51 protein-coding genes and 1 pseudogene (1 of these 52 running past the window's edge) are annotated in these 57,671 nt (G+C 39.4%); 16 read left to right on the top strand and 36 right to left on the bottom strand.

The window, feature by feature from the left end; all coding sequences use genetic code 11:
* Positions 1-73 precede the first annotated feature (73 nt).
* Entirely contained in the window at positions 74-478 is a 405-nt protein-coding gene (locus ACTWPF_RS03545) for a secondary thiamine-phosphate synthase enzyme YjbQ (RefSeq protein ID WP_036576133.1), read from the top strand.
* Positions 479-546: 68 nt separating this feature from the next.
* Here ACTWPF_RS03545 and ACTWPF_RS03540 read toward each other — a convergent pair whose 3' ends face one another.
* From ACTWPF_RS03540 to bglX, 6 genes are all read right to left on the bottom strand, one after another.
* Positions 547-1,581 (bottom strand): Gfo/Idh/MocA family protein, encoded by a 1,035-nt coding sequence (locus tag ACTWPF_RS03540; RefSeq protein ID WP_443148304.1) that lies wholly within the window; start codon positions 1,579-1,581, stop codon positions 547-549.
* Positions 1,582-1,699: 118 nt separating this feature from the next.
* Positions 1,700-2,722, bottom strand: a complete 1,023-nt coding sequence (locus ACTWPF_RS03535; protein WP_443148303.1) for a Gfo/Idh/MocA family protein — start codon at positions 2,720-2,722, stop codon at positions 1,700-1,702.
* 15 nt (positions 2,723-2,737) lie between these two features.
* On the bottom strand, positions 2,738-3,457 hold the full coding sequence (locus tag ACTWPF_RS03530; RefSeq protein WP_106897918.1) for a ThuA domain-containing protein: 720 nt from the start codon (positions 3,455-3,457) through the stop codon (positions 2,738-2,740).
* A 55-nt stretch (positions 3,458-3,512) separates the two neighbouring features.
* Complete coding sequence (locus tag ACTWPF_RS03525) at positions 3,513-4,262, bottom strand: sugar phosphate isomerase/epimerase family protein (protein WP_443148302.1); 750 nt, start codon at positions 4,260-4,262, stop codon at positions 3,513-3,515.
* A gap of 189 nt (positions 4,263-4,451) precedes the next feature.
* Positions 4,452-7,784: a GH36-type glycosyl hydrolase domain-containing protein gene (locus ACTWPF_RS03520; RefSeq protein ID WP_443148301.1), complete on the bottom strand. Its 3,333-nt coding sequence runs from the start codon at positions 7,782-7,784 to the stop codon at positions 4,452-4,454.
* A gap of 272 nt (positions 7,785-8,056) precedes the next feature.
* Complete coding sequence (bglX, locus tag ACTWPF_RS03515) at positions 8,057-10,216, bottom strand: beta-glucosidase BglX (protein ID WP_443148300.1); 2,160 nt, start codon at positions 10,214-10,216, stop codon at positions 8,057-8,059.
* A 534-nt stretch (positions 10,217-10,750) separates the two neighbouring features.
* Here bglX and ACTWPF_RS03510 point away from each other — a divergent pair.
* From ACTWPF_RS03510 to ACTWPF_RS03490, 5 genes are all read left to right on the top strand, one after another.
* Positions 10,751-11,989, top strand: coding sequence for a sugar ABC transporter substrate-binding protein (locus ACTWPF_RS03510; RefSeq protein ID WP_443148299.1), 1,239 nt, complete (start codon positions 10,751-10,753; stop codon positions 11,987-11,989).
* A 573-nt stretch (positions 11,990-12,562) separates the two neighbouring features.
* Complete coding sequence (locus ACTWPF_RS03505; RefSeq protein WP_036576154.1) at positions 12,563-13,447, top strand: carbohydrate ABC transporter permease; 885 nt, start codon at positions 12,563-12,565, stop codon at positions 13,445-13,447.
* Between the two features lie 13 nt (positions 13,448-13,460).
* Positions 13,461-14,282 carry a carbohydrate ABC transporter permease gene (locus ACTWPF_RS03500; protein ID WP_106897924.1) on the top strand — a complete coding sequence of 274 codons (822 nt, stop codon included), beginning with the start codon at positions 13,461-13,463 and terminating at the stop codon, positions 14,280-14,282.
* Positions 14,283-14,408: 126 nt separating this feature from the next.
* Positions 14,409-15,182, top strand: a complete 774-nt coding sequence (locus ACTWPF_RS03495; RefSeq protein WP_443148298.1) for an alpha/beta hydrolase — start codon at positions 14,409-14,411, stop codon at positions 15,180-15,182.
* A 68-nt stretch (positions 15,183-15,250) separates the two neighbouring features.
* Complete coding sequence (locus ACTWPF_RS03490) at positions 15,251-16,246, top strand: LacI family DNA-binding transcriptional regulator (RefSeq protein ID WP_443148297.1); 996 nt, start codon at positions 15,251-15,253, stop codon at positions 16,244-16,246.
* A gap of 1 nt (position 16,247) precedes the next feature.
* Here ACTWPF_RS03490 and ACTWPF_RS03485 read toward each other — a convergent pair whose 3' ends face one another.
* The 5 genes from ACTWPF_RS03485 to ACTWPF_RS03465 all read right to left on the bottom strand — a co-directional run bounded on the left by ACTWPF_RS03485 (position 16,248) and on the right by ACTWPF_RS03465 (position 22,242).
* Positions 16,248-16,817 carry a hypothetical protein gene (locus tag ACTWPF_RS03485; RefSeq protein WP_443148296.1) on the bottom strand — a complete coding sequence of 190 codons (570 nt, stop codon included), beginning with the start codon at positions 16,815-16,817 and terminating at the stop codon, positions 16,248-16,250.
* Between the two features lie 46 nt (positions 16,818-16,863).
* Positions 16,864-18,024, bottom strand: a complete 1,161-nt coding sequence (locus ACTWPF_RS03480; protein ID WP_443148295.1) for a mannitol-1-phosphate 5-dehydrogenase — start codon at positions 18,022-18,024, stop codon at positions 16,864-16,866.
* A complete protein-coding gene (locus tag ACTWPF_RS03475) occupies positions 18,025-18,462 on the bottom strand; it encodes a PTS sugar transporter subunit IIA (protein ID WP_036576169.1) in 438 nt (145 codons plus the stop codon). It lies immediately after the preceding gene.
* A gap of 15 nt (positions 18,463-18,477) precedes the next feature.
* Positions 18,478-20,598, bottom strand: a complete 2,121-nt coding sequence (locus ACTWPF_RS03470) for a BglG family transcription antiterminator (RefSeq protein ID WP_443148294.1) — start codon at positions 20,596-20,598, stop codon at positions 18,478-18,480.
* 201 nt (positions 20,599-20,799) lie between these two features.
* Positions 20,800-22,242 carry a PTS mannitol transporter subunit IICB gene (locus ACTWPF_RS03465; protein WP_106897930.1) on the bottom strand — a complete coding sequence of 481 codons (1,443 nt, stop codon included), beginning with the start codon at positions 22,240-22,242 and terminating at the stop codon, positions 20,800-20,802.
* Between the two features lie 153 nt (positions 22,243-22,395).
* Here ACTWPF_RS03465 and ACTWPF_RS03460 point away from each other — a divergent pair, with 153 nt between their 5' ends.
* Entirely contained in the window at positions 22,396-22,626 is a 231-nt protein-coding gene (locus ACTWPF_RS03460; protein WP_443148293.1) for a hypothetical protein, read from the top strand.
* Positions 22,627-22,698: 72 nt separating this feature from the next.
* Here the strand turns inward: ACTWPF_RS03460 and ACTWPF_RS03455 are convergent, their stop codons facing one another.
* The 7 genes from ACTWPF_RS03455 to ACTWPF_RS03425 are packed head-to-tail and all read right to left on the bottom strand — an operon-like array spanning position 22,699 to position 29,221.
* A complete protein-coding gene (locus ACTWPF_RS03455; protein WP_443148292.1) occupies positions 22,699-23,751 on the bottom strand; it encodes a galactitol-1-phosphate 5-dehydrogenase in 1,053 nt (350 codons plus the stop codon).
* Positions 23,752-23,775: 24 nt separating this feature from the next.
* Complete coding sequence (locus ACTWPF_RS03450) at positions 23,776-23,922, bottom strand: hypothetical protein (RefSeq protein ID WP_199848562.1); 147 nt, start codon at positions 23,920-23,922, stop codon at positions 23,776-23,778.
* A 60-nt stretch (positions 23,923-23,982) separates the two neighbouring features.
* The gene (locus ACTWPF_RS03445; protein WP_443148291.1) at positions 23,983-25,014 is read right to left on the bottom strand and encodes a zinc-binding dehydrogenase; all 1,032 of its coding nucleotides are present in this window, start codon (positions 25,012-25,014) and stop codon (positions 23,983-23,985) included.
* 37 nt (positions 25,015-25,051) lie between these two features.
* Positions 25,052-26,311: a galactitol-specific PTS transporter subunit IIC gene (locus ACTWPF_RS03440; RefSeq protein ID WP_106897934.1), complete on the bottom strand. Its 1,260-nt coding sequence runs from the start codon at positions 26,309-26,311 to the stop codon at positions 25,052-25,054.
* A 60-nt stretch (positions 26,312-26,371) separates the two neighbouring features.
* A complete protein-coding gene (locus tag ACTWPF_RS03435) occupies positions 26,372-26,659 on the bottom strand; it encodes a PTS sugar transporter subunit IIB (protein WP_036576183.1) in 288 nt (95 codons plus the stop codon).
* 1 nt (position 26,660) lies between these two features.
* Entirely contained in the window at positions 26,661-27,143 is a 483-nt protein-coding gene (locus tag ACTWPF_RS03430; RefSeq protein WP_443148290.1) for a PTS sugar transporter subunit IIA, read from the bottom strand.
* Between the two features lie 23 nt (positions 27,144-27,166).
* Positions 27,167-29,221, bottom strand: a complete 2,055-nt coding sequence (locus ACTWPF_RS03425; protein WP_161463909.1) for a BglG family transcription antiterminator — start codon at positions 29,219-29,221, stop codon at positions 27,167-27,169.
* A 356-nt stretch (positions 29,222-29,577) separates the two neighbouring features.
* Here ACTWPF_RS03425 and ACTWPF_RS03420 point away from each other — a divergent pair, with 356 nt between their 5' ends.
* Both ACTWPF_RS03420 and ACTWPF_RS03415 read left to right on the top strand, forming a co-directional pair.
* Positions 29,578-29,700, top strand: a complete 123-nt coding sequence (locus tag ACTWPF_RS03420; protein WP_443148289.1) for a hypothetical protein — start codon at positions 29,578-29,580, stop codon at positions 29,698-29,700.
* An 83-nt stretch (positions 29,701-29,783) separates the two neighbouring features.
* Entirely contained in the window at positions 29,784-30,800 is a 1,017-nt protein-coding gene (locus tag ACTWPF_RS03415) for a nuclease-related domain-containing protein (RefSeq protein WP_443148288.1), read from the top strand.
* Positions 30,801-30,989: 189 nt separating this feature from the next.
* Here the strand turns inward: ACTWPF_RS03415 and ACTWPF_RS03410 are convergent, their stop codons facing one another.
* From ACTWPF_RS03410 to ACTWPF_RS03380, 7 genes are all read right to left on the bottom strand, one after another.
* Positions 30,990-31,127 (bottom strand): YvrJ family protein, encoded by a 138-nt coding sequence (locus ACTWPF_RS03410; protein ID WP_081779491.1) that lies wholly within the window; start codon positions 31,125-31,127, stop codon positions 30,990-30,992.
* A gap of 151 nt (positions 31,128-31,278) precedes the next feature.
* On the bottom strand, positions 31,279-31,497 hold the full coding sequence (locus tag ACTWPF_RS03405) for a DUF2922 domain-containing protein (RefSeq protein WP_379551148.1): 219 nt from the start codon (positions 31,495-31,497) through the stop codon (positions 31,279-31,281).
* 34 nt (positions 31,498-31,531) lie between these two features.
* Positions 31,532-31,756, bottom strand: a complete 225-nt coding sequence (locus tag ACTWPF_RS03400) for a DUF1659 domain-containing protein (RefSeq protein ID WP_036578348.1) — start codon at positions 31,754-31,756, stop codon at positions 31,532-31,534.
* Between the two features lie 95 nt (positions 31,757-31,851).
* On the bottom strand, positions 31,852-32,268 hold the full coding sequence (locus ACTWPF_RS03395; protein ID WP_238018070.1) for a hypothetical protein: 417 nt from the start codon (positions 32,266-32,268) through the stop codon (positions 31,852-31,854).
* Positions 32,269-32,501: 233 nt separating this feature from the next.
* Positions 32,502-33,464, bottom strand: a complete 963-nt coding sequence (locus tag ACTWPF_RS03390) for a formylglycine-generating enzyme family protein (RefSeq protein WP_443148287.1) — start codon at positions 33,462-33,464, stop codon at positions 32,502-32,504.
* A 17-nt stretch (positions 33,465-33,481) separates the two neighbouring features.
* Positions 33,482-34,867 (bottom strand): sulfatase family protein, encoded by a 1,386-nt coding sequence (locus ACTWPF_RS03385; RefSeq protein ID WP_443148286.1) that lies wholly within the window; start codon positions 34,865-34,867, stop codon positions 33,482-33,484.
* 150 nt (positions 34,868-35,017) lie between these two features.
* Positions 35,018-35,749: a WecB/TagA/CpsF family glycosyltransferase gene (locus ACTWPF_RS03380; RefSeq protein ID WP_443148285.1), complete on the bottom strand. Its 732-nt coding sequence runs from the start codon at positions 35,747-35,749 to the stop codon at positions 35,018-35,020.
* Between the two features lie 195 nt (positions 35,750-35,944).
* On the opposite strand from ACTWPF_RS03380, the gene ACTWPF_RS03375 reads away from it, so the two are divergent.
* Positions 35,945-36,997: an LCP family protein gene (locus tag ACTWPF_RS03375; RefSeq protein WP_443148284.1), complete on the top strand. Its 1,053-nt coding sequence runs from the start codon at positions 35,945-35,947 to the stop codon at positions 36,995-36,997.
* Between the two features lie 124 nt (positions 36,998-37,121).
* Here the strand turns inward: ACTWPF_RS03375 and ACTWPF_RS03370 are convergent, their stop codons facing one another.
* Both ACTWPF_RS03370 and ACTWPF_RS03365 read right to left on the bottom strand, forming a co-directional pair.
* On the bottom strand, positions 37,122-38,165 hold the full coding sequence (locus ACTWPF_RS03370; protein ID WP_379551721.1) for a glycosyltransferase family 4 protein: 1,044 nt from the start codon (positions 38,163-38,165) through the stop codon (positions 37,122-37,124).
* A gap of 27 nt (positions 38,166-38,192) precedes the next feature.
* Positions 38,193-39,302 (bottom strand): glycosyltransferase family 4 protein, encoded by a 1,110-nt coding sequence (locus tag ACTWPF_RS03365; protein WP_443148283.1) that lies wholly within the window; start codon positions 39,300-39,302, stop codon positions 38,193-38,195.
* Positions 39,303-39,514: 212 nt separating this feature from the next.
* On the opposite strand from ACTWPF_RS03365, the gene ACTWPF_RS03360 reads away from it, so the two are divergent.
* From ACTWPF_RS03360 to ACTWPF_RS03335, 6 genes are all read left to right on the top strand, one after another.
* Positions 39,515-40,777 (top strand): O-antigen ligase family protein, encoded by a 1,263-nt coding sequence (locus ACTWPF_RS03360; protein ID WP_443148282.1) that lies wholly within the window; start codon positions 39,515-39,517, stop codon positions 40,775-40,777.
* Entirely contained in the window at positions 40,767-41,822 is a 1,056-nt protein-coding gene (locus ACTWPF_RS03355) for a glycosyltransferase (protein ID WP_443148281.1), read from the top strand. The genes ACTWPF_RS03360 and ACTWPF_RS03355 overlap by 11 nt, the downstream gene beginning before the upstream one ends.
* A 69-nt stretch (positions 41,823-41,891) precedes the next feature.
* Positions 41,892-43,025, top strand: a complete 1,134-nt coding sequence (locus ACTWPF_RS03350; RefSeq protein WP_443148280.1) for a polysaccharide pyruvyl transferase family protein — start codon at positions 41,892-41,894, stop codon at positions 43,023-43,025.
* Positions 42,988-44,145: a hypothetical protein gene (locus ACTWPF_RS03345; RefSeq protein ID WP_443148279.1), complete on the top strand. Its 1,158-nt coding sequence runs from the start codon at positions 42,988-42,990 to the stop codon at positions 44,143-44,145. The genes ACTWPF_RS03350 and ACTWPF_RS03345 overlap by 38 nt, the downstream gene beginning before the upstream one ends.
* Positions 44,146-44,168: 23 nt before the next feature.
* Positions 44,169-45,584 (top strand): lipopolysaccharide biosynthesis protein, encoded by a 1,416-nt coding sequence (locus tag ACTWPF_RS03340; protein WP_443148278.1) that lies wholly within the window; start codon positions 44,169-44,171, stop codon positions 45,582-45,584.
* Positions 45,585-45,627: 43 nt separating this feature from the next.
* Positions 45,628-46,347 carry a glycerophosphodiester phosphodiesterase gene (locus ACTWPF_RS03335; protein ID WP_443148277.1) on the top strand — a complete coding sequence of 240 codons (720 nt, stop codon included), beginning with the start codon at positions 45,628-45,630 and terminating at the stop codon, positions 46,345-46,347.
* A gap of 312 nt (positions 46,348-46,659) precedes the next feature.
* On the opposite strand, the gene ACTWPF_RS03330 is transcribed toward ACTWPF_RS03335, so the two are convergent.
* The 9 genes and pseudogenes from ACTWPF_RS03330 to ACTWPF_RS03290 all read right to left on the bottom strand — a co-directional run.
* Positions 46,660-47,808 (bottom strand): CDP-glycerol glycerophosphotransferase family protein, encoded by a 1,149-nt coding sequence (locus ACTWPF_RS03330; RefSeq protein ID WP_443148276.1) that lies wholly within the window; start codon positions 47,806-47,808, stop codon positions 46,660-46,662.
* A gap of 30 nt (positions 47,809-47,838) precedes the next feature.
* The gene (locus ACTWPF_RS03325; protein ID WP_238018053.1) at positions 47,839-49,110 is read right to left on the bottom strand and encodes a CDP-glycerol glycerophosphotransferase family protein; all 1,272 of its coding nucleotides are present in this window, start codon (positions 49,108-49,110) and stop codon (positions 47,839-47,841) included.
* 25 nt (positions 49,111-49,135) lie between these two features.
* Entirely contained in the window at positions 49,136-49,870 is a 735-nt protein-coding gene (locus ACTWPF_RS03320) for an SDR family oxidoreductase (protein ID WP_443148275.1), read from the bottom strand.
* A 2-nt stretch (positions 49,871-49,872) separates the two neighbouring features.
* Positions 49,873-50,559, bottom strand: coding sequence for an IspD/TarI family cytidylyltransferase (locus ACTWPF_RS03315; RefSeq protein WP_443148274.1), 687 nt, complete (start codon positions 50,557-50,559; stop codon positions 49,873-49,875).
* A 210-nt stretch (positions 50,560-50,769) separates the two neighbouring features.
* On the bottom strand, positions 50,770-52,101 hold the full coding sequence (gene tagH / locus ACTWPF_RS03310) for a teichoic acids export ABC transporter ATP-binding subunit TagH (protein ID WP_443148273.1): 1,332 nt from the start codon (positions 52,099-52,101) through the stop codon (positions 50,770-50,772).
* 13 nt (positions 52,102-52,114) lie between these two features.
* Positions 52,115-52,939, bottom strand: coding sequence for an ABC transporter permease (locus ACTWPF_RS03305; RefSeq protein ID WP_443148272.1), 825 nt, complete (start codon positions 52,937-52,939; stop codon positions 52,115-52,117).
* Positions 52,940-53,070: 131 nt separating this feature from the next.
* A pseudogene (locus ACTWPF_RS03300) lies at positions 53,071-54,240 on the bottom strand (CDP-glycerol glycerophosphotransferase family protein); the annotation flags it as partial.
* A gap of 44 nt (positions 54,241-54,284) precedes the next feature.
* On the bottom strand, positions 54,285-56,078 hold the full coding sequence (locus tag ACTWPF_RS03295; protein WP_443148271.1) for a hypothetical protein: 1,794 nt from the start codon (positions 56,076-56,078) through the stop codon (positions 54,285-54,287).
* 336 nt (positions 56,079-56,414) lie between these two features.
* Positions 56,415-57,671 carry the 3' end of a CDP-glycerol glycerophosphotransferase family protein gene (locus tag ACTWPF_RS03290; RefSeq protein WP_443148270.1) on the bottom strand. It continues 2,088 nt past the right edge of the window, so the window shows 1,257 of its 3,345 coding nt (coding positions 2,089-3,345); its start codon lies beyond the right edge, outside the window; the stop codon is at positions 56,415-56,417.

The following is a 57,671-nucleotide window of genomic DNA, read 5'->3' as shown; positions in this document are numbered from 1 at the left end:
AAAAAACATAGATTTCCATCTGCATCAAAAGGGTAGTATACTAAAAGCAGGATGTTGCGAGAGGAGAATCGAATTGCAAAAAACGTTTTCAATTAAGACAACACGTCACGCAGATATGCTCGACATTACGAGCAAGCTTGAAGAATGGATCTATGAAACAGGTGTCGAGGAAGGGATCCTCGTCGTTTCCTCTCTGCATACCACAGCGGGAATTACCGTCAATGAAAATGCGGACCCTGATGTAAAAACGGATATGCTTATGCGCCTTGACGAAATTTATCCATGGGATCATGCTAAGGACCGCCATGCAGAAGGAAACACAGCTGCCCACTTAAAAACAAGCACAGTCGGTCATGCCCAAACCCTTATCGTAGCTGAAGGAAAACTGGTACTTGGTACTTGGCAGGGTGTCTATTTTTGCGAATTTGATGGTCCACGAGAAAGAAAATATCAGGTTAAATTAATAGCAGCAGATTAGAAATTTTATGTTTTCCTAATAATATATTAGAAAAAGCATGGCCACCCAAAGGAGCCATGCTTTCTTTATTATGAGAGACGAACAGAAGTCCCTGTTTCACTACTTTTATATATGGCTTCGATAATGCGAGAGACTTCAAGTGCCTCTTCTGGTTTTACGACTAGCTCCGCATTCCCTAAACAACTATCGACAAAGTTATGGGCCTGCGCGATACCCGCTTCATTTTCATTATGATCCGCTTTCGTTGTCGTTGTCATAAAGGTTCCGTGTTTTGGCTGATAAAATTCCAATGGATAGAGATTCAGACCACCATCAACGCCAGATATGCTCAGATGTCGCTTATCTTCTTTGATATTTGCGGACCATGAGCATTCTAAAAACAACGACGCTCCGTCTTCGAATGTAATATAGGCTGATACATGGTCATCCACATCAAATGTTTCGGTATCAAATACGCCCCAATCATTTATTTGATTAGGTGTTTTACTAAGACGGTTATATGTTCTGCCACTAACTTCAACAGGTTTTGGACCATTAAGCAACCAAAGGGCTAGGTCAAGCATATGGCAGCCATAGTCTATTAGACTACCGCCCCCTTGTAATTCCTTGTTTGTGAAGACGCCCCAACCAGGAACTTTACGACGTCGCATTGCTTCCACACGGGTTACAAGTGGATCGCCTACTTCTTGATTAAGTACTGCTTTTTTGGCCACCTGTGCTGGTTCAGTGAACCGGTAATGGTAAGCTATGGCTAATTTTTTCCCTGACTTGCGGGAAGCGTCCAGCATGCGCTGGCATTCCTCTGCAGTCATAGCCATCGGTTTTTCACACAACACATGAACTCCTGCTTCCAGTGCAGCTACTGCGATGTCTGCATGAAATTTATTTGGTGTACAAATGGTTACCGCATCAACCAAATCAAACAGATCCGTATAGTTATCAAATACTTGTGTGATGCCAAGCTTTGATGCTACTTCATCTGCCCTTTCTTTATTCACATCCTGTACTGCTGTGATCTCGACTTTCTCTTGCATTTGAAGATATGCGGGGATATGCCTGCCCTGCGCTATCCCGCCTACTCCGATAATTCCCATTTTAAGCATGTATGTTAACCCCTTTATTTAAAAATAAGCAAGCACAAAATTATTGCTAAGAACTGTCCATTAACAAGAATGGCCACGTCCATCTCCAGCCCCCAAAATAGGCGCTGGAGATTTTAAATTATCCGCAAATTCGCTTTGTCTCAGCTGATTCTAACGCATTCAAAATAACTTCTAGTGATTTCTTTCCATCCTCACCATCAATTGGTGGGTTTGTGTTTTCCGTAATACTTGTAATAAAGTGATGGATCACCTTGGAGGTCGTCTGCCCACCACTATCATTTGTTTGGATACCACCAAGCTCATACTTCACAACTTCTCCGCTCACATATTGTGCAACTAAGGAGAAGTTCGGGTCATCTTCCAATCGAAGTGTTGCCTTCTCTCCGTAAATAACCGTCGAATTATCCTCTTTAGCGGAATATGCCCAGCTTGCTGCCAAGGTTCCGACAACCCCGCTGGTAGATTTTAAGATACAAACTGCATTATCGTCCACGTCAGAACCTTCTTTTGCTGCGCTTTCTACAAATCCCGCAACTTCTGTAAATTCTTCTCCAAGCAAGTAGCGCATAAGGTCCGCTTTATGGACACCTAGGTCGCCCATTGCACCGATAAACGCTTTTTCCTTTTGAAAGAACCAGCTATCTTTTCCGTCTACGCTCCATCCTTCAGGTCCACCATGGCCGAAAGCAGTACGGAAGCTGTATATTTTTCCAATCTCGCCTTGCTCAATTAATTCCCTTGCCTTCTGATGTGAAGGTACGAAACGCTGATTATGCGCGATCATGAGCTTCTTCTCGTTTTTGTTAGCAGCATCAATCATTTGCTGCGCTTCCTCACGAGATGTCGCCATTGGCTTTTCACATAACACATGACATCCTGCTTCCAGTGCTGCGATGGATACTGGTGCATGTAAATAGTTAGGTAGACATACACTCACAGCATCCACTTCTTCTTCTTTTAACAGTGTTTCATAATCTGTATAAGCAGTTGCTCCGTACTTTTCTGCTGCTGCTTTTGCGCGTTCCTCCACAATATCGCAAACTGCTGTAATCTCGACTCCTGGCTGTAGACTATACTCAATTAAATGGCGATGCTTTGCAATGCTTCCACATCCGATTACTGCTACTCGAACTGCTGTCATGTTATTTTCTCCCCTTTATTTCTTTGTGATTTTCTCTAATGGCTGGTGGTTTCCACGAACAGGCTCCGGTGTATTCGTATTGGCTGCCCATTTCACACCATTGATGATAACTTTTTGAATTTCCTTATTATGGTAAGTGGGATATGTTTCATGTCCAGGACGGAAATAGAAAATCTTCCCACGGCCACGCTTAAAGGTTGCTCCACTACGGAAGACTTCGCCGCCTTCAAACCAGCTAATGAATACTAATTCATCTGGTGCTGGAATATCAAAATGCTCTCCATACATTTCTTCTTTTTCTAACTCAATGTATTCCCCAATGCCTTCCGTAATTGGGTGGGTCGGATCTGCTACCCATAGTCTTTCTTTTTCATCCGCTTCTCGCCATTTCAAGTCACAGCCAGTACCCATCAGCTTCTTAAATACTTTGGAAAAGTGAGCCGAATGAAGAACAACTAACCCCATGCCATCAAGTACGCGTTGCTTCACTTTTTCAGCGACCTCTTCGGTAACCTCTTCATGGGCCATATGTCCCCACCAAACTAAGACATCGCTTTCATTTAAGACCTCATCTGTCAATCCATGCTCTGGTTCGTCAAGCGTTGCTGTTTTTGTATCATAACCGGCTTCTTCTAGAAAAGATGCTAGTTGCCCATGGATCCCTTCTGGATAAATCTCGGAAACTTTCTCATTTGTTTTTTCATGGCGATTCTCATTCCAAACCGTAACTTTCATTTTTAAAAACTCTCCTTCTGTCTAAATATAGCGCTTACTTTTTACTTATCTATGATTATATCATTTTCTTTAATGCTTCTACATTTTTCTTTGCACTAACTAATGGGTCACCTGTGAAATGCTCTTGCTCTACGATAAACCACTCCACATTGTGATCAAGCCCTGATTGAATTAATTTATTCATATCTAGTGTGCCTGTGCCTATTTCAGTAGAGATCTTTTCTCCATTTTCTACTTTAATGTCTTTTAAATGAAGGGAGATACAACGTGTTTTATAATCACGGATAATCTTGTTCGGATCATGTCCTGCATAGGTTGCCCAAAAGCAATCTAGCTCCATTTTTACCAACTCTGGATCGGTGTTTTCAAATAATAGTTCAAATCCAGTCGTTTCTTCTATTCTATCAAACTCAAAAGCATGATTATGATAGCCAAATTGAAATCCTGCTTCTTTCAGTTCTTTCCCAATTTGATTAAATAATTCTGCTGTTTGTAAGTAGCCCGCTTTATTTTCACGCATGGAGTCGGGCAGGTATGGACAAATGATTAAGTGATTCTCAATAGCTTCATGGTAGCGCATAACCTCTTGCAGGTTATTCTGTAGTTGATCGATAGGTACATGCGCCCCAGCTGGTCTGAGCGTTGCTTTATGGAGCGTCTTTTGCACATCTTCTGCTGATGCATCATAAAAACCGGCAAACTGTACGCCTTCATAACCGAGTTCCCCAACGTCTGTAAGTAATTTTTGAAAGTTTGCTTCAGCAGAATCCCTTACTGTATAAAGCTGTAATCCAATTTTCCCCATATGATCCTCTCCTTTTCTAATAATTTTAGTTTAACAGATGGTCATCCTGGGTAATAGTATAATACCCTTAAAACCTTCCCTTTTTAAATAATGTAATGGAGAAAACCGGACGATACCAGTATGGATCGCCCGGTTTTCTTTTTTTAGATCACGGCTTGTATGGAGTTAACGCACTTTGTATTACCCTTCTTACACAAACACTTCAATCGTATTGTCATCTGCTTCAAGTGCTTGGTCCAATTGTTCACGCGGGATGCGTATTCCACCCGCTCGGTATGGGTTAATAAGCTCTGTTGCTTCACTAATCGCACCATTAATTAGCACTTGCTGCTTCTCAGCATTTAAGTGGTAAACGAACGTTACAGGCTTGTCATTCCACGTATACGTGAAACGCAGACCATCCAGACGTTCAGGTAGTACAGGGTCGAGGATAAGATCGCCGGCAAATTGGCGTACGCCTAATGTATTGGCGATCAGTTGATTCATGTAGATTCCCGGGCCGCTTGAGTATATGCGCCAGCCACCTTTCACCTTCACAGAACCGTCTCGTAATTTACCAAATTGCTCTTGTGCTTCATAACGAGTCTTAAAGTCTCCGTCTGAGCTACTGAAGTAAGCATTGCTCTGACGCAGCTCTGCGTTTGGCACCACATCTTGGATTGCGATCGGGTTAATGACAGCCAATCCATCCCATGTTTCGTCACCATATCCGAGCTTCGCCATCGCTTCCACATACCGAATATGTGCATGGACATACTGAAGGCCAATTTCCCGACCAAAGTTGGACGCCTGCTCTGCCCGCTTAAAATGTGTGCTCACACCACCTTTATAGTTTGCCGGGCGGTTCATTAAGCGAACACCATCTGGGAAGAAAAGATGCTTTTTAATAATGTCATAATGTGATTCTGCCTGTTGTAATGTAAACAACTCACTAATGATGCTTTGTTGCATAGGCAGCAGTCGATAATTAATCCCCGTTTTTTCATCGGTAGGGTGCAGCATTCTTTCCACTTCCCCTGGCTCTTCCATGTAAACAAAACCTGGGATAATGTCTGTTTGCATTAGGAAGTCATTGAAATCACGCTTGATCCCTTCTACCAATTCCTGTGTTTTGTTTGCCGTTTCTTCATCTACATCTTTCAACACATTTGTCATCTTGCGCAATGCTTCATACGTCAATGCGACAGTCCAGCTGCTTGCCATATATTTCTTTAAGTTCTGGTTCGCAGGCTGCAGGGTGTCGTCCCAATCCCCATCATCATATGCTGACAAATACGTATCATGTAGAAAATGTGCTTTGATGTAGTCCATTTCTTTCTTCAAATGATCAAGCAGTGTTGCTTTTTCTTCGGTAAATTCATACGTATTGCGATCTGTATACGGAATCTTTTCCTGTAAAATTGCTGTATCGCCAGTTGCCTCAATATAATCACATACGACCTTCATCGGCCAAACGATAATATCTCCATGGCTGTCATCCTGCTGAATCTTGTTATATTTATCAAACATAAACCACTGTGGCCAGTTACCCGTATCCTCATATTGGTGCGCAAAGACCGTCTTAATGATATCTCTTACCGTTTCATAGTGCTGGGTTGCCATGAAATACTCGGCAGGTCCTTGGCTGACGTCCCTTGTTCCCCAAGCAGCACCACCGTATTGCTCCAGGCCGTGCGGGACAGAGAAATGTACCAGCATATTATGGGTATACCACCATGCAAGGGTATTTACCTTCTCTATTTCTCTTACATCCTGCTTGTTTTCCTGTTCTAAATGGAAGCCTTGCATCACTTCTTTGTAATAGGAACGATAATCTTTAACGACGTCTGTAAAAAGGTACGGTGCAGGACGGCGCTTTTCGCCATAAAGATCACCAGATATGATCATCGTCCACTTGGATGTTGGCTGTAGTTCTAGAACAACAAGGGAAGCACTGCCAGGTTCAACATTCTCAGCGAGTACCCTCTCATCTTTCACATCGATTTCGGTTCCGATAACCTGCATGGTATACGTGAGATCTGGGTACGTTTCTTTACTACCAGCTTCCTCACTAGCTGTGAAGGTTAGCATATTGCCGTCAGTAGCCAGCTCGTATGGAACTTCATATTCGTTGTTCTGCATCGTCGCCTGGTTTGTCACAAGGAAGCGATATGCTTTCCCTTGTTTTGAGGTCACATCAAGTTGAACATCTGCTGTATCAACCATCGTAAAGGTGGTAACCGTCACAACATCATCCTGTAGCTTGTAAATCCAGCGGGCATAGTTAAAGCCAATTTCGAATAAGGAAGGCATTGTTAGCAAACGGAACTCCCCGTCTACCTCTAGATAAATTCGTTGCCCAGATGTCTTCATTCGATTTAGTGGGTTTCTAGCATTGGACAGCATTTTATTCATATTTGTATTTCCAATCGAAATTTGCGAATTAAATAATCCGTACATGTAAACGTTGGTGGTGATCGTCGTATCTTTGACCACATCATTATGACCACTCATTAAAATATGGCCATGTGGGCGCTCAACTGCTAATTCCTTTTGTTGCAAAACGACATGCTCATGAATTGGGGTGAAAAAGGAAAGAAGCCCCGCATCCGTTTTTTCCTCAAGGCGTCGTGCTGGATAGTAGGACGCAATCTCTGCTTCTGTCAGTTCCTCGGCAGCCAGTGGTGCACCAATTGTGTTTGCTTTTTTGACTTCCGGAAGTGCTGTACCTTGTCCTGCTTCCTCAAGATTATCCCACGCCTGCTGTACAAGGCTCTCTGCAACCGCCTCTGTTACTGCAGCTTCCTGGTTTTCTTGAAATAGTCCGTAAAAGACAAATTGTTGCTGACCATTTAGTTGTAATTTTTCAGATTGAAGGGCTGTATAAGCAAATTCATATTGATACACTTCGTTTGCCAAGCTCTCCTTGTTCAAGACCTCAGGTTGATTTGTTTTGCGATAGCTTTTCCCGAAAAATTGAAAGCCGTCTGTCGAGTAGCCGACTGTTTTGCCAAGTGCCCCTTGCTGAATATACGGAAAACCACTCTGCATCGGCTGGTTTTGTCTTGTCGCAATCGTGTAGCCATTTTGATTTTCAAATATTTTGTGGTCCATGTACTGGGACATATAGGCCTCATTGGAGCGGACTGCTCCTTTATCGGCAAGACCTAAGTCTTGTCCGTAGACAAGGTCCACTTCTTTCCCTTCCCCTTCTAACTCTACATTCCAAAACCACATGTTGTCTGTCGCCAATTGGAAGGTGACGGTGTAATCGATCCCAGCAGCCTCTCCCTTCCATTGCATGCCATTCTCTAGCTGGCTAAATGTGCTAGTTGATGCCACTCCAAGCAATGGAAATGCTTGTATTTCATTGTTTGTATGCACTCGTAAGTAAATGTTATTTAGGGAGCCATCAATTGGGTTCGCCATAAGCTGATTAATTAATGTTTGGTTGTGCGTTACTTCGAAAATATCCCCGCTGTTTAGGAACGTAACCTGTAAATCTCCTTTTTGCATAGGAATGTAGGTATTAGTTAGCTTCATGAAGCATTCTCCTTTTTCTTATGTCTAGTCACTATATGGAATCGTGTTAGAAGAGCTCGCGTGTTGGATGATGTTTTCACTCTCAAAGCCGATGCACTTTGTCTCAAAGGCGATGTTTCGGAGCTCTTGGCCGATATTTCTGCTCTCTCAGGCGATGCCTCCGGAATCTCGGGCGATGTTCTCACTCTCAAAGCCGATGCGCTCGCGTTCCCGGCCGATGTTCCCTCGCTCACAGCCGATACACCCGCTCTAATCAGGGATCCATCACTTTTCTATTCTAATTCAAAGCTCTGTGCTTCTACCTCTGCACTATTGGGTCCTACATACACGACAAATTCGCCTGGGTCACTTGTGTAGCTTAGATCTGCATGGTGATAACGCAGTTGCTCTTCTGTGATTGTAAATTGGACTGCTTTCGTCTCGCCTGGTTCTAGATGGATCTTTTCAAATCCTTTTAATTCCTTCATTGGGCGAACTACTTCGCCTACTTTGTCTTGAATATATAGTTGCACAATTTCTTCGCCTGCTACTTTTCCAGTGTTGGTTACGTTAACTTGTGCTGTAAGCTTTTCTCCCTTCTTAAGTGTCTCACTGGAAAGGGAGAATTGGTCATAGGCATAGGTCGTGTAACTAAGGCCATATCCAAACGGAAACATTGGCGCATTCGGGCTATCAAGGTACTGTGATACATAGCGAATCTGCGCATCTGGCGCTCCTTTTGGTCGGCCTGTGTTGAAATGATTGTAGTAGACAGGTACTTGTCCAACATTGTCTGGGAACGACATGGTTAATTTACCTGAAGGATTCACTTCCCCGTACAGTAAATCTGCAATGGCGGCTCCGCCTTCCGTGCCTGGGAACCACGCTTCCAGTACCGCATCTGTTTTATCAATTACGCCGTGTAAATCTAGTGGTCTACCATTAAATAGCACTGCTACAGTTGGCTTTCCGAGTTTTACAATCTCTTCTACCAGTTTAAGCTGTGGTGCTGGTAGCTGAATATTTGTTCTAGAGCCTGCTTCTCCACTCATTTCCGAAGCCTCGCCAAGTGCAAGTATAACTACTTCTGCCTCACTTGCTAATTTGATGGCTTCTCGCAAGTCTGCATCTTCTCCTGTTTCAATGTCACTGCCTTTAGCGGCTATAACTTCTTTGTTTAGTTTTTGCTCAATTCCAGCCTTCACTGTAATCGCATCATCCGTTGAACCGAGGAAAGACCATGGGCCAAGAATATCGTTTCCTTCCGCAAATGGGCCGATGAGGGCAATTTTTTGCTCTTTTTTCAATGGAAGAACACGGTCATTCTTCAAAAGGACAGCCGATTTAGTGGCAAGGTCCTGTGCTGTTTGGCGATGCTCGTCACAGCGGATCACCTCTTTTTCACGTTCTTCATCCGCTCCCCGATACGGGTTTTCAAATAAGCCTAGTTTCTGTTTTAATTCAAGCACCCGTAAGACAGCTTCATCTAATAGACTTGCATCAACTTTTCCTTCTTCAATCAATTCCTTAAGATGGCTGGCATACGTTGTTGTCATCATTTCAATGTCCAAACCTGCTTTTATAGCCTTTTCGGCTGCTTCTTTCTCGTTGGCAGCAACCCCATGTGGGATAAGCTCTTTCACAGCGCCCCAGTCAGAAATCAAGACACCATCAAAGCCCCATTCCTCACGGAGAAGATCACGCATCAAGGTTTTGTTTCCGGTAGCGGGAATGCCATCAACCGTATTAAATGCAGTCATGACCATTTCACTTCCTGCCTCCAGTGCAGCTTTATAAGCAGGCAGGTAATATTCTCTTAAATCTCGTTCTGACATATTGACTGTATTGTAATCACGCCCACCTTCTGCTGCACCATATGCAGCAAAATGCTTCACACAAGAAGCGAGGGTGTCCGTATTATTCTTTAAATCATCGCCCTGGAATCCCTCTACTTGAACTCTAGCAAACTCTCCATTCAAATAAGGATCTTCTCCTGTTGACTCCATAACACGTCCCCAACGTGGATCGCGTACAAGGTCAACCATTGGAGCAAAGGTTACATGAATACCTGAAACAGCTGCCTCTTTCGCTGCAATCTGTGCACTCTTTTCTGCAAGCTCCAAGTCCCATGAGCTACCTATTGCGAGTGGCACCGGAAAAATTGTCCGGTATCCGTGTATGACATCCGCCATCATTAAAAGCGGTATTCCCAATCTGTTTTCCTGTAAATGGCGTTCTTGGATTGCTTTTATTTCTTTTGCACCCCACGCACCGAGTACGGAACCTGTATTTTCCACTGTTTCATCTGTAACGTTCATATTTACCATCGGACCGGTAATCTCTCCGCTGTTCGATGCACCTTTAAAGAATGGTGTTGCAAGCTGCATGAGCTGTGCTACTTTTTCATCTGTTGTCATTCTACCTAATAAATCGTGTAGGAATTGGTCTGTCATGTGTCTTCCTCCGTTTCAACATATTATAAACTTTCGTTGGCTTAGATTTTTTGAAAAACTTGCATTCTTTCTTCTTATACTTAGGACCTCATCATTTCAACTACGTCCTCATTGCTTCCTAGGTAAATTTTAGAATATTTGGCTTACCGCCATCCTTTTTGACACTTAGGCAGTAGAGATGTTTTCTACTTCCCTATCTGCCAAAAAATAAATTAATAGTTGCAATCGGTTTCAAATACTACTATAATCGATTTGTAGAAACGTTTCAACAAAAAACATAGAATTTTCAACAGGGGAATTTTATTCTCCTCTCCACAAGAACCGCCACAACAACAAAAAGTGATTATAAATTCACGTAAAGTGAGTATTTTTTAATCTAAACTTGAAAACGATTTCAAAATGTTTTATGCTATTTTTGGAGAAACGTTTCAATAAAACTCTCTGAACAAGGAGTGACGGTGTAACTAGCCAGAACATGGAAGACTCTGAAATACTTCATTATAATTAAAACTACTATATTTAAGGGGTGTACGTATGAAAAACAATAAATATGCATGGCTTACAGCAATTTTGCTAAGTGTGGTACTTGTATTAGGCGCTTGTTCATCTGATGATGAATCGAGCAGTGGATCCTCAAGTGATTCGGATACTATTTCCGTTTGGACAATGACAAGTGGATTAGAAGAATTTGTAACAGAGTATGAAGATGAATCTGGTGTAACTGTTGAAGTACAGGCAATCCCTTGGGATAACGCCCATGACAAACTTCTAACTGCTGTAGCTTCAGGCAATGGACCGGATGTTCTACAGATTGGTACAACATGGGTTGCAGAATTTGCCGAAGCAGGAACATTTCTTGATATTTCGGATAAAATTGGTGACTATGACAACTTAGCAGCTGACAATTTCTATGAATCTGCTGTTGAAACAACGAAATATGAAGACACTACGATCGGAATTCCTTGGTATGTTGATACACGTGCTTTATTCTATCGTACTGATTTACTAGAAGAAGTTGGATATCCTGAAGGTCCACAAACATGGGATGATATGGTAGATGTATCTCGCCAGTTGGCTGATCGTGGTGATGGACAGTATGCCATTGACTTACCTGCAACAGATCCTCAATTCCCGTTCTTATTAGCATGGGAGCATGGTTGGAATTATGATATGGATAAAGGATCCGCAAGCTTTGAAGATCCTGGTTTCAAAGAAGCAATTGAGTTACACAACCTTTTCTATAGTGAAGAACTTTCTCAAACTGGAGAAGGAAAAGAATTCTTCCAAGCATTTGAAGATGGCTCAAAGCCAATGTTCTTCAGTGGCCCTTGGGATATCAAAACAATTACCGAAAGAGCTCCTGAGATTGAAGGGCAATGGGATGTTAAAGTGATGCCTAAAGCAGAGAACAACAATTCTATGATGGGTGGCGCACACTTGGCTGTTTTCAATAACTCTGAAAAAGTAGACCAAGCGCTAGATTTCATCAACTGGATGGCAGACCCGGAAACACAAGTAAAATGGTATGAGGAATTTAGTGAACTGCCTGCAAACCTAACCGCTTGGGAAGATCCTGCATTAACGGAAAACGATATGGTTGCGACGTTTGGTGAGCAATTGAAATCAACACAGCCACTTCCATTAATTCCTGAGTATGAAAGATTAGGTCAAGAGATTCTGAATATGCTTGAGCAAATCAACCGTGGTGGCGCGGATATTGATGAAGCATTAGAGGATTACAAAGCTGAGGCAGCACGCGTTCTCGGTGAGTAGTAGATAAGTAAAATCTTAGAATCATAAAATACGAAATAGAGTTTATCAGCGCTACGGCATGATAAGCTCTATTTTTTTAACAATAGTAGTTAAACGTATGCGAATGAGCCAATAGCTTCGAATGCGCTCAGCGTTTTTGTTCACTCCAGCAGATTAGCCCCTCTCCTCCCTCTATATTACTTCGCCTTGTTCAGTCTGGAATAGTCGTTAGCAGATCTCCTAATCTATAGTTTGCGAAAAATGATAGAAAAGGAGGAATTTTTTCTTGCAATCGATTTCAAAACCCACTATAATCAAATTATAGAAACGTTTCAACAACTTATATTTTAATAAGAAAGTGAAACGAGTTCATCATATAATACTTATACCAATACCAGTTGCGGGAGTTTCCTTACATTTTTTATTGATTTGTTGAAAACGATTCCAATATTTCGGTTGCATCGGTTTAATAGAAACGTTTCAACTTCTCTAAACTTAATATGGAACCAACTCCTGTCAGTATGTAGAACAAGCGCACACACAAGTGAAAGGAAATCCTAAACCTTTCGACATGTCAATTAAGGGGTGAACGTAATGAATCGCTTTAAAAGTAATTTAACACCATATTTCTTTATTATGCCTGCTGTTATACTACTCGGTATATTTTCTTTCCTACCGATCCTTGTTTCATTAGTTATTAGTTTTACAGATATGAATTTAAGCGGGTTAGCAAACTGGTCGCAAATCAGTTTTATCGGCTTCGATAACTTTGTCCAGTTATTCCAGGACGATGTTTTTCTTAAATCGATGGGGAACACTTTTATTTACGTTATTATTGGGGTGCCTTTGGCTGTAATCAGTTCCTTTGTCATCGCACTACTATTAAAACTTGTATCTGACTGGATGTCCACTACGTTTCGCGTCATCTATTATGTTCCTTCTGTAACAAACATTGTAGCGATAGCTGTTGTATGGAGTTTCCTCTACAATCAGGAATATGGACTTTTTAACTATCTATTGTCTCTTGTGAATTTTGACGCTATCCCATGGTTAGAGGATCCATTTATTGCTAAACTTTCCTTGATTGCAATGGCGGTTTGGAAGAGTAATGGTGTCAGCATGCTCATTTTCCTTGCAGCACTGCAATCTATTCCTAACATGTATTATGAAGCAGCAGACATTGATGGCGCAAACCGCTGGCAGAAGCTTTTCAAAATTACGCTACCTTCTATGAGCTTTGCTACTTTCTTTGTTGTGGTTACAACACTAATTGGCTGGTTACAATTCTTCGAGGAACCATTTGTTATGACAGAAGGTGGACCTTTGAATGGCACGAATTCACTTGCTCTATTTATCTATCAAGAAGGTTTCCAATATAGTGAATTTGGCTATGGTGCAGCAGCATCCTTTGTTCTGTTCATCATTATCATTCTAGCAACTCTATTACAATTTAAACTAAGAAAATCTGAAGATAATTAAGGAGGCGGCTTCCATGGATTTAAAAAATAATTTTGAACGTGCCATTATCAACACGGTCCTTTTCATTGGCGGTCTGCTTGTATCACTGCCATTTGTTTGGATGATACTTAGCTCATTTAAGAATGAAAGAGAAGTATTAAGTATTCCGCCAACCTTGTTCCCAAATGCTCCAACATTTGAGCATTATATAAATCTATTTACAAATTTGAACTTTGACGTTTACTTAGTAAATACATTGGTCATCGTCTTTTTCTCCATGATCGGTTTACTGTTAAACACTATGGCCGGCTATGGCTTTGGTAAGTTTCAGTTTAAAGGAAAAGAAATTTGGTTCGCTGTTGTGCTTCTTACCATGATGATACCTGGTCAGGTTACCATGATTCCTACGTACTTGATCCTAAATGAAGCTGGCTTAACGAATAGCATGGCAGGGATTATTCTCCCTGGGTTAATTGCTGCATTTAATATTTTCTTAATTCGTCAGTTTATGGTAACCATTCCAGATGACCTGATCGAAGCAGCCCGCCTTGATGGTGCTGGCGAAATGTATATTTTCCTTAAGTTGATTATTCCGTTGGCAAAACCAATTCTCGCCGTACAGGTTATCCTGACATTCATCGGTTCATGGAATAGCTTCCTATGGCCATTGATTATCGCAAACGATGAAAAGTTGTACACGTTATCGGTAGGCCTTGCACTACTACAAGACCAAAACGTGTCAAACTACGGCTTGCAGATGGCAGGCTCCACCTTCATGGTTGTTCCTGTACTCATTATCTTTATCATCTTCCAGAAACATATTGTGGAAGGGTTCAACGTTTCTGGGATAAAATAAAACTTAACCCAGCAGAGGTCTTACCCCCCGTTTAGGCGGGATAAAATAACTAAACGATGGACAGTTGGAGAATCGCTTACTGGCGAACCTTCTCCTTTCCTAATCGTATTAGAAAGGAAAAATGACATGGCTCTATTTCAATGTGAATTTTCGTCAGAGGTTTTATCAAGATCTGTTTCTATGAACGTCATTTTACCACAGCCTTCCTTTAAGGATGGCGCTACAGGAAACAAGAAATACCCAACCCTATTTCTTCTACATGGCTTCAGTGACAATCACACCGCCTATCTTAGAACTACATCTATTGAGCGGTACGCCGCTGACAAAGGGATTGCTATCGTTATGCCAGGTCTTGATAACAGCTATTATACAGATATGGCTCATGGCGGAAAGTACTGGACATTTTTAACGGAAGAGCTCCCCGCAGCTGCCAGATCTTTCTTCCCCCTTTCTGAAAAACGGGAGGACAACTTTGTAGCAGGTCATTCGATGGGTGGCTTTGGTGCATTGAAATGGGCATTGAATTTCCCTAATCGCTTTGCAGCAGTAGCTAGCATGTCTGGTGTTACCGATATGGTATACCATTTAGCAAATGTTAGAAAAGAGCCTGGTGACAAAAAGAGATCATTGGAGCTCGTTTTTGGTGAAGCGGATGTCAGCAAAACAGAGAATGATTTAATCTATAAGCTGGAACGATTAAATGAATCATCCAATGAAAAACCAATGCTTTATCAATCTTGTGGTACTGAAGATTTCTTATATGAACATAATTTACGTTTTCATCGTATATGCAAAGAAACGGACCTTGACTATACGTATGATTTCGGACCTGGAGACCATACTTGGGAGTATTGGGATGATAAGATCCAGGACATATTGAAATGGCTCCCTATTCGGTAAAATTCAGGTAATTCCTAGCATATAATGTATGATACGATGTTAGTAATGAATCGTTGGAGGAAAATGACATGGCAACTATAAAAGATGTAGCAAAACGTGCTGGGGTCGCAATATCCACTGTTTCCTACGCCTTAAACAACAGTCCAAGAATAAGTATGGCAACAAAGAAAAGGGTTGAAGAAGCGGCGAAAGCATTAAACTATAAGAAGAACGGCTTTGCTTCTGATTTAAAAAGAACAAAGACAAACACCATCGCACTGCTTTTGAGCGATCTCTCTGGACCCTTCTATTCAGAGCTTATTCAAGGGGTGCAGGATGTCACATCGGCTAATGGGTATGATCTAATTGCTTGTAGTTCGATTGGCGGCGCACAATCGACTGCAGTAAAATTCCTCACGGAAAAGCGTGTAGATGGAGCGATTATTCTTGCCCATAATATTAGCGACGCCATTACACTTGACGCAGCACAGCACGGGTCCCCACTCGTTGTGCTTGATCGTTATCTGGAAGATGAGTCTATCTACCATGTGGAAGTGGATAATATACATGGAGGCTATCATGCTACAGAGTATTTAATCAACCATGGCCATAAGCAAATTGCGTTTATTAGTGGACCAGCAGCCTCTCACGATAACGTGCAACGGTATAAAGGGTATCGAAAGGCATTAGAAAACTATAATATTACGTATCAATCAAAATGGGATATTGCCAGTGATTTCACAAGAGAGGGCGGCTACCGGGCGACAAAATTGCTTATCGCCCAGCGGAACCTTCCTCAAGCCATTTTTTACGCAAATGATGAGATGGCAGTCGGCGGACTTCAAGCTTTTAAAGAAAACAATATCAGCATACCCGATAATATTTCCATCATTGGCTATGATGATATCCAATTATCCGAATATGTAACCCCGCCACTAACAACTATTAAACAGCCAAAATACGAAGTCGGGGCCCTTGCTGCCCACCTCATCTTTCAACTGTTAGGCGGCGAAAAAACAGATAACCATTACAAGCTTTCAACAGAACTTGTAGAGCGCGAATCTGTGAGGCATGTGTCAGAATAGATTAGATTAGGGAAGCTCTAACCATGTGGTTGGAGCTTTTTTTGTGGGGTGGTTGATTGGAATCATCTTGTGATTGATTGGACTGCTCTTCTGGTTGATTGGGAGCATCTTGGGATCGATCAGACTGCTCTTCTCGTTGATTGGGAGCTCCATGTGATTGATTGGACTGCTCTTCTGGTTGATTGGGAGCTCCATGTGATTGATTGGACTGCTCTTCTCGTTGATTGGGAGCTCCATGTGAGCGATCAGACTGCTCTTCTCGTTGATTGGGAGCATCTTGTGATCGATTAGACTGCTCTTCTCGTTGATTGGGAGCATCTTGTGAGCGATTGGACTGCTCTTCTCGTTGATTGGGAGCTCCATGTGATTGATTAGACTGCTCTTCTCGTTGATTGGGAGCTCCATGTGAGCGATCGGACTGCTCTTCTCGTTGATTGGGAGCATCTTGTGATCGATTGGACTGCTCTTCTCGTTGATTGGGAACATCTTCTGAGCGATTGGACTGCTCTTCTCGTTGATTGGGAGCTCCATGTGAGCGATTTAAGCAACTAAAGGTTAATAAAATCTGCAAAACAAAAAGCTCCTCACCAAGGAGGAGCTTTCGCCTTCATCTAAATCTACGCTTTTAATTGTTTTATTTCTTCTAATTGCTTCATAACACTTTCGACCAAAGGACTTCCTGCTTCTAAGCCAGCTACAGTTTGTAGTGCTTGTTCGTATCCTTGCTGTACTACTTTTTCTTGCAATTCTACTGCTTCCGCATCCTCATCAAATTGATAGGAAAGTGCTGCAGCAATTGTTTTTGCTAGAAATACGGGTTCTTTGCCTGTTGTTTCTAAGTACACGCTAGCAGGGCGAATAAGGCGATCTTTTGCGCCGAGCTTACGAATTGGGCCACGTCCTACACGTGTTACTTCATCGGAAATATACGGGTTTTGGAAACGGCCAATAATTTTCTTGATATACGTCTGGTGTTCATCTCTATCAAACCCGTACGTTTGAATCAATGCTTCACCTGATTCATTTAATGTACCGCTTAGGATTTCTAGAACTTTTTCATCATGCATTGCTTCATTAATGGTTTTGTAGCCCATGTAATGCCCGATATATGCAGGTACAGTATGACCTGTGTTAACTGTAAACAGTTTACGTTCAATATACGGTGTTAGATCTTCTACAAAGGTAATGCCGTCAATGTTTGGAACTTCACCTTTGATTGCAGAACGGTCTACCACCCACTCGTAATATGGCTCTACAGATACTTCAAGCAGATCCTCATTAACCTGGTTTGGTACAATGCGGTCAACTGCTGCGTCAGGGAAACCAAATAACGTAGCCATTTTCTCCTGTTCTTCTGCTGGTACGTGATCCATTACTTTTTCTTTTAATAAAGTACTTCCACCAACCATGTTTTCACATGCAATAATATTCAGCTCCGTTGGATTGGAAGCTAGTCGAGCACGTAATCCTTTGGCAATTAACTCTGCGATAATTGGCAGGATATTTGGCCCAACAGCCGTTGTTACAATATCAGCCTTTTCAATTCCAGCAACAACACTATCTGGATCTTGCATACTATTTATCCCAGAAACATTTTTCACAGTCAACTGTTCTTTGTTTTCTGCAGCCAAAATAACATTATACTGTTGTTTATTGTTTAATTCCTCAATCACTTTATCATTTACGTCGACAAAAGTGGTGTGATAACCTGCTTGATAAAGCAAGGAGCCAATAAACCCACGCCCGATGTTTCCTGCTCCGAAATGTACGGCTTGCATTTAGTTCACCTCACTGAAAATACGGATGATCTCTTCTTCTGAAGAAGCATCAAGAATGGTTTGAATGTTTTCTTCTTCTGAAAGAACAATCGCAATTTTAGATAGGACCTCCAAATGCTCGTCACCTTTACCAGCAATACCAATAAGCACTTTAACGATATTTCCATCGCCAAAATCAATACCTTCTGGAACTGTCACAACGGAAAGACCAGTTTCTGTAACCATTCCTTTTGCATCCTCTGTACCATGAGGGATAGCAACGTTATTTCCCATGAAAGTGGATGTCAATTCTTCACGCTCTAACATTTTATCGATGTAAGAAGCTTCTACATAGCCATTATCTGCTAGGATGCCACCCGTGTAACGAATTGCCTCTTCCTTGCTGTTTAATGATACATTTAGTTTAATATTGTCTTTGCTTAATACTTCTTTTGCCATAGCTTGATGCACTCCTTATAATAAATTTTTTTCGTTTAGTAATTTTTGAAACTCCTCTATAAAAAGCTGCTTTATCGCTGCTTCTTCCCCGGATTCAAACAATTGAATCCGCTCCCTGCCCTGGATGATCATCCCACTTAGTAAACTCATGACCTCCAACGCTTCCTGTTCTGTCTCTTCTGGTGCCAGCATGAGCAGGATAGTCTGCATTTGCATGTCCCGATCATCCATCCCCTTTACGGTTACCGGATGTTCAAGATGGTATACCGTGAAGCTCGGCCTGTTCACCCCATTTGATCTAGTGTGATACAATCCTAACTTCGTTTCTGGTATCCCAAGTCCACTCAGTTTTTCACGTTCTACAAGCATTTGAAAAACTTGATTAGGATCAGAAAGGGCTCCCTCCTGTGCCAGCTCTGTGCAGACGATATGCAGCATATCTTTCGTAGTTCGTTTTTCCGTAAGGCTCTTTATCGAAAAATGATCAAGGATCTGTAACATGACGCGAGAATAAACCTCGACGCCTCGAAGCCTCCTAATAAACTCTTCAGCAGAAGTAGCTGTGGAAATCATGCCATGGACTTCCTTATTAGCTGGCTTCTTGGTCACGGTTAGCTTTTTTTGTCGGATCGCTTTTTTAATCCGGTGCACTTCTTGCTTTGTCAGTATTGGTGAAGCTAGGATATACTCTCCATCAAAGCCCTGCAACGGGATAGTCGACACGATAATATCATAGCCACCAACCGGCAATTCCTGCAGATCAAACATGGATTTATTATCGACATGTCTAATCTCGGGTATGCGCTGTTGTAAGGTTGTGGCAAGCATTTTTGCCGTCCCAATTCCGCTAGAACAGATAACAAGAGCGTGTAAGTCTGTTTTGTTATCGTCATGCAAAAGAATAGCGGCAAAATGGAGTACCAAATAGCCAATTTCATCGTCTGGAAAAGAGATGCCTGGAAAAACTTCCAAAACACCAGCCCGAACGATGTCAAAAAGATCGCGATAATCATTCATGATCTCTTTTAAGAGTGGATTCTTTATATTCATTTCCTGTTGCAACCGATACATGGTCGGCTTTAAATGTGCTACGAGGTCGTTTAACATGACCGCATTTTCCGCTAAGTCCACATTCAATTGATTTCCAACATGGTCTATAAGAGCTTTTGCTTTAAAAGCGACATCCATACTTGTATCTTCAATGAGATAATTCTGATCCGCGCGTAGCTTAGCGCCTAATAAATGCATCGTGATATAACCTATCTCATCCTCTGGGATGTCCATATCCAATGATACTTCTAAATCCAAAAGCATTTTCTTCGCTATCGCAAATTCCCTTGTGCCTTGCAGCTGCTTCCAGGACGTTGGATCAAAGCGGATTTTTTCTCCTCTTTTTAAACGCTCCATCGCCAAAGCCAAGTGGACAACCAGTCCAACATAAGCACTATCAGCCAAGTCATTAGGCAGTTCATGTCTCGCCTGTTCGACTCTTTCTTCAATAACATGCAGCTTATCAGCATCCACCAGACCAAGTAATCGATTGGAGATTTTATCTGTTTGTATCCCTGATTTTTTCTGGATGTTTTGCTTGATTAAGCTGATAAAATCATAAGGCTCCACATATTGGGAAATCAGGTTACTGATCGCAGCACGTTTACTTGCTTCTTTCCCTGTGATTTGAACACCCGAGCCTCTTTTTCGGATAAGCTGCAGATTGTACCTCTCCAGTTCCGTTTCAAGCTGATCAAGGTCATTTCTTACGGTAGCAGTTGTTACGCGTAATTCGCTGCTTAAAGCATACAATTTTATTGGCTCTTGTGCCTCAAACAAAATGGAAAGAATGACTGCCTGCCTTTCTTCAGAAGAAAGATCAAGCTCCGCTGTTTGCATCAGCTCTTTGTTTAACCTGTCTTTATCTTCCTTTTTCCCTTCAAGCGAAAGGCCTACACCTGCACGCTTTACTAAATTTAGCTGAAATTCTTTTGCCAAATCCTCTAGTTCTTTAAGGTCTCGGTGAATGGTCCGCTCACTAACATCGAGTGTCGCTGCAATTTCCTTCACTGTTATACCATCATATGCCTGAAGTAAAACCTGAAGCATCCTCCGAACCCGCGCTGTGATATACAAGCCATTCACCTCCCTTATCGTGTCGTATTAAATTTAAGTTGTGTTTATCGAGTAAGTTGGCCGGTGTATCTACCAAGTCTGCGGGATATCGGCCGTGCGAGCCTCATCTTCGCCCATAAGATCTACACCGTCGGCCAGCGCACATTCCTTTTCAACTTTTAAAAAACATAAGAGGGCAAGGAGTTACCCCCTGCCCTACTTTTTATCTTACTACTTTTTAAGTCTCTCTACCAATTGATCATATTTTGGACTGTTTAAGAAGTTCTCAACAGAAATATGCTCAGCTGTTGGGATCTTTTCTTTTGCACGATCCGTAAGATCTCTATGCGTAATAACGATATCTGCATCATCAGGAATCTCGTTAATTGCATGGTTATTAACATAAATATCAATGTCAGCTTTTTTAAATTTGTTTTTCAATAAAGAAGCTCCCATTGCACTTGAACCCATACCCGCATCACAGGCAAAGATAACCTTATCAACCTCTGCTGCGTCTTTTTCTGTATCGACTGGCGTTTGGTTCAATGCATCTGCTTCAGCAGTTTCACCGGCATTTAATGTACCAGCTACAGAACTTTTCTTGCCTTTCATCGCTTCCATTTGGCCAGTAGCTTCTGCTAAGTCTGCTTCTGATTTGCTTGTTTTCAAGATTACGGAAGCAATTAAGAAGGAAACAACAGCGGCTACAAGTACACCAAGTGTTACACCAAGATAGCTATCTGGTGTTGCCATCGCATAGACTGCAAAAATACTTCCTGGTGAAGCTGCAGCTCTAAGTCCTGCATCAAATAAAGATAGTGTGAACACACCACTCATACCCCCACCGATTACTGCAAGAAGCAACATTGGCTTCATTAGGATGTATGGGAAGTAAATTTCATGAATACCACCAACAAATTGGATTAGTGCTGCACCAGGAGCCGAGGCCTTTGATGCACCTTTACCAAAAATACTGAAGGCAAGCAAGATTCCAAGACCTGGTCCTGGGTTTGCTTCCAATAGGAATAGGATCGATTTGCCAGCATTTGCTGCTTGTTCGACACCAATTGGGCTTAAGATACCATGGTTAATCGCATTGTTTAAGAATAGAATTTTTGCTGGTTCAATAATAATACTTGCTAGTGGTAGCAAACCTGCACCGATAATTGCTTCAACACCTGCAGCTAACCCATTGTTCAAACCTTCTACAACAGGACCAATTGCTAATGCAGCAAGTATTGCAAGAATTGCTCCGATAATACCAGAAGAGAAGTTGTTGTAAAGCATCTCAAATCCGGATTTCACTTTATCTTTAAACATATCATCAAACTTCTTCATAATGTAACCAGAAAGTGGTCCCATTACCATTGCGCCGAGGAACATTGGAATACCTGCACCAACGATAACCCCCATTGTTGCAGTTGCCCCGACAACCCCACCACGTAGATCATAAACCATTCGTCCACCAGTAAAACCGATCAATAGTGGTAATAAGTATTTAATCATTGGGTCAACCATTGCCCCAAGACTTTCATTTGGGAAATAGCCATCTGGAATAAAGAGTGCTGTAATAATCCCCCACGCAATAAATGCGCCGATATTTGGCATGATCATGCCACTTAAGTAACTGCCAAAGCGTTGAACCTTGGCGCGAAAACCTTTCTTTTCTGCCATTTTCGTTACCCCTCTCTCAAATTATAATGAATAAATAAATGAAAACATTTTACTATCCTAATTCTATTCCCCAGATTCGAGTAGTACAACGTAATCTAAATACAACTTTGGCAAAACACTTGTTGACAAAATTTGATGAGAAGGCTCAGAAGAATGGTACTATCGAGCATGCTTGCTGCGGAAATCGATCATACGAGAGGTTCAATCAATCACGTAGGCGTTCCAATCGATCATACGAGAGGTTCAATCAATCACATAGACGCTCCAATCCAGCATACAAGTCTTCCAATCAACCACATAGACGCTCCAATCCAGCATACAAGTCTTCCAATCAACCGCATATACGCGCCAATCGATTATACAAACAACCCAACATTACTTTAATCTTTCACCAACCTTTATATGTATACAAAAAAACGCCCTTCTCGGACGTTTCTTATATATATCCCCTATGTTTTAACCTTGCTCTGGATAAAAGAGCACTTTTCCGTATGATTCTTTTCGATTAATGATGCGGTCAAATGTTTCCGGTCCTGCTGATAAAGGCAGGCGGTGACTAATGATTGGTTTAATTTGAAGTTGGCCTGTTGCCATATAATGAATTGTTGTACTCCACTCCCTGCCCGGAAATGGAGAAGAAATGGCATTCCATGAACCGTATACGTTTAATTCGTTGCGAACGATTTTTTCAAAAAAGAAGCGTTCAATGTTAATATCTGCGTACGGGATGCCCATAAATACGACCTCGCCTCCCTTTTTAGGTAAAGAAAAGATTTGAGCTGACGTTATCGGTGATCCCGCTGACTCTACGGCCAGATCTACTCCTGTTCCATTTGAATGCTCAAGAATTTGTTCATGTGCTGGTTTATCGAGTGGATTAATTAGCACATCTGCCCCCAATTCTTGCGCTACACTTAATTTGGCAGGATCGATATCAATGGCGTATACCTTTTTCGCTCCAAATATTTTTGCCCATTGTACAGCCAACAACCCAATATTTCCACAGCCCATCACCGCAACTTCACTCCCTGGCCTAATTGTTGTACGGTAAAAACCATGTACCACAACAGCGGAAGGTTCTACTAGTGCTGCACTATCAAAATCGACTTCATCTGGAAGTGGTAAAACATTCTCTTCTGGTAATTTAACAAATTCCGCATAGGCACCAGGGTGTCTCGCGCCAATCACCGTAAGCTTTTCACATCTAGCAAGCTCTCCCTTTTTACAGCTTTCACATTCCCCGCAATAAAAAGTTGGACAAGCCGCAACACGGTCTCCTGGCTTTACAGTGGTGACGCTATCTCCAACTTCGACCACCTCACCAGAAAACTCATGCCCGAAAATCATCCCTTCGACATATGGTCCTAGCTTGTTGTATCTAGATATGTCAGAGCCACAAATCCCTACTGCTTTTACTTTTATAATGACATCATCTGTATCTGTTATAACGGCTTTTTCTGCTTCCTCGAAGCGAATATCTTGCTTCCCGTAAAGTTTAAGGGATCGCAATTCTCTCACCCTTTCTCCATTACTTTAACTTGCTGCTTTATCCTTCTTCTTTGTTGTAAGCTTAAGAAGCACAGCACCTACTAAAATCGTGTTAAAAATTACCTGATATTCAAAATAAAAACTGGAAACGGACCGAAATGGACCAATCATAAAATCCAAAAATGTATCCATCATATAAATCACCTTCATTTCCATTAATTAGTCATACACCACTGTCACGTGGGGTCCAATCTATTCTACCGGCGTCAATAATACCTTAATTGCTTCACCGCTTTTAATAGCCTGATACGCCGCATCCCAATCTTGAATGGTATATTCATGGGTTACGAGTGACTTCGCGTTAACACTTCCATTGTTCATCAGCTCAAGAGATGGTTCCCAGTCTGCCGATTTTTGACTCCTGCTACCGACAACACGGATTTCCTTTTGAATAATTTTTTCTAAGTCAAAGGAAATCTCTGGTTTAGCGAACAAACCAACCTGCCCGTATTGGCCTTTTTTACGCAGTAGATCAAGTGCCTGCTTCGCTGCAGGAACTGCCCCTGAACATTCAAAAACAACATCGGCGCCATAGCCGTCTGTTAAGCTATTTACGAGTTCTTTAATATCCTGTTCCTGCGTGTTAACGGTATAGTCAATGCCCAATTCTTTCGCTTTATCGAGACGGACTTTATCATTTGTTAATCCAGTGATAATCACGGTTGCTCCCTTACTTTTAACAACCTGTGCGGTAAGCAGTCCGATTGGACCAGGCCCAATCACAACCACTACATCCCCTTGGTTAATTTCTGTTTTAGTAACAGCGTGGTAGGTACAAGCCAATGGCTCTGTCATCGCTGCTGATTGAAAATCAACGTTTTCCGGTAACTTATGAACGCTTTCTTTTCTTGCAACGAGGAACTTTGCAAAGCCACCATCCTGCTGTGTGCCCAAGCCTTTTCGATGATTACAGAGATTGTAGTCACCTGATTTACAATAAGCACACTCTCCGCATATATAGAACGTTGTCTCTGAAGTAACCCGATCTCCAACTTGGAATTCAGTTACACCTTCTCCGACTTCTACAACTTCACCGGAGAATTCATGTCCTAATGTGACGGGAACACCCACTTTATAATGTCCTTCATACGTGTGTATATCTGATCCGCATATCCCTGCATATTTCACTTCGATTTTCACTTGATCTCGACCAGGCTCCGGCACGTGCTTATCTTGCACTTCCAAATTGCCAAAGCCTTGTGCTGTTTTCACTAGTGCCTTCATGCTAATTCCTCCCATGCTTGAATTGTACGGTTAACCCTTAATTAAATAAGGAGAAAAATTTATAAATGACATAGTTTACGATGTTTCCACCTTGGTCAATACTGGAGATTTGCGCAGAGCCTTCTGGCATATTGAAATCTGCATTCTCCGCCATTTGTGTAAACATTGGTGCGACATCTGTTGCAATGTATAGCGAAATGGCAATCATCACCGTTCCTACGATGACAGAATGCACGATATTCCCTCTTGCGGCCCCTACAATGAATGCAACAATAAATGGAATGGTTGCCAAGTCACCAAACGGAAGTACTGCGTTCCCTGGTAGAATGACAGCTAAAACGACTGTGATTGGCACGAGAATAAGAGCAGTAGAGATAACTGCAGGATGTCCTAATGCAACAGCTGCATCTAGTCCGATTAAAATTTCTCTATCACCAAATCGCTTGTTTAACCATTCTCTTGCTGATTCGGATACAGGCATTAGCCCTTCCATCAAAATCTTTACCATACGTGGCATCAATACCATTACAGCTGCCATCGCCATTCCAATTTCAATAATATCCCCAACACTATATCCAGCGAGTGCACCAATCGCTGCCCCTAGGAATAGTCCAATGAATATCGATTCGCCAAAGATACCAAAGCGTTTTTGAATAGTTTCAGGATCTGCATTCCAGTTTTTAATTCCAGGTATTCTTTGCAACCCTTTAACTAAGAAGATTCCTGGTGCGTAAGAGATCGTACTTCCTGTAGCGATCGATACACCTGGTAGTTCATAAAATTCGCTCATCATTGGTGCAGTCCAATCCGCAACCTTCAAGCAAATAATTTGGAATAGTACGGCAGCGATCAATCCTTGAATAATACTGTCAGAAATCGCATATACCATTGCTGCCATAAACGTATAATGCCAGAAATTCCAAATATCCACGTTCATGGTTTTTGTTGTTTTCGTCAACAACATGATAACGTTTACAACAAGACCTAATGGAATAATAAACGCTGCTACCACAGATGCCCAAGCAATCGAGGACGTTGCTGGCCAGCCAACGTCAATGACATTTAGCTCAACACCAAGTCGATCTACCATTCCCTGTGCTGCAGGACCTAAATTTAGAACTAGTAAGTCAATAACAAGGAAAATCCCGACAAATGCTACTCCAATCGTTAAACCGGAACGAAAAGCTTTACCTGGTTTCTGCCCAAAAAATAACCCTAATAGAAAAATTGCAACTGGTAAAATAACCGTAGCTCCTAAGTCAAGAAAGCTCTGTATAACATCAACAAAACCTTGCATGGTTCCATCCCCCTCAAACAAATATTGTTTGATCCCGGAAGAACCGGGATCAACTATGCATTATTTTTTTAGTTCCTCTAAAATTTGTTTCTTTGTATCTTCTACACCAATTCCTGTTAGGAAAGCGCGTGCATTTATTACTGGAAACGGATACTCTGTTTTTGTCATTGCAGTTGTAACAAGTAAATCAGCTGTATCAACATAGCCACCTACTTCTGAAATTTTGATTTGCACCAAATTTACTTTCAGATTGTTTTCTTTTGCCATCTCTTCAATCGCACCATTCACTACAGTAGATGTCGCAATTCCAGCTCCACAAGCTACTAAAACCTGTTTCTTTTTCTCCATCTTACTCACCTCCTTTAAAGTCGAATTCTAATTTGTCTGCCAATACTTTCATGACATCAGCTTCACTCGTTGCTTCTACTATGGAAGCCAATGTAGCCTCATCCTGAAAGATTTGCATCAGTTTTTGTAAAAGTGACAATTGATCATGCGGCTTATCCATCGCTAGCATAAAAACTATTTTTACAGGCGTGGTCTCCTCGTCGTCACCCATTACGCAAAAATCTACTGGGTCTTTCAATACCGCAACACTTATCGTTTTGCGATTTACATGCTCTACGTCTGTATGTGGGATGGCAACAGAGACCCCTTTTGTAGGAAGTCCAGTAGCAAATTCTGCTTCCCTAGCAATAATTGCGTCTGTAAAACTATCCTTTACTAACCCCAGTGTCTGAAGGTTCTGCCCCATCTTGGTCAGCACCTTTTCTTTATTATCTGCCTCCAAGTTTAGGAGAATAATAGAATCATCAAAGTACATCTCACTCATGTTGTGCCCCCCTGTTTCTCTCGTTAGTTGGTTGCGTATTTTTGTATTATCTTGACAACCGTTTCTTTATCCGCTGCTTCTATCAGCGCTTTTTGATCTGCTTCGTTTCCAGCCAGTCTCATCAATTGCATTAGCGCTTTCAAATGTTTTTTCTTATCCACCGCTGCAATGATGAAAATCAATTGAATCGAATAATCTTCTGTAAAAGCTACCCCTTTTTTTAATCGAAGTAGGCTCATAGAAACATCATTTACCCCGTCTTCTGGTGTTGCGTGTGGAATCGCAAGGTTTGGCCCAATGACGATATATGGGTCTTTTTCTTCTTCTCCCACCATTGCTTCTACATATGCGGAATCAATTGCCCCTTTTCGAATCAGTGGAGCGGACCCAACTTTTAATGCTGCCTCCCAGGATGATGCAGAATCACGCAGTGTAATGGTTTCTGGTGTTATAAAATCAGCTAGTGTCATGGCGGGCTCTTTGTCCCTTTGTTTCCTTATTGCATCCGCTTCATCACGGTGCAAGTAGCGGTAAAGGTCTTTAGAGAGCTGCACTTCATTGGAGATCTCTGCGTGATTTTGGACAATTGCTAGAATCTCCTCGACATCAAGGTCAGATGCGATATAGCCATGAACTTCTAACATCACCTGTTTGCGTAAGCGGGCTTTTTCTTCTGTTTCCATAAAAGAACTTGTAATAAATAATTTCTTATCAGTCTCGAGTGCAATGGGAGAGAACACTAAATCATAAGCAAATGGATATTGTTGAAACTCCCGTACAGACAAGGTATCCAGGAAAATGAACTCTGGAAACAACTCCTTCAGCTGACTATACATCAGTCTGGAAACAGAGATCCCTTTTGGACAGACAACAATCGCTTTCGTTTTCTCCTGAATGCTGTCCCCCTGCTTTGACAGCCATCCACCAATTAACATGGTAAGATACGTCGTCTCACTTTCCGGGATAGGCATTCCAATTAGCTCAGCGAGTGGTTCCGTTGATTTTTTTACAAGATGATGTAGTTCCATAAATTCCTGGCTAACTGTATGCTGCATATCACTAAGCTCTGAAAGCTGGTATTTAATCCGGTAATATGCTGGCTTCACATGTAATAACAATTTGTTCAGTAATTGCTCACGATCCCGAATAGAGATAACGGCCCTTCTCTCAAACAGGCGAAGCATATCATCTAGCGCTTCCATTAAATTAGGAATTGCTTCCTCTGTTAGAAATTCAGACCAATACACATTTGTTGTAAGTAGATAAAGCGTTATAAATAGTCGTTCTTCCATCGGAATGTCTGCAACGTCATAAAGGATTTCTTCTGTTGCATGGTATTGCTTGGTATCCGATAACTCTTCATATTTGATATAGAAGGCTCGAATCAAATTCCCTTTTTTAATCCGACGCGTTACGAGAATCAGACTATACGGCATGGTTGCCATACGATCATCCGTAAACTTCAAATTCAGTTTCTTTTCAACGGACTCTATTCGCTGGGTAATTTCCTTTACTTCCGCTGCCTTAATATCTACAAGACGGGAAAGAAGTTCTGCTCCGTTTTTCAGTCGGAGGATTTTTTCCAAAACGTGCAAGAGCAATTTACGGATCTGGAATTCCTCGCCATCCAAAACATATCCATCTCTTCTGGTATAACGGACTGTTAATCCGTAGTTTGATATAAATTGCTGCGCTTGCTTTAAATCACTCAAGATTGTATTTTTGCTCACCTTTAGCTCGCTAGTGAAGTGAACAAGAGAAAGATCTTCCTTACTAAGCAACATCATGAGGATCATATGCATTCGTTGCTCTTCCGATAGAATGCTGGTATCTTCTTGTTTTGATGTTTCTCCCTTAGAAAATGTCGTGAAAACAGATTGATCAATAATGAAAAAACCTTTTCTCGTTCTCTGAATTTCCGGGAGCTTTTCATCCGTTAGCCACTCATTAATTTTCGTGATACTGTATCCCAGCTGCCTTCTTGTCAGGCCATACTTTTGTTCAATATCCTTACTTGTAACACTTGGATTACTTATCAGTTCCTCAAGAAGTTTGTTGCTGCGGTTATCAAGTTTCATGATTAACCCCTCTTTCAAAATTAATTGTAGCACCGTATTTTAACTAGTGAACGCGCTTTCATCGCAAATAAGTGGAACACATTTGTACATTATTGTGATTTAAAAAGAAAAATACCGCTAGGATACATAGTAGCGTTGGGTTGGGGGGATTGTCGAATTTCGTCGGAATGAGTCAGATCGAGTGAATTCGGTTGGGGAATTGGGAGTTTTGGGGGATACGGTGGGGCGGTTCTGCGTATCGGGCGATGTTTACTATCTCTAGGGCGATACTTGCGTCTTCTCGGCCGATGTTCAACTACTCTTAGGCGATACTCTTCACTTCTCTGCCGATGTTCACTATTTCTATGGCGATGTCGATGAATTCTTGGCCGATGTTCACTACTTCTATGGCGATATTCTCCACTTCTATGGCGATGTTCATTACTTCCTATTACGATGCTGGCCACTTAACTGACGATGATCACAAGCCTGCTGGTTAATACGTCACAAAAACATGCTAAAACTGGAAGGAATTTTGCGTTAAATAGAGAATGTATTATTAGTACAGAAAGGTGGGATTAACATGATTGGTAAACAACGCTTAAAGTCTTTTCAACTTCTAGCCTACGAGGCCTTATTTAGGAGGCTAAAGAAGGAGTATAAAGATAATGAAATATTTCTCCAAGATTATGGAAAGTATTACGCAGGATATTTAGGAGAGAAACGAGTAGACTACACGCTTTCGAATTTCCGCGATGAAAATATATATATTATTAAGGATCTTCGTTTACACAACTACAATCACTATTTTCAAATTGATACACTCCTGATCACCCCTTACAATCTATTAATTTTAGAAATCAAGAATTTTAGAGGTGAACTAAGGTATGACTCACATCAGAAGCAATTCACTCAACATTTGGATGGTAAAAAAACCGTCTATAAAGACCCCATCCAACAGGCAAATACGCAAAAAAGAAACCTAGCATTTTGGCTACAAAACTTCTCAATCAGCCTTCCAATTGACACGCTCGTCATATCGAGTAACCCAGCCACTTCCATCCACAATATTCAGGAAGACCCGCAAATTTATAACCAACTTATTCACTCCGAAAGTCTTCATTTTCACCTTGATAGAATCTTTGAAGAATATAATGAAGAAAAGATAAACCAATTTGAACAAAACAAGTTATACAAATTACTACATTCCCATCACACTCCTCACACCCCAAAACTTCTTGAAAAATACCAAATATCGCCTGACTTTTTAATTACCGGTGTTCCTTGTCCGAACTGTATAGACTCTAAAATGCAGAGGAAAAAGTATAAATGGCTGTGCCCTAACTGTAACCATATTTCACCTTCTGCACATAAACAGGTCATCTTAGACTATTTTCTATTATTTGAATCCACCATTACCAATAAGGATTGTAGAAAGTTATTGGGGATTTCCTCTTCCAAAACAGCTTATCTTCTTTTAAAACATTTAAAATTAGAGCAAACTGGTAAGAACAGCGCAAGAAAATATCATGCGCCTCCCATACATACGTACCCTCAAGATAAAGCCATCCCATTCACAAGTAATAGCGTATTTATATAAAGTGAAAACTCCGTGATGACTGCTGTAGGGTGATAAGCTCTCGCTCTTAGCTGATATTCTCTCGCTATCGGCCGATACCCTCTCCTTCTCAGCCGATATCTTCTCACTCTCGGACGATATCCTCTCGCCCTCAGCCGATACAACCCCACCAAAAAACCGGAACTCCCCTAAAAGAAGTTCCGGCTTGCTTCATTCTCTCAGTTTTCCTGGTAATCCATGAATTGATTCGATGAGCAGATTTAGTTTTCCTTCAATACGGTGCAACAAATAAAAGGTGACGGCAATGGGAAAACCGACATCTGTCAGCAAGGGAATCCATGTTTCCATTTGAATACCTCCAATCCTCTCGTATACGCGCTCTCCCACCCAATCCATCCACCTGGCCACCAAGCAGATAGAGAGAGTCACGCTCACTCGCTAATTTTAAAAGAGCAGACCCGAGGCATGGCCACTGGTCTGCTCCCAATCCAATCAAATGTTATAGTCCAAGATCGATTTCTTCTACTGATCGATCGACTACGCGGGCGCTTTTCTTAGCAACGATGTCGCCACCACTAGATGTGAATGCATTTTGGGCGATAATCTCATCCATTGCTGCATTGACAGCTTCTGTGTCAATTGGTTCAACAGGTTGATCCAGTGAGTACGTGACTGTTTTCCCATCAAAGTTAGTGAATTTAAGCTCTAGCTTTTTCATTCCTTCCCCTCCTTTCTATTAATGTCTGCTCCCATTACTCCTCGATGATATCGGAGCTGTCATTTCGTTCAATGTTGTAAAGTGGGAGCTCCTGTAAAGCTGCTACAGCTGTCGCAATGGCATACAGTTGATCAGCGGTGGCTGATCCTTTCACATTGGTAAAGCTTTTTGTCTTGAATGATGGATTGCCTGAATCTTCGTCAATGCCATTTTCAAAAACAAGTCGTAATGAGGAATTCATTAATTCTGCTACTGCCATGTTTGTCACCTCCCTTCACCTCTATAATCGAAGGTAAAGGCGAAAATGGGGTACAAACAATAAAAAAACACCTCCATAATAGAAGGTGTTTTGGTCTAGGATAATTTTCTTTTCCGTTCGAATTTTAGATAATGTAACTCATTTTCATGTGTAACGATGTGCTTTTTTAATCTGACAAGATTTTGCTTCTCTTCACGGATTCTTTCTTTTAACTCACGGATGGTTTTTACTAATTTGTCATTATAAATAGGAGAATGGGTGGCGGGAAGTTCCTCCAATTGAAGGAATTTAAAGATCTCTGCCTGCTTTTCCTTACATATGGAACTTTGTTGTTTTGAAGTGGATTGATAGGATTTATTTTGGGTATATTCTTCCATATAATCATATAAATGAGTGAGGCCTAAAGCTAAGTATTCTATATCATTTCGCTTTGCTTTTAATTGCAATTCTAGACGATAAAGTGTTTCCTCTATCGCGGAGATTTGTCTATTAATTACTAAAAGAGAACTCATGATTACACCCCATCAAACTAAGTTTCTATTGTGATTGGTTCTATTCCCCTTATTATAAGGGAGGTAACTTTGTTTGATAAGAGCATATATTACTGAATTTTCCCTCATATTCTGCAATATGGGGTAGAAAATTGTAGGTATATTGAATCATATGCTTCAAATATAGGCAAGAGCCAAGGAGCTCTTGGCTCTTTGTTTATTATGCTTGACTCATAGGGATAATCTGCATTGTCTTACACATCCATCACACAACGAAAACCAACATTCCCTGTCGAGCTATCAGGGCTGTTCGCAGTTCTGGCGGCAACCCGGTAGCGATTGCAATAGCTATCATGACATAGATAAGAGCCTCCGCGCATGACTTTGTTAGTCCCCGCCTCTGCGCCTGATGGGTTATCCTTTCCACCACGCTTATGGATATTGGTCGCAAACCAATCGGAACACCATTCCCATACATTCCCTGCCATGTTGTATAATCCATAGCCATTTGGTGGAAAAGAGGCTGCTGGGGCTGTTCCTACATACCCATCTTCTTCTGTATTTTCTTTAGGAAAATCTCCTTGCCAGATATTACATTGATGCTTTCCTTCTGGAGTAAGCTCGTCTCCCCATGGGTATGTTTTCTGCACGAGACCACCTCTGGCGGCGTACTCCCACTCCGCTTCTGTAGGAAGTCTTTTCCCAGCCCACTCACAGTATGCCATGGCGTCGTTCCAGGAGACATGGATGACAGGATGGTCCATACGATCTGCTATTCCCGATCCCGGCCCCTCTGGCTGATCCCATGTTGCTCCTTCTACAACAAGCCACCACGGTGTCTGCGCAACTTTTTGTTTCACTTTTTCTGCCGTGGTCTCACTAACCAGTTTATAAAAAACGAATGACCACCCATATTGCTCCGCCTCTGTTCGATAACCCGTTTCTTCTACAAATCTAGCAAACGATGCGTTCGTTACCGTTTGGGGATCGATATAAAAAGAATTCACCTTTATATTACGAATTGGCCCCTCCCCATCCTCTGGAAACCCTGCCTTTTCCTGTGTTCCCATCAAAAACTTACCACCCTTAATGAGGATCATGTCATCCAGGGGAACAGTCCTGCCTGTTGTCCTGAAAGGCGTAAGGACAGAATCCGACTTTTTTATACTTTCCCCTCTAGATGCTGCACAGCATCCGCGAACTTCTGTATTCTTCATTTATTTCACCTATCCTACTAGACCGTTTCATTATATTGTTCTCTTAATCTCCTAAGCTTGTCCTTCAATTCGATTACCGTCTCCGCGTATGCCGGATTATCATACTCATTTTTTAATTCAAGCGGATCTTTCTCAAGATCAAACAGCTCCCATTCCGGCTCCATTTGTTTTGGAACTGCTCCAATGACATCAAGTGGGTCACCATAATAATAGATAAGCTTGTACCGATCTGTTCGTACCCCATAATGGGCGGTTACATTATGAATCGTTAAATGTTCCCAGTAACGGTAATACACTGCATCACGCCAGTCTTCTGGTTTTTCACCTTTGGCAATTGCTCGGAAACTTTCCCCCTGCATCCTCTCTTTGGCCTCCACCCCACAGTAGTCCAAAAAGGTGGGCGCAAAGTCGTTGTTAATAATCATGTCCGTCGATACCTTACCTGGCTTAATCTCTTGCGGATAGCGCATTACAAACGGCATTTGCAAAGATTCCTCAAACATAAACCGCTTATCATACCAGCCATGTTCTCCCAAAAAGAATCCTTGATCAGAGGTGTACACAACAATCGTATTTTCTGATAGACCTGCTTCATCAAGGTAATCGAGCAGCCGGCCAACATTATCATCGATCGAGACGACGCAGCGTAAATAATCTTTAATATAACGCTGATACTTCCAGTCCTTTATCTCTGCAGGAGTTAGCCCCTCTGGTGGTGTTCCTTTTACATCCTCTTCATTCAAGTCTTCAATGCGCATGTCCGCTATCTTTGCTGCATTTGCTCGGTTAGCATAATCATCATGATACGTCTCTGGTACTGGAAACTCCTTATCAGCAAATAAATCTTTATATTTCTCAGGTGGATTCCAAGGTCGATGTGGCGCTTTATGATGCACCATCATCATGAAAGGCTTTTCATTTTTTTGTTTACTAAGCCAGTCTAATGAGAGATCGGTCACAATATCTGTGGCATATCCCTCTCTCTTTATATCTTTCCCCATCTCGTTCATAACAGGGTCGTAATAGTCTCCCTGATCCGGAAACACATTCCAGTAATCAAACCCCGTTGGATCACTATACCCGCCTTGCCCTAAGTGCCATTTGCCAATAATGGCTGTTTCATATCCATTTTCCTGTAGGAGCTTCGGAAACGTTTGCTGTCTTCCATCAAACGGCTCTGACAAGCCGCGCACCCCATTTTCATGGCTATAATTACCTGTCAAAATTGTTGCCCTGCTTGGCGCACATAGCGAGTTCGTACAATATACGTTATCGAAACGCTTGCCCTCACTCGCGATACGATCAATGTTTGGCGTCTCAACTAAAGTCTTGTTGTACGCACTAATTGCTTGTGCCGCATGGTCATCACTCATAATAAATAAAATATTCGGTTGCTGTGACATGTATATCCTCCTTTTATTGTAAACGATTACATTAAATAATAAAACAATACGCTTTCCTATCACCATGTTAGCACAATTCCTTATTCTCTTTAAGTAAATTAACAGAAAAAGCCTGCTCAAATCCTCCAGCAGGCTCTCAAGCAAATCCACTCATTTTTTTAGATAAAAGCGAATTATAAACTCAAACACTTTGATTATTCGTTTAAATCGATATGGCTGCTTTATTAGACGATAGAGCCACTCTAAATTTAACTTAATGATCCAATCAGGTGCGCGCTTTACATTTCCTGCTAACACATCAAAACTTCCACCGACACCCATAAACAACCCTTTAGAAAATTCATCAATATGCTTGGAAATCCACTCTTCTTGTCGTGGAAGCCCTAAAGCAACAAAAATTATATCTGGGTTGCTGTCTTTAACTTTTTTCACAATAGCTGTGTCATCTAATTCAAAATAACCGTGATGATGCCCTGCAATGTTGAGGTTAGGATATTTCCGCTCCGCTTCTAGTACAGCTTTTTCATTAACATAGTCCTTTGCTCCAAGAAAAAAACAACGTAAGCCTTGCACTTCTGCAAAAGAAAGAAGGTCCATCATAACATCTAAACCAGATACCCTTTCTGGAATCGGCTCTTTTATATGCTTTGCTGCCAGTAAAATCCCCGCGCCATCTGGAATTACATAGTCAGCAGAAAGCACGATTTGCTTATATGTAGGATCTTCCCTTGTTTTCATTACAATTTCCGGATTTCCTGTCACGATAAAACATTTTTGTTGTTTGTTGAGACGTGGGAATATGTAATGATGCAAAGCATCCTTTTTCCTCTTATTCAGAAAAGGAATATCCATTATTTTCACGAAATCCTTCGAATCTACCATTTTATGTGCAACCTTTCATCCCTATTTAACGTCTAATACATATAACTTACAAAATTGTAATACAAATGTTGTTTACTAAACCAAGTATTCATAGTAAAATTAAGCTTAGTTTTGTAATTAACTAAAATTCTTAATAAAATTATGATAACATTAAATGTTACGTTTTTCTATTTTAAAATAAGGGTGAATAAAAGTATGTCACATAATAAAATAAACCAAACACGTGTGGTAAGAAGGACGAAGAGGAGAAGGCTCAAAAAGCGTGCTTTCTTTATCCTCATCCCTCTCCTTGTTATTCTTGCAGGAGTATCCTATGCATCTTACTTGTATATAAAAGCAGACAGTGTATTTTCGAATTCATATGAAGATGATGGAAGAGAAAAATCGGAATTAAGGGAAGCAGCAGTAGACCCTACAAAAGATAACGTTTCCGTGTTAATTATGGGTGTGGATGCTAGTAACATTCGCCAAAATGCAGACAACTCTCGTACCGATACATTAATGGTTGCTACACTAAACAAAAAGAATGATAGTGTGAAGTTGCTTAGTATTCCGCGTGACTCTTATGTCTATATTCCGGAAATCGGCCGGGAAGACAAAATAAACCACGCTCATGCTCGTGGAGGAACGACCGCTACGATTGATACAGTGGAAAATCTATTAGAAATCCCGATAGACTACTATGTGAAGGTCAACTTCGAAGCCTTCATCGATGTGGTAGATGCGGTAGATGGTATAAATGTAGATGTCCCTTATGAACTAAAAGAGCAAAATTCTAAAGACCAGGCAGGAGCGATTCACCTACTTCCAGGCGAACAGCAACTGAACGGGGAAGAAGCACTTGCGCTTGCTAGAACAAGAAAGCAAGATAATGATATTGAACGTGGAAAAAGACAACAAGAAATTATTAAATCGGTAGTAAGAAAGGCAGCTTCTCTTAACTCCGTGTTGAAATACGATGATGTGATCGATGCTGTGGGAAGTAACATGACGACGAATATGACCTTCAGTGAAATGAAGAGCTTTATATCTTATGGAACAGCAGGCAAAAACTTGAATTTTGAAACGTTAAGCCTTGAAGGAAATGATTACCAACCAGGAAACGTTTATTATTGGCAGTTAGATCAAGTTGCTTTGCAAGAGACAAAACAAACATTACAGAGCCATTTGGGCATAACCCCAAGTAGCAGTAGAGTCAACAGCACAGACGGTACGACGACTTCGGAGGAAAATTCGAGTCCATATTAAAGAAAACTCCCATTCGCTCATCAAGCGAATGGGAGTTTCCTTATTTCGTCGTTGCTTTCTGGCCTAAAGACATTTAACCATGTGAAAAAGGAGCTGACAGCAACAAGGCTGTCAGCTCCTCTGTTTATTTTTGCCGAAATCCTTTAAATAAATTTGTTAATGGCTTGTAGTCACTATTTATTAGTTCCAGATTTTCTATTAACGCCTGAAGGGTTACCAGAGCGACGGTAAAGATTAGAATTGAACCCCATACTGTCGTCATGGAAAACAAAATGGCTGCCAAGCTGAACATTGCGCTCAGCGCATAAATGAACAATACGGTCTGTTTGTGTGTCATCCCGAATTTCACGAGACTGTGATGTAAATGAGAACTGTCCGGACTCGACATCGGTTGTTTATTAATATACCTTCGTACCATGGCAATTAAGGTGTCCGAAATCGGAACCCCTAATATAAATATCGGGATAATAAAAGAAACAATCGTGACATTTTTAAACCCTAATAATGCCAAGACAGAAATCATAAATCCGAGAAATAAAGCTCCAGTATCCCCCATAAATATCTTCGCCGGGAAAAAATTGTACCTTAAAAAGCCAAGAACACTAAAGAACAGAACTAAAGCCACGGTCGCTACATAGAGATGCCCCATCATGACTGCCATTACCGTGATAGTAAAAAGCGCAATGGATGATACACCTGCTGCAAGTCCGTCTAGCCCGTCGATAAAATTAATTGCGTTTGTAATTCCCACGATCCAAAAGATCGTAATGATTGTACTTAAAATACCGAACTCAATCTGCCCACCAAATGGGAGATTAATAAATTCAACCTGAAGCCCTCCCCAAAAGACCACGATACAAGCTGCGGCAATTTGAACAATAAATTTCAACTTTGCAGAAAGATCAAAGATATCATCCAAAAATCCTAGTCCAACCATTAGTGAGGCTCCCACAACAATAGAAAGGTGGTATTCACTTACTGGTTGGAGAATAACCAACCCTATTAGAAAGCTCATATAAATGGCTAATCCACCCAATGTTGGGACAGGATCCGTATGTACTTTACGGTGGTTTGGTTTATCGGTTGCATTCAATTTTTTCGCGTATTTAATAACAATTGGTGTTATGATTAACGATAGCAGCGTACTAATAAAGGCTAATAGCACTATTTTTACCACTTAGCCCACCTCTTCTAGTCAGTCTATTTTTTTCATGCTTAGATATACATTATATATGTTTTCTGCTAACTTCTCCAATGTAAATTTTTGTGCTGCGTGAGATTGTAGCTTCGAACCTATTAAAGGTAACATTCCCTTTCGATACATAAATAATGCATCAAGCATTGCTGCGTGAAGTTCTCTGACGTTATTCGGCTTAATCCGCCAACCATATGACTTGTCCATAATAAGCTCCCCAATTGCCCCAACATCTGTTGCGATAACAGGTGTTCTGGCCTTAGCAGACTCCAGTAATACCAAGGGAAAGCTCTCACTAAAAGAGGTAAGCATGGTGACATCTGCCATTTCATAGAAACAATCAATATCGTCCCGATGTCCGACAAAGTGTATATGCGATGCAATGCCCAAATCATTCGCCTGTTTTTCCAACTTCGCTCTTAGTCCCCCGTTCCCTGCGAGCATTAGGTGACAATCATTGTTATTTAATAGAAGCTTTGCGAATGCCTTCAACGCCAATTCATGTCCTTTTACCGGCTCAAGCCTTGCAACCATCAATAAAAGAAAATCCTTCTCTGGTATACCAAATTCTTTTTTCGAATATGTATTTCGATCACATTCACTAAAATCAATCCCATTTAACGTCGTAACAATTTTTCCTGGAGTAATTCCAATCTCAGATAAGCTCGTTTTGAAATTATCTGATATTGCAATTAGTTTATCTGCACGTCTCACTGCATTTATATGTACGCGCGAGAGTAATCTACCATACATTCCACGCCCCATAAAATCGTGAAGTGGGTGACTATGTATTGTCGTAATCCACTGAAATGGCACTAACCTTTTTAACATGTTGGCATAAACATTGGCTCGCGGTCCGTGTGTATGGATAAACGTTATTTCTTGCTCTATGATATATGCTCTTATCTTACGTATTAATGGCAGACTAAGCCTTGTATTACAAGTAAAATAAACGGTATTTATACCTTCTTTCTCCGCTCTTTCCAATAACTCGCCACGTTCTAATACTCCAAGTATAAACTGATCTCGATTTAATTCCTTCATGAGTCCAAGAATATGATGCATACCTCCGCCAGTTTCATTCCCAGCGTTTAAATGTAACACCTTCATGTTAATAGCCACCTCTGTTGAGTTATTAATACATCAATATAACCAACTGGTGGAAGAATTATAATGGCGCTGAATAGAAACGTGAAAGTTGACCATTACTGTATGGAGGGCATAAAGCATGCAAGCGTGTTTAACTTTGCACATTTGGTATGAGCTTGATTACGTTTACCTTAAAAAGATTGTTTAAAAAGATTATAGCCGAGGACATAAAGATGAAATATTTCCCAATAAAAAAAGATTCGATAAACCAAGTGCTGTTTATACTTTTTCTGATCCAACCTTTATTAGATTTGTTGACAGCCTTCACACATGAATTACCTATTTCCGTTGGTGCATTTGTACGAACTTTACTTATGGCTGGACTGTTCATCTTGCTGAGCATTTGGCATATGAAAAGGGGAAAAAGCCAACTTCTTTTATTTCTCCTGCCTTTTGCTGTAATCCTAATCAGTCTCTTGATTAACTACCTATATAAGCCACAGATGAATTTGTTTCAGGAGATTAATTTTGCAATGAAGACTTTTTATTTCCTGACAATGGCAACAACAGCAATCGTGTTAGTGGGACTTTACATATCTAAACAAAACTTATATCGCGTTTCTGAACTTATCAGCCTTATTATTGGCATCGCTTATTGGTTAGCTATTATCACGAATACGAGCCGGGAGAGCTACAATTTTACTGGCGAGGGGTACGCAGGCTGGTTTTTTTCGGCAAATGAATTAAGTGTCATTATTCTATGTTTGCTAGGTATCCTGTTAACCAAGATTACAAAGTACAAGCCGAAAGCTATAACCTGGGTTGCCTTCATTTTGCTGCTAGCCATGGTACCGACTATTGGTACGAAGACAGCCTTTTTAGGGGGAGTTGTCTTAATCGTTAGTGCCTTCATTTGTATTATGAAAGAAAATATTAGATTTTGGCAGGATAGAAGGCATCTTCTGCTATTGTTTCTATCTTTTTTACTTATTGTACTTATTCCGCTCACTCCAATACGTGAAAATACTGAGCAGATAACTGGACCAAACTATCCAGAACAGCTTTCCCTGCAATTGGAGCAATCAGGAAATAGGGCTGGATTGCTAAATCGAATACTAAGCTCACGTGATATTTACCTTCGAGAAACCTATCAGGATTTTAAAATTGCGAGCCCAATACGACAGACATTTGGTCTAGGGTATGCAGGAGATTATGAGGAAGGAGCTGCTAAGTTGGTCGAAATGGATCTATTTGATCTGCTTTTCGGCTATGGGGTGGTAGGCAGCATCATCATCCTCTTCCCTTTTGCGTGGTTGGGCTTCATGATGATAAAACGTTTATTCCCGCTTCGCGTACCATCTTTTTTATTAGCAGTCACAATCTTCCTGTGTTTGGGTATTTCTTTTTTGGCAGGGCATGTTCTACTAGCACCCTCTGTTATGTCCTATTTAACCCTTGTCCTAATACTGCTAGGAGCTGAAAAAAATGTCTCGTAACAATGTGGTAAGTATTATTGTCCCTGTATATAATGCTGAGAAGGAGCTGCGTTACTGTGTGCAGAGCATCTTACAGCAATCTTATAAGCAAATTGATGTTATTCTTGTCAACGATGGTTCGACAGACACTAGTGGAGAAATATGTAACGAGCTTGCAGCAAAACACTCCCTGATTTCCGTCATTCACCAACAAAACAAAGGGCCTTCCTCTGCACGGAATACAGGTATAAGTAAGGCTAGCGGGCATTTTATTCAGTTTGTAGATGCAGATGATTACGTTCATCCGACGATGACAGAAAAGCTGGTTGAGTGCGCATTATTGGATACTGATCTTGTCCTTTGTGGCTACCATACTCTGTTAAGGGGGAAAAAGCCGGTAACTATTCCGCATGTGCCTGAAATGGAAGGGAAATTCTCTAAATCCGCTTTTCTGCAACATTTCGGAGCATTATATCGGGAGATTCTGCTCCCCTCGCCATGTAATAAACTATACGTTCTTTCGATCATACGCGAGCATACAATCCGTTTTGACGAAACCATTAGCATGGGAGAAGATTTACTGTTTAATCTGGATTATCTACAAGTCTGCTCGTCTGTCTACATACTCGCCGATCCTTTATATACTTACGTGTCACACGGAAATACGTCGCTGTCTAGAGGGTACATTGACGAATTCTATTCCAAACAACAATTCCTTCAAGAAAGCGTTCGGGATTTTTTAAAGGAACAAAACAAATACACAGATGAAAACAGAATAGAGCTTAGTAAGATCATGACTGCGACTTCCATTAATGCTTGTAGTAATCTATTTCACCGCAACAGTCCTTTAAGTAAACAGGAAAGAAAAAAGCAACTTCGAGTCATTATGAAAGAGAGTGTTGATCATGGCATCATCCAGGATCATCAAGCATTGCAGGTGAAAATTTTTCTCTATCTTGTTAAGAAACAGTCATTAAATGGGTTGTATTATCTATTCTTTATTAAAGAGCTAACCAGTTATCTGCCCTCCCCTTTTTACACCCTATTTCGCACGGTAGCAAAGTAAAATAAATGACTGTATAAGGTCTAAACTGTTCACTATTGTGAAAGGATACTATTAGAGGTGCGATGTGGGATGAAAAAAATAAGAATCTATGCATATACACACGGAAATTTAGGGGATGACTTATTTATAAAAATCATATGTGAACGTTATCCTGATACCACGTTTGTGCTGTACGCTCCAAGGCATTACCGAACTACATTTCAGAATTTGCCAAACCTGGTCATTGCTCCAAGTGATTCCCTTATGTACCGGATTGCCAACCTTCTCGTTCGAAAGTTCAACCTCTATTTCTTATTGTACAGATGGCTGGACAAAGACTGTGAAGCGTCCGTTCAAATTGGTGGATCGTTATTTATACAAGGAGAGCAATGGAGGAAGGAATTACAGATAACAAAAGCAATGCGTAGGAAGAAAAGACCTTTTTTCCTATTAGGCGCAAATTTTGGTCCGTATGATGATCCTGACTTTTATACAGAACACAAAAGAATTTTTCAGGATGATCAGGACATATGCTTTCGGGAAGAGCATAGCTATAAGTTGTTTCAGGATTTAAAACCTGTTCGTTTAGCCGCAGATATCGTCTTTCAACTACCAGTGAAGAAGGCATTAAATCACAAAAAAGTCATTTCAATTTCCGTGATCAAGCCCTCTGTACGTAAGCATCTGGCTGACATGGATACGATCTATTACGCAAAAATAAAAGACATAGCGCTCTTTTTTATAGAACAAGGATATGAGGTATTGTTGCTATCTTTTTGTGCGTATGAAGAAGACCCCATTGCAATCAAGGAGATTGTGAGCAGGATACCAGAAACTGCTCGAAAGAAAGTGAAGACGAGCTATTATAAGAACAATCCAGAAGAGATATTGCAACAGTTGGCCGATTCTGCAGGCATTATCGCTACACGATTTCATGCCATGATTATTGGATGGATATATCAGAAACCTGTTTATCCCATTCTCTATAGCTCTAAAATGTTTCACGTAATGGAAGACATCGGATTTACTGGACACTATACAGACTTTGCACAGTTACATAAGCTTCATCCACTCGATGTCCAGCAAAGCATGGAAATGGCAGCACCTCCAATTAGTAAAGAAAAAGTCGATTCAGAAAATCATTTTAAAGAGCTAGACGTGTTTTTAGGCAGGAAGAGGAATCAAGATGATCATTTACAAACCCGAAGTAGTTCAGATAAATAACACTGCATTGTTGCAGGCAAAATTTGAAATAGAGAACAAGCAAGATTCCCTTTGGTTTAGCGTTCCAGTAGCCTATGAGCAATACTTACTGCAAGAGCGAGCTGATTCCTTTCTAGTAGGGCTGTTACCTCTGGCCATGGAGCGTGGGGAAGATATACTTCTTAAGGCACCAGTGTCAGAAAAACTGTACTACACCATAACAACGTATCTCATGGGGGCACTTTGTATTGCACTACCGCATTTAAATAGGATATCGATTAAAGCAGAAGTTCTAATGCCCAACCCAGTCGAATCTGCAAATGCGGTCGGTACGGGTTTCTCAGGTGGTGTTGATTCCTTCCATACCATTTACGAGCACCTACATAGAGCCTGCCCTCGATCTTTTAGGTTAACTCATTTCACCTTCCATAATGTCGGGTCCCACGGTGACTTTGGTGGACAGGAAGCACGCGACCTTTTTCAAAAACGCATTCAATTGATTCGCCCGTTTGCCGAAGAGCAACATATTGATATTATTGAAATTGATTCGAACCTCAGTGAAATACTGAAAATGAATTACGTGCAAACACATACTTTAAGGAATGTAGCGGCTGTGCTGACCATGCAAAAGTTATTTCGCTACTACTATTATTCGTCAGGCAGGCAGTTCAAAGACTTCCAATTAAAAACAAAGGTCGCTGGATCCTATGACCTGCTTAGTCTAACAATGCTATCGACAGAGTCTTTAAGCTTTTTTTCATCAGGTGCTAATTACTCTAGAGTGGAAAAGACACGTCACATAGCTGAGTATGAGCCAACACACCGTTACTTAAATGTATGTGCCGGGGGAAGCTCTGCAAACTGTTCACGTTGTGAAAAATGCCTCCGTTCCATGCTAACTTTGGAGGTCCAAGGTAAACTCGATTTATATCATCATGTGTTTGACCTGAATGTATACCGTCAAGAAAAAACCAAGTATATTGCCAAAGTCCTTGCAGATGTTAAAAGGGATGCTTATGCTGAGGAAATTTATAATGAGATGCGAAAGCACGCGTTCCCAATATCGGCTTCGTCCTATTTATTAATGCCATATTATAAAGCAAAACATAGCTTAAAGCGATTAATCATGCAGGGAAAATAGTAGAATAGAATGGAAGGATGACAATGACCAATGGAAAAAAGCTATTTAAAGATACGATCATCTATGCTATTGCCAACTTTGGGTCAAAACTCCTCATCTTTCTTATGTTGCCACTATATACGCATTATTTTACTTCGGCAGAATACGGCACGTGGGACTTGTTGTGGACGACTGTTTCCCTTATCGTCCCTTTCATTACATTTGAATTAGTTGCAGCAGTGTATAGATGGTTATTAGAAGAAAAGCAGCCACAAGAACGGGGACGTATTATTACTACTGGAACGCTCACTATTCTGCGCAACCTACTTATTTTTAATGCTGCCGCGCTTGTTTTCATGCTTTTTGTCGACTTTCCCTATCATTGGGAGCTTCTGCTACTAATTAATTTCACAGTAACTAGTAGTTTTTTGCAACAATGTGCCCGTGGACTCGGGTTTAATAAATTATTTGCGATGCTGGGTATTATACAGACAGCCCTCTCCGTTGGATTTATTCTTATTTTCATTTATGTTTTCGACCTAAGGCTATTGTCCTTTTTCTATTCTTCTATTCTAGCTGCTGCATTTGTCACCATCATCGCATGGTGGATACTAAAATTTCACCGCTATATAGAGTGGAAGGGCTACTCCAAAAGCTTACTAAAGTCCTTTTTAACCTATTCTATCCCAATCATTCCCGGTGCGTTAAGCTGGTGGATACTCACCATGTCTGATCGTTATGTTATTCTAGCATTTCTTCATTTAGATGCTAACGGCATTTACGCAGTCGCTAATAAAATCCCCGCCTTACTACTTATGGTGAACACCATATTTTTTCTAGCCTGGAAGGACAGTGCGATTACGTCCTTCCATTCAAAAGAAAAAGATGCTTATTACTCTATTGTTTTCAAGCATTATGTAAGATTAATGATTACTACAGCCATTCTAATTATTTTAGTAGCCAAACCAGCCATGGAAATCGTTATTGCCGATACGTTTGGTGAGTCCTGGAAATACGTTGGAATTATGCTAATCGGTGCCTTATTTAGCTCGCTTTCTCAATTTTGGGGTGCTGGTTTTCATGGCGCAAAAAAAACCAATAGTCTTTTCCTTACTTCTATGATCGGAGCACTGCTTAATATTTTGCTAAACCTTGCGCTCGTCCCATTTATTGGTCTATATGGCATTGCTGCTTCCACTTTATTGGCATTTCTATGTATGTGGTTATTCCGAGTTACTGCTTCCCATAAGTACTTTACTATACGAATACAGTGGAAAGAATTGCTGCCCTTATTTGCTCTCCTTTTCGTCTCCTTAATACTGCCCTTTATTCTAGAGGACAAAGTATTATTTATAAGCATTGCTATAGCCGGGATGTTCTTTCTTTTTGTAAATCGAGAGTTGATTGGGCTTTTATATAGGACAGGAATCGCATTCTTCCATAAGCAAAATGCAGAATAGTTATGTTATCCTGTTAGTAATATGAAGAACGGAGATGATATACGTGGTACTAAATTTCGCTCATCGCGGGTCTTTAACAGAAGCACCAGAAAATACACTACCCGCCTTTCAGCTAGCAATCGAACACGGCGTGAAGGCAATGGAATTAGATGTCCAACTTACCAAAGATGGGCACCTTGTTGTCTGTCATGACCATAAATTAACGCGTTTTAATAAACACGCTGGCTTAATAAAAGATTATACATTAGAGGAAATAAAGCAGATTGATATTGGGGCTTCATTTGATGAAAAATATAAGGGTGTGGTTCTCCCTACCTTAAGTGAAGTACTGGAATTGTGCCCTAAGGACCTTTTATTAAATATTGAAGTTAAAAATATCCCGGTTATTTACGAGGGGATTGAAAAGAAATTAATTGATTACCTTAGAGAGTATGATCGCTTATCTAATGTTATATTGTCTTCCTTTGATCATGTCGCCTTAAAAAACATCCAAGAAATCGACCCGTCTATACCATTGGGTATGCTTTTTTATTATCGAATCTTAAATCCATGGGAATACGCAAAGCAAAGTGGCCTCAACATCACTAGCATTCACCCAAATAACGTGTATACCGATAAAGAATTCGTCAGAGAGTGTAAGGCTTTTGGCTACAAAGTATATCCATATACAGTTAATGGCATGGAGAGATACGAACAGCTTGTGGAATACGGCGTGGATGGCGTCTTCTCAAATAATCCAGAAATCTTTGTGAGAGAAAACTAACAAGGTTTAAAACTGAGAATGGGACAAAACTTAAGGTACCGTGGACAAACGATAATGATCTAGTAAGAGCTCTAATTACCACTCCGGATATACACTGCGCTTTCCGCGGGCGGCTGGTGAGTCTCCTCGTGCTAGCGCACTGTGGGGCCTCACCTATGCCTTTCCTCCCGCAGGAGTCTTCGTGTATTTCCTCCGTTGTTTTAAGTCCACTAACCAACCAATAAACACGAACCTAGATTAATGAGAGCTTAAACATAGTTCTAAATTATCTTTAACTATTTTTGCCCCAGAATTCTTCATCTTTTTAAGTTATTACTTTCCCAAGATATCGGCAGCAATTCTTTCTGTTGCTCTTCCATCTTGGTAGTCAAAGAAGCGGTCTTTAAATTGCTTTATCTCGTGATCATCCGGTAGTTTTACGATTGCTTCGACCAGAGATTTTGTATCCATTACCATAGGGCCGGGGATCAGTTTCTCATACTCATAATAGAAGTCTCGCTCTTTTTTATAATCTTCCAGATCATATGGGAAAAATATAATGGGCCTTTCTAGAATACTAAAGTCAAAGAATATGGTAGAGTAATCGGTTATCAATACATCCGTCAGCATTAGAAGTTCCTGTATCGTATACCCCTCTTTAATATAATAAGAAAAATCAGTATCAGCTGCATTAACCCCTGCTTGCATATACGGATGTAGATGAACAAGCAACACATATTCCTCTTGCAGCATTTTCTCCATGAAATCTATATCGAAGGGGATGGCAAACGCCTCTTGATAATGACTTTTCCCTCTAAAAGTAGGAGCATATAAAATTATCTTTCTACCTTTTAAATCAGGGAAATCGCTATAAAAACCCTGTTCTAACAAACGGTTATCATTATAAAAGTAATCAGTCCGCGGAATGCCTAATGGAAGGATATTCTCTTTAGGCATATTGAAAGCCTCAGAGAAATAAGGAATGACTTCTTTTGAGCTTACATAGGCCTTGGTATAATTCCCGTGAATGGGGACGTGTTTTAAATAACTTCTACTCGGGCCAAAACTCTTCCCAACTGTACTATAACCAAATTTTTTTAGAGCACCCGCACTGTGCCAAAGTTGGATAATCTCCAGATCCCTCCTAGGTTTAACTACATAGATGGGGAAATAATAATCATCCACAACGAAATAACGTGACGTTGCTAAATGAAAACAAGCTTTTACCATATGAAAAGTATAGCTAAGCTTTCCATACAAGGAACTATCCAGTTTTTTAAATAGATAGGTTTGCTTTATCTCTGGATAATTAGCTCGGATTTCTTCACTAAGATAGGCTAGATTATCTTTAATTTTGTTTGACCTGTAGGAAGCGAAAGTCATTTTATTCTCATTTTGCTTAAACATTATGAGAAATACAACATACAAAGAGACTAGAAAATATTTTACGATTATAGTAGGTAGTAACCTGATTTTTTTCATACTATACCTACTTTCTCTATAGATTAATGATCAAGACAAGCGGTTTAAAACATGTTCGTAAATATACGTTACCTGTTTATCTAGCACTTCTCGTTGGTTATCCTGAGAATAAAAGATATCCAATACCCTTTTTCTTTCATCCCGATAGAGTTCTGGGTACGCAATTGAATTTTCAAGCACTTCGATAAGCTCTGGAAAGGTATTAACTTTAGGACCCGGGGTAACATCAAAGTAATTAAAATACATATCATTCGATTTCTTTAAATATAGATCCAAATCATAGCTATAGAACAAAACGGGTCTATCCAACAGTAAGTAATCTGTATAACAACTGGAATAATCCGTTAGTAACACATCCGAGTACTTTAATAACAATTGTGGGTCATATGGCTTCTCACTAATATCTATAATATTTTTAAATCTAGTAGGAACGTTGCCGCTACTGTACATATGCCTTTTCACTAGAAAGGTGTAACCCATTTCTTCACAGAACTGATCTAATCTTTCAAAATCAAAAACTGAATTAATATCAGTCTCTAGCTTTCCAAAACTTCGGTGTGTCGGCATATACAAAATGACTTTTTGTTTCCGAATCCATTCAGGTATGTCTTTATCTTCTTCTGTTTCTTTGAAAAAGACGTCATTTCTTACTTGGCCAAGTTGAAGTACATTTTCCTCATGAACTAAAAAGGTCTCCGGGTAATAAGACGAAACAGCTTCGCTTGTTGAGACCACATAGTTTCGTTTTGCTAGATTTGTTTTCACAACAAATTTACCAAAGTATCGTTTTAATTTACTCCTTTCGTGCAGGACTTTGTAGGAGAATGTATTTTTATTAGCTCCCCATACCTTTTTCAATCCTACGCCATGCCACGTATTATAAGAGATTGCTCCCCCAACAAAAGCTTTGCTAAAATCATCATTAATTGAATGGGAATGAATAATCATCCGTGCTTTTAATTGGTGATAAATCCCTTTTAATGAGTTATGCTTATATGCTTGAAAGCCTTTCTTTGTTAAAGAGGAAACAACCTCACTATTTCTAGAAATCCATACGCATTCAAGTTGTTTATCCTCATTCATCTTTAAAAATAAGTATTTAGTGTTCCCGCGAAACCCTTGCCCGTTTTCTCCACCGAAAACAACGAGTTGATTCTTTTTAGGGATTAACTTTGATAAAGAGTGAACAGTTACTACAACCGTTCTTTTAGCAATTAACCTTCCCTTTTTCAATAAAGGGCGATTAACTGACAGAAGTATTAGTACAAGTAGGACTATTTGTGTTATATCGATTTTATTCATATTGTATCGCCTCTATTATCAGTAATTAACTAGTTTGTTTGGAAGGACTTTTCACTTGTTGTACTTGTTTCCTGACTACTATATTTTGCCCATCTAAGCACACCCCATTATCGGAAAGAAGCTGTTGCACGACTTCTCCTACATGTTCTGGCTGCATGATGGTTGAAGGGTCCTCATCAGGAGCAAGGATTCTTCTTAACTCCGTAGCACATCTACCTGGAGAAATACAATAAACAAGGATACCATAACCTGCAAGCTCTTCCGATAACGTTTGAGAAATGCTTATAAGCGCCGCTTTTGAAGAAGCATAAGCCAACCAACCCGGACGAGCAGAACTACCTGCAGTGGATGCTACGTTAAGGATTTTACCACCAGACTGTTTCATATATTTTACTGCTTCTTTCGTTATATTAAATAAGGAATGGACATTAACTTGGTATGTTTTTTCCCACTCTTCAATAGACGTTTCTAATAAGGATTGTGGGTTAGCATAGCCAGCTACATTGATTAACATTTCAATGGCACCAGATTTTTCACCTATCTCGGCAATCATCTCGCGCACTTCACTATAGTTTCCGAGATCTAAAGCATAACAATGAATGTTTTTCTCCCTATTCATTAAAAGGGTTGTTTCTTCTAGTCCCGTTTCCGTCCTGGATATAAGTATAAAATTAGTAACATCCTCTTCATAACTCAGTGAAACTGCAATAGCTCTCCCAATACCACGACTAGCACCTGTAATAATACATGTTTTCGTCATTTTTAGTCCCCCAATAATATAGTTTCTTTATAAATGGCCTCGGCAAGAATACGATCAATTGGTTTCGTGATTTTAATGTTATATTCCGAACCTGGCAATACAGCTATGTCTGAGCGGAAGTAATGAAAATAAAGACTTGCATCCTCTGTAAAATTTAATCCATCCTCAATAGCACATTGATGTGCGTACAGTAGCTTTTTGGCATTGAACTTGTGGGGTAATTGCACATTCAGCAGCTCATCTCGCTCCAAATTACCTTCCACAACCTCGCCTCCCCGTAAGACTGTAAAAGGAATGTCCAATCCAAAGATAGCGTTTTCATTACTTGTTTCAATTAATCTCATAAAATCTTTCTCAGAAACGAATGGGCGCACCGATTCATGAATGATAACATTATCGTAATCAGCTGCTTGCAATCCCTTGAATACGGATTCCTGTCTAGTCCCTCCGCCTTCAACACATTTTATTGGTGTTGTAAAACCATATTTATTAATGATCTCTTCGGTCTTCTCAATAAACTCGGATGGGCATGGCATGATAATCTCTTTTACTACTTGTAACCTATCTACCTTCTCCAACACGTGCACAAAGAGCGGTTTACCAGCAAGAAGTAAAAACTGCTTTGGCATATCTAATTTCATTCTCTTACCTACGCCACCTGACAATAACACCAGACTGTATTCACCCATGACTTTCCTCCTAAAAAAATTTACGTTTAATTTACATTATAACGGTAAGTCGGCCTATTGTTTGTCGAATTTTGTCAATATAATAAAGAATTTTTCGACAAATTATATGTTGTATTTATCGAGGAATAACAGAGAAATACTTATTAGGAAATTAGTAGAGTACTAAAAGTAATCAACAAAAATGCCCACTTGGTTAGTGAGCATTTTTTGTCAATATTTAACTTCCAAGAAATGGTTATGGCGTACCCATACTTTCTCGTTATTTAATTCACAGTAAAACCATAAATTCTTTCCGACCTTGACTGTTTGAATAATGTTTACTTTAAAGTCCTTATACTTTTTTAAAGATAACAGATAATTCTTTTCTGCTCCCCAAGGATGACTATAACCTTCACCAGAACCCTTTAATATAAGAACTTTCCTGTCTTCATCTATCAATACGTAACTATGAGTATTTAAATCAGAAGCATTCATCCAACCCACTACACCATTTTGGGCACTTGGTTCACTACTCAACAGATAAAACAAGTTATTTTTAAACTTAGCTTGCTTTTTGATATAATACACACTTTTTTTAAAATCTTGAGATGGTTTTTTTTCTGATTCACTACCTAAATCGGTATAAATAAACGACTTCCCATCTTTAATTTGTCCAATTCGACTTATTGATTCCTCAATATAAAGATTGGCATGAAAAGGATGGTTTCTGTCAATCTTCTGTTGTAGAGTTTCTTCGAAAATGTTCTCTTCTTCATTATTAGGATTTACTTCCAGTTCAAAATCTCTGTATGCTTCTCTTTCCTTTTTAGACATTTTATTCCAACGCTTCAGAAATAACTCATACTTATCCATTACTTCTTCAGTGGGGCCAAATTCTTTTACTGTCCCATATTCTAACCATAAGATTTTTTCACAAAACTCTCTCATTTGACCTATTGAATGACTTACAAATATCATTGTCTTCCCCTGTTTTTTAAATTCCTTCATTTTATTTAGACTCTTCTTAGCAAAAGCCTTATCTCCAACAGATAATGCTTCATCAATAATTAAAATATCTGGATTCACATTAACTGATATAGCAAAACCGAGCCTAGATTTCATACCACTTGAATATGATTTTACAGGTTGATCAATAAATCTACCTAACTCAGAAAACTCAATAACGTCAGGCTCTAATTTTTTTATCTCTTCTTTATTAAAACCGAGCATTAAAAGTTTCAACTCAATATTATCTCTACCTGTTAAGTCATTCTTCAATCCTGACGATACAGCGATCAAAGATACATTCCCATTAATTTCAATTGTTCCAGATGTTTGTGGTACTATTCCTGCAATAATATTTGAAAGTGTTGATTTACCAGAACCGTTCATACCGACAAAGCCAATTATATCTCCTTTTTCTGCTTCAAATTCTACATCTGTTAAAGCATAGAAGTTTTCTCCATAGCTTTTAGGAGTTACTAGGTCTAGTAGACGTTCTTTTGTAGTACTATAAAGTTTATACTTTTTGTTTATATTTTTTGCAATGATTGCTTTTTTCATAGTCCACATACCTTTACAAATAATCTATAAAATGCCTTCTGAACTTAACATGGAGCATCGACCCAAACAATATCAGAGTTCCCGTGATTGCCCAAAAAATTATAGTATATTCCCAGTGTGTAACAAAGTGCCATTCTGCCCCAAACAATGCTGCTCGATATCCTTCAACCAAATAGTAAAGGGGATTTAATTTCATTATCTCCATTATAACAGGGAAATTATCACCAATAATAGAGAGAGGCCATAATACTCCTGAAACATAAAGTAGCATTCTAAGGGTTGAATTTAAAAACATGTGAATATCCCTAATAATTGTAGATAACGTAGATGTAATAAGGGAAATTCCAAAAATCAAACAAAAGGCTGCAAAAACATAATAAATTAATTGTACGTAATAAATGGAAACAGTATACCCCATCAAATTTAATAGGAACATTGAAATAAGCAGCATAACTACATGAACGTAAAATTGCGAAAAGATTACGAAACCCGGGATAATGCTCATTGGGAAGTTCATTTTGGATAACAGTTTTAACCTGGTGTAAATTGACTTAGATCCTTGTATGGTCCCTTGATAGAAGAAAATCCATAAAAAGAAAGCTGCCAATAACCAACTAAAGAATTCAATATTTTCACCATTCATTTTTATAGGGTTACGGTCTCTAAGATTGGTAAATACAAACCAATATATAAGAATCTGGAATGCTGGGTTTAACAACTCCCAAAATATGCCGAGGTAGTTATTTTTATTCTTGCTTTTTAACTCGTAAATTGACAGCCTTCTAATTAAATAAAAGTGATCGATCTGTTCTTTAATAACTTTTTTTGCTGATTTCATAGGTATATCCTTTCTATGTTAAAAAGCCACCCTTTATGGGTTTTATGCCAGTAAATTATACAAGTTATAATTGTAAATGGCAATATAAACCTGACACCCAAAACATAAAGTGTTTACTTAATAAAGAGTATTTATAAATGAAACACTTGTTTCACCACTCGACTGCTTGCTTTCCCGTCTTCTAAATAACAAAACCTATTATAAAATTCTTTTGTTTTTGTAGAAGGCCTATAGCCGTGTTTTTCTATATTTTTTATTTGATTGATGATTTCTTCTGAATTCTTTACTAGTGGCCCAGGCGCGCTCTCTTCAAAATCAAAATAAAACCCTCTAATGGTATCCCTGTATGTTTCTATATCATAAACAAAAAATATCATTGGCCTTTTTAGATTAGCGTAGTCAAAAAAGACAGAAGAATAATCTGTGATCATGATGTCAGATATTAAATATAAGTCGCTTATATCCTCGTGATACGAAAGGTCGTATACAAAACCTTCATAGCCTGTTAAATTAAGATTTTCTGCAACGAGATAATGAAGCCTTAAAATAATTATATAATCCTCTCCAAGTGTTCTCTTCATTTCCTCTAGATTCATCTGCAAATTAAATTTATATTTCCCCTTACTGTAATACTCATTGTCTCTCCATGTTGGTGCATATAAAATTACTTTCTTTCCTCTCGGCAATTTTAATCTCTTTTTAATTTTGTTGATATTTATCTGTGTATTTGAATTTATTAATGTATCATTTCTAGGGTAGCCAGTCTCAACCACTTCTTTATGGAAATTAAAAGCTGTTGTGAAAATTTTAGTTGAGTAAGCATTAGGAGAAATTAGAACATCCCACTTACTAGCTTCCTTAAGAAAATTTTGTTTATACTTTTTGGTGTTAGTTCCTGGCATATGTACCTCCTCCATATCAGCAGCTAAACGCTTTAAAGGAGTTCCATGCCAAGTTTGTACATAAGTAGTATGGGCAGGTTTTGGTATCCATAATGGTAACCTACTATTTGTAACCCAATATTTAGCTATAGCTAATAAAATACACCAACGAAGTGAAAATCTAGTTACATACTTTATATTTTTCTCTTTAAAAGGATTAATGTTTCTTTTATCAACACTCCAATAAAGCTGGAAATTTGGGTGGTTCTCTACTAAATATTCATATATTGCCCTTGGATTGTCACTATACTGCTTTCCTAAAAAACTTTCGAACACTATTAAGTTCTTTTTAGGGGGTAACTTTCCTATAATTTGAATAACCACTTTATAGATTTTCTTAATCAGTCTTTTTGAAAACCTCTTCATATTTTAACCACCTTCTTACACTCTATGAGATGCGGATACTAGCTTAAGAATGTCTTTTTTGCGTTTTGTATCTCTTCCAACTTTCTCAGCATTGTTTTTGTCTCACCAAATTTTTGAAGATATAATGCAATCTCATCTTCTGCTTTATTTATATCCCCCTTTTCTATATAGATATCAATTAGAAGCGATTTAATAATTTCATTATCAGGTGCTTTAATACTGCAATCTATAGCATATTCTAGAGCTTCGCTTAGGTGTTTCAACTGTTTCATAACACGGATCTTAAGCTGCATACTAAGTTCATCATTCGAGTTAAGTTTAATTGCATAATTTACTAAATAAAGTGCCCATTTTGGCTTATTTCTCTTTAAACATGTATCAGCTAAAACTCTGTAGTAAAGATATGATTTTTTCCTTAATGAAGACTCGTATTTAAAAGCTTTCTTTTCATTTATAAAAGTAAGTACAAACTCTTTAAGAATACCCATCTCTAATAGGTGTGGAGCCATTCCGTGCCCTCCGTAAGGTATTTCGACTTTTACTGCATTAGGGAAGGCTGTTAATACACCTTTTTGAACATAGGAATTGTCTAATTTATTCTTAGGGTCAAACACTATTATGGGGTCTATAGAATTATTTTTTTTAAGAGATACCTCATGTTTGAAATTTTCTTTACTCATCATTTTTGTTTTTCCTAGAAGAGGATGGATAGATAAACGAGGAGATATTGCAAGTATTCTACAATTAAGTTCTCCTGCATAATATAATGTGGCATAAGCTCCTAAGCTGAACCCGTATGCCATTTTGTCCTCATAACAAGATACTAGTATATTTACAGATTCAATAAAATTCTCAAAGGACAAATCCTGTAAGTGAGTATTCTTCTCTCTTTTTCTGACTGCAATAATATCTAAATTTTGTTTTTTTAGAAGTTTGAAAGCAAAAGGATGAGATTTCCAGGTCATATTAATAGAGTCAAAGGTGATAATTACTCTTTCTGTTTTGGACAATCTTTTATAAAACTCTATTCTACTTTCTCCGTTATCAAAGATAATTATTTTTTTATACATTGAATTATCTTTTTGAATTACCTTTCCATACTGCTTTAGAACACCATCGAATACTTCTTCTGCTTTCTCTTTTTTTCCAAGAATCCTATAAATCATAGATAACTTAACTTGCATATTTAAAGTCAACTTTTCATTATCAAGGTGTTTTAAACACCTTTCAATTTTTTCTACTGCTTCTTTCCAGTTTTTCATAGCAATAGCTAAATAAACATACTCAATAAGCAGCTTTTTGCTTTTTGGTTTCTTCTTCTCTCCATAACATAAGGCTAATTTCGCATTATTAAAATCGCGTATCTTTCTATATGCGATCGCAGACCTTAAATAAACTCTAAATGTATTATTATTTTTATATTTATATACTGTATCCCAGAGATTTGCTGCATTCTTCCACTTTTTTAGATGCATTTTTGTTTCTGCTAACTCTATAATTAAAGAGACTTTATCTGGAAAATCCTGAAGTCCCTCAGTTAAAATTAAATCAGACTTATCTAACTGATGATTTAATCTGTATGCCTTACCTAATTTAACATATTCCTCAACAGAAATTTCCCGTTTTAGTTTAAATACTTCATTCCAATGTTTAACTGCTTGAGACCAGTTCTCTTGCTGTGTTGCAATCTCTGCAAGCATATGGTGTACTTTATAATCATATTCAAAGTAAATTAGTGCACTATTAAGTACTTCAGTTGCTTTATCAAACTTTTTCTCTTTTAAGAGTTTCTTGCTTTTATCAAGATAATATTTGCTATCCCTATTTCTCATTAGACTACTCTTAATTTTTCTAAATATACTTATTTCCACCATGCATATTTCACTTCCAATATTTTGATTAAATTAATACTTTTCCAATGGTTTCCCTCTCACCATCAAGTCTTCTTGCCTTCCTACATTTCTTTTATATTTAGAACTGAATATACATTACTCTTTTTCTAGACAAGTTTATAATTGAACAACTATCCTACCCATATTTCAATATTATATTACCAATTCCACCTATTATAATACAAGCTACAATCTTATGAATGCGTTTAGGAAAATAAATAATAATGTCTTCTCAAACATTAAAAAGAATGGGAAGACATTATTAGTTTAGACTCCTTAATTTTTATTATCGAATATTAGATCTACTATTCGTTCACTGGCTTTTCCATCGTCTAATTTACAATAATTCGAGTAGAAATTATCATACTTTTGCTTATATTCCACTTTTACTCTATCAATGTTTTCTACATTTTCGATAATTTCGTCTGTTGTTTTAATTAATGGTCCTGGAGCTTCATTTTCAAAGTCCAAGTAAAATCCTCTAATATTATCACGGTATGTCTCAAGATCATACGTATAAAAAAGTAATGGGCGTTTAGTGTTTGCAAAATCAAACATTACAGAAGAATAATCTGTTATTAAGATATCAGTAATTAGCAAAAGCTCCTGAATGTCCGAATAGTTAGATACATTCTGTACAAACCCTCTTAGTTCTTTATCTATATTTAACTTGTTATTAATAACTACATGCATGCGTAATAAGATTATATATTCTTCTCCTAAACGCTCTTGCATCTTCTCTAAATCCATATTAATGTCGAATATAAATTTATTGTTAGTAGTAGACTGATTATCACGAAAAGTGGGAGCATACAAGATTATTTTCTTATCCACTGGGATATTTAATTTGCTTTTAATCTTAGAGCCAATAGAATCTCGATTATTGTTATAAAAAATATCGTTTCTGGGATAACCTGTTTCTAGAATTTCCCCTTCATACTTAAAGGCACTTTTAAAGGCTTTAGTAGCATAAGTACTTGGTGAAATTAAATAGTCCCATGTTTTAGTTGCTTTGCTAACACGATCTAAGTAATCGTCACTTCTTCCCATTATATTTTGAATATCAAACAGCATCTTTTTTAAAGGTGTCCCATGCCATGTTTGTAAATAAGTAGTTTGAGGTCTTTTTTCAATATAAGTAGGGAAGTTTTGATTATTAACCCAAATTTTGGCTTTTGCTAAATAATAATAATAACTAGGACTTAGCCTTTTTACTTTTATTGTATCTTGATCAATAAAACGTACTTTTTTGTTACATACCCACACCTTCTTATAATCAAGTCCTCTCTCTACTATTTCTTCATAAATAAACCTCGGGCTATCTGAGTATTGCTTTCCTACTCCACTTTCAAATAGGATTAACTTGTCATCAACTTTTAATACCTTTTTTGCAATTTTGTAAAAGAGCTTCATAGTTGGAAAATAGTATTTGCTTTTCCTAAAACGCTTGAAAAGCACTTGATAAAATTCAGTTTCAATTACTGACTTATATATTGGTTTCCTATTAACTTTGTTTGATATTGCGTTATAAAT

It is taken from the genome of Oceanobacillus sp. M65 (assembly GCF_052246275.1).
GTDB lineage: Bacteria > Bacillota > Bacilli > Bacillales > Amphibacillaceae > Oceanobacillus_B > Oceanobacillus_B jordanicus.
Note: the sequence above shows the minus strand (reverse complement) of the source record. Positions and strands in the feature narration are given on the sequence as shown.

What these genes read in the sequence shown, in the direction of transcription:
- ACTWPF_RS03365 (WP_443148283.1), bottom strand. Translation starts at nt 39,302, where the DNA reads ATGAAGGTGTTACATTTAAACGCTGGGAATGAAACTGGCGGAGGTATG.
- ACTWPF_RS03415 (WP_443148288.1), top strand. Translation starts at nt 29,784, where the DNA reads ATGATTGGTAAACAACGCTTAAAGTCTTTTCAACTTCTAGCCTACGAG.
- ACTWPF_RS03380 (WP_443148285.1), bottom strand. Translation starts at nt 35,749, where the DNA reads ATGGTAGATTCGAAGGATTTCGTGAAAATAATGGATATTCCTTTTCTG.
- ACTWPF_RS03390 (WP_443148287.1), bottom strand. Translation starts at nt 33,464, where the DNA reads ATGAAGAATACAGAAGTTCGCGGATGCTGTGCAGCATCTAGAGGGGAA.
- ACTWPF_RS03475 (WP_036576169.1), bottom strand. Translation starts at nt 18,462, where the DNA reads ATGGCAAAAGAAGTATTAAGCAAAGACAATATTAAACTAAATGTATCA.
- ACTWPF_RS03420 (WP_443148289.1), top strand. Translation starts at nt 29,578, where the DNA reads ATGAATTCTTGGCCGATGTTCACTACTTCTATGGCGATATTCTCCACT.
- ACTWPF_RS03440 (WP_106897934.1), bottom strand. Translation starts at nt 26,311, where the DNA reads ATGCAAGGTTTTGTTGATGTTATACAGAGCTTTCTTGACTTAGGAGCT.
- ACTWPF_RS03355 (WP_443148281.1), top strand. Translation starts at nt 40,767, where the DNA reads ATGTCTCGTAACAATGTGGTAAGTATTATTGTCCCTGTATATAATGCT.
- ACTWPF_RS03410 (WP_081779491.1), bottom strand. Translation starts at nt 31,127, where the DNA reads ATGGAAACATGGATTCCCTTGCTGACAGATGTCGGTTTTCCCATTGCC.
- ACTWPF_RS03345 (WP_443148279.1), top strand. Translation starts at nt 42,988, where the DNA reads ATGATCATTTACAAACCCGAAGTAGTTCAGATAAATAACACTGCATTG.
- ACTWPF_RS03330 (WP_443148276.1), bottom strand. Translation starts at nt 47,808, where the DNA reads ATGAAAAAAATCAGGTTACTACCTACTATAATCGTAAAATATTTTCTA.
- ACTWPF_RS03505 (WP_036576154.1), top strand. Translation starts at nt 12,563, where the DNA reads ATGAATCGCTTTAAAAGTAATTTAACACCATATTTCTTTATTATGCCT.
- ACTWPF_RS03325 (WP_238018053.1), bottom strand. Translation starts at nt 49,110, where the DNA reads ATGAATAAAATCGATATAACACAAATAGTCCTACTTGTACTAATACTT.
- ACTWPF_RS03465 (WP_106897930.1), bottom strand. Translation starts at nt 22,242, where the DNA reads ATGGCAGAAAAGAAAGGTTTTCGCGCCAAGGTTCAACGCTTTGGCAGT.
- ACTWPF_RS03435 (WP_036576183.1), bottom strand. Translation starts at nt 26,659, where the DNA reads ATGGAGAAAAAGAAACAGGTTTTAGTAGCTTGTGGAGCTGGAATTGCG.
- ACTWPF_RS03430 (WP_443148290.1), bottom strand. Translation starts at nt 27,143, where the DNA reads ATGAGTGAGATGTACTTTGATGATTCTATTATTCTCCTAAACTTGGAG.
- ACTWPF_RS03405 (WP_379551148.1), bottom strand. Translation starts at nt 31,497, where the DNA reads ATGAAAAAGCTAGAGCTTAAATTCACTAACTTTGATGGGAAAACAGTC.
- ACTWPF_RS03400 (WP_036578348.1), bottom strand. Translation starts at nt 31,756, where the DNA reads ATGGCAGTAGCAGAATTAATGAATTCCTCATTACGACTTGTTTTTGAA.
- ACTWPF_RS03450 (WP_199848562.1), bottom strand. Translation starts at nt 23,922, where the DNA reads ATGGATACATTTTTGGATTTTATGATTGGTCCATTTCGGTCCGTTTCC.
- ACTWPF_RS03460 (WP_443148293.1), top strand. Translation starts at nt 22,396, where the DNA reads ATGGTACTATCGAGCATGCTTGCTGCGGAAATCGATCATACGAGAGGT.
- ACTWPF_RS03535 (WP_443148303.1), bottom strand. Translation starts at nt 2,722, where the DNA reads ATGACAGCAGTTCGAGTAGCAGTAATCGGATGTGGAAGCATTGCAAAG.
- ACTWPF_RS03520 (WP_443148301.1), bottom strand. Translation starts at nt 7,784, where the DNA reads ATGAAGCTAACTAATACCTACATTCCTATGCAAAAAGGAGATTTACAG.
- ACTWPF_RS03395 (WP_238018070.1), bottom strand. Translation starts at nt 32,268, where the DNA reads ATGAGTTCTCTTTTAGTAATTAATAGACAAATCTCCGCGATAGAGGAA.
- ACTWPF_RS03510 (WP_443148299.1), top strand. Translation starts at nt 10,751, where the DNA reads ATGAAAAACAATAAATATGCATGGCTTACAGCAATTTTGCTAAGTGTG.
- ACTWPF_RS03320 (WP_443148275.1), bottom strand. Translation starts at nt 49,870, where the DNA reads ATGACGAAAACATGTATTATTACAGGTGCTAGTCGTGGTATTGGGAGA.
- ACTWPF_RS03490 (WP_443148297.1), top strand. Translation starts at nt 15,251, where the DNA reads ATGGCAACTATAAAAGATGTAGCAAAACGTGCTGGGGTCGCAATATCC.
- ACTWPF_RS03340 (WP_443148278.1), top strand. Translation starts at nt 44,169, where the DNA reads ATGACCAATGGAAAAAAGCTATTTAAAGATACGATCATCTATGCTATT.
- bglX (WP_443148300.1), bottom strand. Translation starts at nt 10,216, where the DNA reads ATGACAGACCAATTCCTACACGATTTATTAGGTAGAATGACAACAGAT.
- ACTWPF_RS03540 (WP_443148304.1), bottom strand. Translation starts at nt 1,581, where the DNA reads ATGCTTAAAATGGGAATTATCGGAGTAGGCGGGATAGCGCAGGGCAGG.
- ACTWPF_RS03315 (WP_443148274.1), bottom strand. Translation starts at nt 50,559, where the DNA reads ATGGGTGAATACAGTCTGGTGTTATTGTCAGGTGGCGTAGGTAAGAGA.
- ACTWPF_RS03360 (WP_443148282.1), top strand. Translation starts at nt 39,515, where the DNA reads ATGAAATATTTCCCAATAAAAAAAGATTCGATAAACCAAGTGCTGTTT.
- tagH (WP_443148273.1), bottom strand. Translation starts at nt 52,101, where the DNA reads ATGAAAAAAGCAATCATTGCAAAAAATATAAACAAAAAGTATAAACTT.
- ACTWPF_RS03425 (WP_161463909.1), bottom strand. Translation starts at nt 29,221, where the DNA reads ATGAAACTTGATAACCGCAGCAACAAACTTCTTGAGGAACTGATAAGT.
- ACTWPF_RS03295 (WP_443148271.1), bottom strand. Translation starts at nt 56,078, where the DNA reads ATGAGAAATAGGGATAGCAAATATTATCTTGATAAAAGCAAGAAACTC.
- ACTWPF_RS03350 (WP_443148280.1), top strand. Translation starts at nt 41,892, where the DNA reads ATGAAAAAAATAAGAATCTATGCATATACACACGGAAATTTAGGGGAT.
- ACTWPF_RS03525 (WP_443148302.1), bottom strand. Translation starts at nt 4,262, where the DNA reads ATGGGGAAAATTGGATTACAGCTTTATACAGTAAGGGATTCTGCTGAA.
- ACTWPF_RS03445 (WP_443148291.1), bottom strand. Translation starts at nt 25,014, where the DNA reads ATGAAGGCACTAGTGAAAACAGCACAAGGCTTTGGCAATTTGGAAGTG.
- ACTWPF_RS03495 (WP_443148298.1), top strand. Translation starts at nt 14,409, where the DNA reads ATGGCTCTATTTCAATGTGAATTTTCGTCAGAGGTTTTATCAAGATCT.
- ACTWPF_RS03375 (WP_443148284.1), top strand. Translation starts at nt 35,945, where the DNA reads ATGTCACATAATAAAATAAACCAAACACGTGTGGTAAGAAGGACGAAG.
- ACTWPF_RS03500 (WP_106897924.1), top strand. Translation starts at nt 13,461, where the DNA reads ATGGATTTAAAAAATAATTTTGAACGTGCCATTATCAACACGGTCCTT.
- ACTWPF_RS03480 (WP_443148295.1), bottom strand. Translation starts at nt 18,024, where the DNA reads ATGCAAGCCGTACATTTCGGAGCAGGAAACATCGGGCGTGGGTTTATT.
- ACTWPF_RS03385 (WP_443148286.1), bottom strand. Translation starts at nt 34,867, where the DNA reads ATGTCACAGCAACCGAATATTTTATTTATTATGAGTGATGACCATGCG.
- ACTWPF_RS03305 (WP_443148272.1), bottom strand. Translation starts at nt 52,939, where the DNA reads ATGAAATCAGCAAAAAAAGTTATTAAAGAACAGATCGATCACTTTTAT.
- ACTWPF_RS03530 (WP_106897918.1), bottom strand. Translation starts at nt 3,457, where the DNA reads ATGAAAGTTACGGTTTGGAATGAGAATCGCCATGAAAAAACAAATGAG.